This is a genomic window from Neorhizobium sp. R1-B (genome assembly GCF_004368875.1).
GTDB lineage: Bacteria > Pseudomonadota > Alphaproteobacteria > Rhizobiales > Rhizobiaceae > Neorhizobium > Neorhizobium huautlense.
The window spans coordinates 1-45,170 of record NZ_SOEM01000031.1 but is presented as its reverse complement, the minus strand read 5'-3'; the positions used below and the strand labels follow the sequence as shown (position 1 = coordinate 45,170).

The window sequence follows — 45,170 nt, the reverse complement described above, 5'->3', positions numbered from 1 at the left end:
GACAGACCACGTTTTATCATCAGCTCGAAGCGCAGCACCTCCTGCATCACCGTGGAAGATGAGGCGAAAGCCGAATACCCCATCTCCGGTATGGAAAAAAAGATAGGTGGCGACCCCTGCAGGACTCGAACCTGCGACCTACTGCTTAGAAGGCAGTTGCTCTATCCAGTTGAGCTAAGGGGCCAATCGATGTCCTGGCTGCCGGCACTGGATCGACCAGCGGCAGGATCAATGGGTCCAGGGCTGGAGACGGTTGAAGCGGAAATTGTCCGTGTAGGAGACGATCTGCCTGGCGGCTTCCTTCGGCTTGATGATGCGGTAAGGAATGCCTTCACGCTTTGCATAAGCCTCAGCCTGTTCCTGGCTCTCGAAGGTCAGGCGCACCTGCTGCTTCATATCTCCGGAAGAGGTATAGCCCAGAATGGGGTCGATTCGGCGCGGCTGTTCCTGGTCGAATTCCAACACCCAGAGATGGGTCTTGGCCTTGCCGGATTGCATGGCGGTTTTTGCCGGGCGATAAATCTTGGCAGACATTCCTGAAACGCTCCATGGACCGGACCGGATGTGGAGCCTCGCCTGAAAGCGTGGTCGGAGTGGAGAGATTCGAACTCCCGACCCTCTGGTCCCAAACCAGATGCGCTACCAGACTGCGCTACACTCCGTTCTACGTTGGTTGCGAGATACACGGTTCCCATTTGTGCCGCAACACCAAAAATAGATAAGTTCGCCTAGCCAAACAGAAAAGATGCGGAGAAATCGCTAACGGTTGCCGATGCGCCGGCTGATGACCTTATCGCCGGCCTTGATGCCGAGAGATCGCGCACGGCCGCCATTCAGTTCCAGCACGAATTTTACCGAACCGCGCGAATCGATGACGTCCCGAGAATAGGGAACAGCGTTCTCCCGGATGTGAGAAATGGTGCCGTCGCCCTGAATGAACAGCATGTCGAGCGGCAGGATGGTATTCTCCATCCACATCGCAACCGGGCGGGCCTCGCCGAAATCGAACAACATGCCGTGGTCCGGAGGCATGGTCTTGCGGAACATCAGGCCCTGCGCGCGCTGTGCATCCGTTACGGCAAGCTCCACCGAGAATTCATGGGTCTTACCGGCGGCCGTTCTGATCGACAGTTCATCGCGAGAAAACGAGACTTCCTGCGCCATAACCATGGTCGCCAGGAGCAGAAAAAGCGCCCCAAGGGCGCTTTTGAACAGGATCGGCAACGGCGAACGCATCAGTGCGACCGGCTCACGGGATTAGGATTGTCGGGGTGGATCTCGGCCGCCATCAACCCCTTGTCGCCAGGTCCGAAGCGCACCAGCACCACCTGGCCTGGGCGCAGCTCCGTCAGGCCGAAGCGGCGGAGCGTTTCCATGTGCACGAAAATATCCTCTGTCCCCTCGCCCCGCGTCAAAAAGCCGAAACCCTTGGTGCGGTTGAACCATTTGACCAGTGCGCGTTCAAGGCCGCTGGTGGGCGTCACCTGCACATGGGTTCGGACCGGCGGAAGCTGGGAAGGGTGGACGGCCGTCGACTGATCCATGGAAAGGATACGGAAGGCCTGGTAGCCGCGATCCCGCTTCTGGATCATCGCCACAATCCGTGTACCCTCCAGGATCGTCTGGTATCCGTCACGCCTCAGGCACGTGACATGCAAGAGAACGTCCTGCATGCCATTGTCCGGAACGATGAAGCCGAACCCCTTGGCCACGTCGAACCATTTGACGACACCGGTGATCTCGATCAGCTCAACCGGCTCACCCGAAAGCTCCTCGAAACCGGCAACGCCCTTCGATGACATCCTGTCTGCCATATCCTTCCGGCCCCTCAGATTACGCGTTACGACATGACGGTTTTAACTGATTCTTAGCGAGTAGATTAACATCCCGCTAACCCTACAGCGCAAGCCCCCGTCTCGGCTTTATCCACCCTGATGTCTATTGAAGGTGGCTTGCTCCAGGCTGGCGTCTGCGCCATATCCCTTCGGTGTTTACCCGAGGGAGACGTCTTAATGCGCTATCTTCATACCATGGTTCGGGTCAAAGACCTGGATGCTTCGCTTCATTTCTACAAAACCGTATTCGGACTGGATGAAATCCGCCGCATCGAAAACGAGAAGGGCCGCTTCACGCTGGTCTTCCTCGCAGCCCGCGACGACGTTGACGCCGCCAAACAGAACCAGGCCCCTTGTCTCGAGCTCACCTACAACTGGGACACGGAGGATTATACAGGCGGACGCAATTTCGGTCACCTTGCCTATGAGGTCGACAATATCTACGACCTCTGCAAACATCTGCAGGACAGCGGCATCACCATCAACCGTCCCCCGCGTGAAGGCCGCATGGCCTTTATCCGTTCGCCCGACGGCATATCGATCGAACTTCTTCAGAAGGGCGAGAGCCTGCCCGTCGCCGAACCCTGGGCATCGATGCCGAATACCGGCGCCTGGTAACAATCGTGGCGCGGCGCTCATGCCGCCGCGCCAGCCGAAATGCAAGCTTGTCCCAAGCTGACCTCGCGACGGCAACATGCCGTCGCGCCGCTTGCCCCCGTCCTGATTCGCAGAGATGCTCGAACATATGATTCGCGGCATGATGCGCGCGAAAGAGCCGATGGGGCAACCTTTGCCGACAACCAAATTTGCTTCAAACATCCGCTGGGCGATGCTGGCGGCAGCCACGTGCCTGGGTGCGCTGACGCTGGCCGGCTGCAACACGATGAAGAAAACCGCCGATGCCGATGGGCCGCAGGTTCAACCTGCCAGCCCGGCCAGCGCCAAGGGAATTCTTGCCAAGGGCGGCGCCACGGCCTCGAACCTTTATGTCGATCCGGCGATCTCCAAGGCCGCCGGTCAAGAGGCGCAAGCCGCCCAATCCGCGCCAGAGGCTGCCACGGTCCTCCCCGGGGCCGAGGGCGCCTTTCCGCCGGCGCCCAGTCAACCAACCTCCATAGCAGGCCTCGTCACGCAGCCGACCGGGGTACGCGCCGGCAGCGGCACGATCTTTTCCACCAATCCGCCGGCACCCTCGACCGAACCATCTGCAAGCGGTCCCGTCCCAGCAGAACTGCCAAGGCGCAACTTCAACGCCGTGGCTTCCAGCGTCTACAGCCTGCAGCAGACGGCACCGGCGGCAGCTTGCAGCGCCGACGAACAAGGAAATTCGGTAAGCTGCTGATTCTTACGGTTTTTCGGAGAAGGACCGAATCCACAAGCAGCTGTCATTTTTTTGCAAAAAAGATGATTTTGGCGCTTGCGGGAAAGAAATCCCCTCTCTATAAGGGCGCCACCACGAAGCGCAGGCGCCCTTCGTCTATCGGTTAGGACACCAGATTTTCATTCTGGGAAGAGGGGTTCGACTCCCCTAGGGCGCGCCATTTCTTTTTCCCTAAGTCATTGTTCTTTATGTATTCTGACCCATCTCGCGGGTGCATTTTGCACACCATGGTTTTTCGCGTTTGCGATGTGCAAAAACATGAAATTTGCGCTTGCGGGAAAGAAAACACCTCTCTATAAGGGCGCCACCACGAAGCGCAGGCGCCCTTCGTCTATCGGTTAGGACACCAGATTTTCATTCTGGGAAGAGGGGTTCGACTCCCCTAGGGCGTGCCACTTCCTTCTCTCCACAATCCGGAAGAGTGCCTCTCAAGCAGCCTTCACTGCATCGAGAAGACGGAGCTGGATTCGACGATTGCCCTGCCAGTGATCCGCGCTAAGGCAACCGGCGGCGTGTATCTGCGATCCGCGGGAATTGAGGAGCATATTGCCAAGCGGCGTTTCGGCCGCGCGGAAGGCGATACCCTCCAGACGCGTCCCATCCGCCGCTTCCAGCGTCACCTTGATATGCGCCGTACCAACGAGACGCGCGTCCTTCAGTCTATGCGCCGGGATTGCGAAGATCGGCTGGGGATGGCCTGATCCATAGGGGCCTGCCTGTTCGAGAAGATCGAAGAGCTCCAATGTCGCCCCTGAGGCCGACAAGGCCCCGTCGATCTTCAGCACATGATTGGCAACCAACGAAGGCACGGCTTCACCGGCCGTCTCCTCGAAGAACGCCCGCAGGCGGCCGAGATTGACCCGCTCGACCGTCAGGCCTGCGGCCATGGCGTGACCGCCGCCCTTCATCAAGAGCCCGGCTTCGACTGCGGCCCGCACCATCCGGCCCATGTCGAAACCGTTGATCGAGCGGCCGGAACCCGTACCCTTGCCGGAGGGATCAAAGGCAATCGCGAAGGCTGGCCGCTTGAACTTTTCCTTCAGCCGCGCGGCGATCAGGCCGACGATACCGGGATGCCAGTTCTCACGCGCGGTGACGATGACGCAGGCGCCCTCGCCTGTCCCGTATTCCGCTAGTACCTCCGCTTCCGCTTCGGCCAGCATGGCCGCTTCCATGGCTTGCCGCTCGCGGTTCAGGTCGTCCAGCCTACCGGCGATCTCTTCTGCCTCGATCGCATCGTCGAGCGTCAGAAGCCGGCTTCCAAGCGCTGCATCGCCGATGCGTCCGCCGGCATTGATGCGCGGGCCGATCAGGAAGCCAAAATGATAGGGCGTCACCGGCCCGCCGAGCCCCGCCTTGCGAAAAAGTGCGGCAAGCCCTGCATTGTCCATGTGGCGCGCTGCAATCAGGCCCTTGACCACATAGGCGCGATTGAGTCCCTTCAGCGGCACCACATCGCAGACAGTGGCAAGTGCCACGATGTCCAGCCAGCCGAGCAGATCAAGCGATTTGGCACGAGAATCACCCAGTTGCCGCAAATGCCGAGCCGCCGCGACAAGCACCATGAAGACGACGCCCGCGGCGCAGAGATGCCCTTGGCCCGACAGGTCATCCTCGCGATTGGGATTAACGAGCGCCAGACAGGGCGGCAACTCATGGCCGAGTTGATGGTGGTCGATGACGACCACGTCGCAGCCCTCTTCGCGCGCCGCGGCCAGTGCGTCGAAACTGGTGGATCCGCAATCGACCGTGACGATCAGTCCCGCGCCATTGGCGATCAGTTGGCGGATCGCTGCCGGATTCGGTCCGTAGCCCTCGAAAATACGATCAGGAATATAGATCTCGGCCTCGACGCCGAAATGCCGCAGAAAGCGGTAAAGCAGCGCGGAGGACGCCGCACCGTCGACGTCGTAGTCTCCGAAGATCGCGACCTTCTGGCGCTTCGCGATCGCCTCGGCAATACGGCCAACCGCCTTTTCGCAATCAGTCAGCGTGTAGGGCTCGGGCATCAGCGAGCGGATCGTCGGGTCCAGGAACGCCGGTGCATCGTCGAGGGAAACGCCGCGTCCCGCCAGTACGCGAGCGACGAGGTCGGGAATGCCGTGGATCTGTGCGATGGCGAGGGCGCGGTTTTGCGCTGCCTGGTCGAGACGCGACATCCAGCGCTGGTCGCTTGCGGAGCGTTCGACGCCAAGGAATGCGCGCGGCACGGGATCAACCGTTTCCGCCGCCGAGGAAAGCGCGGAGATAAATCTGGTCATTGACCGCTTCTACCGCATTCCAACCGAAATCGGAATCGATTTGCGAGGAGCGTGAACGGATTGCTGTTCGTGCGGGCGTCCCGGTCCTTCAGAACCGGGACAAGAGCGCCGCCGCTGTCGTGATCCCTGGCATGCGCCCGATCAGGCTACGCGACGCTTTGCTCCCGTCGTGCATCCATCTCAGAACGCTTTCGGCCGTTCGATCCGAATCACCTGCGGTTCCCCGGCCAGATAACTCTCGGCCTTGATCGCATCGACGGCCTTCCGGACAGAATCCTCCGTGGTCGCATGCGTGACGAGGATAATGGTCTTGGACGTGTCGTCGGACGCATCCGGCTTGGCGCGCTGCATGATCGATTCGAGCGAAATGTTGTTCTCCGCCATGCGTGCTGCGATGCTTGCAAAGACTCCAGTACGATCCGCAACGGTTAGGCGGATGAAATAGCCGCCTTCGTGGCTGCGCATCTGGGCGCGACGGTAGGGCGCCAATGCGGCCGCCGGCGTGCCAAGGACGGGAACCCGCTGGGCGCCCGGCTGGCTTTTGGCGATATCGGCAATATCGCCAAGGACTGAAGAGGCCGTTGCGTTGCCGCCAGCGCCGGGGCCGACCATCAGCAATTCGCCGAGAATGTCGGACTCGATCGCCACCGCGTTGGTTACGCCGTCCACCTGGGCAATCACGGTATCATACGGCACCATGGTGGGATGCACCCGCTGCTCAATGCCGCTATCGGTTTTCTGGGCGACGCCGAGAAGCTTGATCCGGTATCCAAGATCGGCCGCAGCGTGAATGTCCTCGGTCGAGATATTGGTGATACCCTCCAGATAGATCTCATCGGCTGCGATCTTCGTCCCGAAGGCGAGCGTCGTCAGGATCGCCAGCTTGTGAGCGGTATCGTTGCCTTCAATGTCGAAGGAAGGATCGGCCTCCGCATATCCCAGCCGCTGCGCCTCCTTCAGGCAATCGGCAAAAGAAAGCCCCTCCTTCTCCATCCGGGTGAGGATGTAGTTGCAGGTGCCGTTCATGATGCCGTAGACGCGCGAGACGGTGTTGCCCGTCAAGGACTCGCGAAGCGCCTTGATAACCGGGATGCCGCCGGCGACAGCCGCCTCGAAATTCAGGAGAACGCTCTTTTCCTCCGCAATCGCCGCGAGCTCGACACCGGAGGCCGCCAAAAGCGCCTTGTTGGCCGTCACCACATGGAGACCCCGCTCCAGCGCCGTGCGAACCGAATTTGCGGCTGCACCTTGCGCCCCACCTATCAGTTCTACAAAGACGTCGATATCCGCTTCGGCGGCCAGCATTTCCGGCGTATCGAACCAGGCGATGCCCGAGATGTCGATGCCGCGATCCCGCGACCTGTCGCGAGCCGTTACCGCTGTGATCTCAATTGCACGGCCGCACGTGACGGCGAGTTCGTTCGCACGGTTCTGGATGATCCGGACGAGCGAGGCACCCACGGTGCCGAGGCCCGCAATGCCGACTTTAAGGGCATCTGCCATGGCTTTTCTTCCTGACTGCTTGGGAATAAGTGGCCCGCCTGGGCCACTGGAAATTCAATTGGATCAGCGGCGCGTGTTGAGCGAAATCACGTTATGCATCGTGTCGTCGGCCGTCGAAAGGAATTTCTTGATGCTACGCGCCGCCTGTCGAATGCGGTGCTCGTTTTCGACGAGCGCCAGGCGGACGTAATCATCGCCCTGCTCGCCGAAACCAATTCCCGGCGCTACGGCCACGTCCGCCTTTTCGACGAGAAGCTTCGAAAACTCCAGCGAACCGAGATGGCGGAACTTCTCCGGGATCTTCGCCCAGGCAAACATGGTCGCCGCAGGCGGCGGCACTTCGAAACCGGCCTTGCCGAAGCTGTCGACCATGACGTCGCGGCGCCGCTTGTAGATATTGCGGACCTCTGCGATATCCGAGCCGTCGCCATTCAGCGCATGGGTCGCGGCCACCTGGATCGGCGTGAAGGCACCGTAGTCGAGATAGGACTTCACGCGGGTCAGCGCAGCGATCAGGCGCTCGTTGCCGACGGCGAAGCCCATGCGCCAGCCCGGCATCGAGAACGTCTTCGACATCGACGTGAATTCGACGGCGATATCGATTGCACCTGGCACCTGCAGCACGGACGGCGGCGGTTCACCTTCGAAATAGATTTCCGAATAGGCAAGATCGGAAAGCACGATGATATCGTGCTTCTTCGCAAAGCTGATCACATCCTTGTAGAAATCCAGGGAAGCGACATGAGCCGTCGGATTGGACGGATAATTGAGGATCAGCGCCAGCGGCTTCGGGATCGAATGCCGTACTGCACGTTCGAGCGGCGGAAAAAATGTCTCGTCCGGTTCCACCGACATCGAGCGGATCACGCCGCCGGCCATCAGGAAGCCGAAGGCGTGGATCGGATAAGTCGGGTTCGGGCAGAGAATCACGTCGCCGGGCGCGGTGATCGCCTGCGCCATGTTGGCAAAGCCTTCCTTCGAGCCGAGCGTCGCCACGACCTGCGTATCCGGGTTCAGCTTGACCCCGAAACGGCGCGCATAATAGGCGGCCTGTGCGCGGCGCAGACCGGGAATACCCTTGGACGACGAATACCGATGGGTGCGAGGGTCCTGGACCACTTCGCAGAGCTTGTCGACGATCGCCTTCGGCGTCGGGAGGTCGGGGTTGCCCATGCCGAGATCGATAATGTCCGCCCCGCCCGCTCGCGCGCTCGCCTTCAAACGGTTGACCTGTTCGAAAACGTATGGCGGCAGGCGCCGGACTTTATGAAACTCTTCCATGTGTCTCCCCAAGGTAGATGCGAAACAGGCGTCTTTATCCCGCTTCATGGCGCATCTTAGGCGATTTGTGCTTTGCGGCCAAACGGCCCGAAACGCAAGCGCTAATTGGCGATATTTGCCAGCGCGTCCTTGCCGTGCTCGGCAGCCAGCTTGCGGTATTCGGCAACACGCCGCTGATACTCGGCCTCGGAAATCGCGCCTGCCTTGCGGGCGCGGGCAAGGGCGGCCAGACGGGGCTCCGCCTTCTGATAGTCCTCATCTTCGATCTGCTCGGCCGCGGCCGTCAGCGTCGGGTCGAAGGTCGGATAGGTGCCGGTATTCCTCTTGGTCAAGGGACCGGGCGGCGGCGACGTCTTTGATTGCGCTATGACGGCTGGCGGCGGAGTATTCGGAATGCCGTCGTCAAGAGCAAAGGTGTTGCTGTTGCAGCCGGCAAGCACGAAAGGCAACGCGCCAAGACCCAGAAAAAGCGGTAAGCCTATAACCCGATGCCTCAGTTTTTCCATTTCCCTAACCCAGTTTCCGCGCCGGCAACATCTGCCCGATAGCAGCGATCGCTGGCACTTGTATTCGCTTTCAGGCACAATGTACAAACGAAAACAAACGACAACCAGTGGGAGGCCGCACGTGGGGGAGAAGATCGAGGACAAGGCCGAGCCCAGCCGCGATTTCCCGGGTTTCGATCCCAAATCGGTCGAGGCCTACATGGTCAAGGATCCGCAGGCGCTCGCAATGAATGTTGCCCGCGCGTTGGAAAATCTCGGCAAGGCGGCTTCCGAATGGCTCGCTCCCCGCGAACGGGGAGAAATCGTCGATTCGGTCGCCGATCCGATGACCGACCTCGTGAAGACGCTCTCCAAGGTGATCGAGTACTGGATCTCAGACCCGAAGCGGACGCTGGAGGCCCAGACGCTTCTTTTCTCCAGTTACATGGGCATATGGATGCGCACCCTGAGCCAGTTTTCAGGCCAGCCGATGGAACCGGAGACGCTGCCGAAAGACAAGCGCTTCTCCGACCCGGACTGGGTGAAAAACCCCTTTTTCGCTTTCCTTCGGCAGGTCTATCTCCTCACTGCGTCCTGGGCGGAAAAACTGGTCGATGAGGCGGATGGGCTGGACGACTTCACCAGACACAAGGCTGCCTTTTATGTGAAGCAGATCACGGCTGCGCTTTCGCCCGTCAATTTCGCTCTCACCAATCCGGAAGTCTACCGGGAGACCGTGGCAACCAGCGGCGCCAATCTGGTCGCCGGCATGAAGATGCTTGCCGAAGATATCGCCGCCGGGCGTGGCGAACTGCGGCTACGCCACACCGACGCCACCCAGTTTGCGATCGGTCGCAATCTTGCGCTCACACCCGGCAAGGTGATCGCCCAGAGCGAGGTCTGTGAGATCATTCAGTACGAGCCGACCACAGACACGGTGTTAAAGCGGCCGCTGCTCATCTGCCCGCCGTGGATCAACAAGTTCTACATCCTCGACCTCAATCCGCAGAAGAGCTTCATCAAGTGGTGCGTCGAGCAAGGGCACACCGTCTTCGTGATCTCCTGGGTCAACCCGGACGAGCGGCACGCCACGAAGGACTGGGAGTCCTATATGCGCGAAGGGATCGATTTCGCGCTTGAAACGGTCGAGAAAGCGACGGGCGAACGCCAGGTCAACGCGATCGGCTATTGCGTCGGCGGCACCCTGCTTGCGGCGACCCTCGCCTACCACGCCAAGGAAAAGAACCGCCGGATTGCCTCGGCGACCTTCCTCACCACCCAGGTCGACTTCACCCATGCGGGCGACCTCAAAGTATTCGTGGACGAAGAGCAGCTTGCGGCGATCGAAAAGCAGATGAAGGCCGACGGCTACCTCGAAGGGTCGAGGATGGCGAGCGCCTTCAACATGCTGCGCGCTTCGGAACTCATCTGGCCCTATGTCGTCAACAATTACCTCAAGGGCCAGGAACCGGCGCCTTTCGACCTGCTCTACTGGAACTCCGACTCCACCCGCATGGCGGCGGCCAATCACGCCTATTATCTGCGAAACTGCTACCTGAACAACACTCTCAGCAAAGGCGAAATGACGCTTGGCGGCAAGGTGATCTCGCTGAAGGATGTCAAGGTTCCGGTCTATAATCTGGCTACCCGCGAGGATCATATCGCACCGCCGAAATCCGTTTTCCTGGGCTCATCGCTGTTCGGCGGGCCTGTTGATTTCGTGTTGAGCGGTTCCGGTCATATCGCCGGTGTCGTGAACCCGCCGGACAAACAGAAGTATCAGTATTGGACGGGCGGCAAGGCGAAGGGAAATTACGAGGACTGGGCCGCCGAGGCCAAAGAGACCAAGGGCTCCTGGTGGCCGCACTGGCACGCATGGATCGAGGCCAAGGACGACAAACGGGTTCCGGCACGCAAGCCCGGCGGCTCTGCCCTGAATGCGATCGCCGATGCTCCCGGCACCTACGTGCTCGCCCGCGTCTGAACAATCCTGGCGATGCGTTTTGATCCCCCGCTTGTTCCCGCGACGCTGTCGCAGCGCTACAAACGCTTCCTCTTCGACGCCATTTCCGAGGACGGCATCCCCTTCACCGGCTCCTGCCCGAATACGGGCTCAATGAGGGGACTGACGGCGCCCGGCTCGACGATCTGGGTCTCTTTGCACGACAGCCCGACGCGCAAATACCGCCACATGTTCGAGATGATCGAGGTGGAAGGCGAAATGGTCGGCATCAATACCGGACTGCCGAACCGGCTCGCCGAGGAAGCGATCCGCGGCGGCCTGGTGCCAAGCCTTTTGCCTTACGAGACGATCCAGCGCGAACAGCGCTACGGGCGAAACTCGCGCATCGATTTCCTGCTTTCCGGCTCTGGCCTTCCGAATGCCTACGTCGAGGTAAAGAACGTTCATTTCAGTCGCGTGGCCGGACTGGCCGAGTTTCCGGATACCGTCACGCAACGCGGCGCCAAGCATCTCGAAGAGCTCGGCGACATGGCGGAAGCCGGTCACCGGGCGGTGATGATCTACCTTATCCAGCGAAACGACTGCCTGCGTTTTCGCATCTGCTCAGATCTCGACCCGCTTTATGCGCTTGCCTTCGAACGCGCCAAAGCCCGGGGTGTCGAGGCCTATGCCCTCCGATGCAGCGTTTCGCCCGAAGAAATCGTGCCTGTTGGGCTGGTTCCGATAGACGAACCGGGTGCGGCTGCTTTATGAACGGAGAAATTGCGAGAGAAGAACAATGGTCAACTACATCGAGGCGGTTTCCGCCCCTTTGAAGAATACGGGCGCGATCCGGCTCTACTCACCGGAAGACTTTGCCGGCATGCGCAAAGCCTGCCTGCTCACGGCGCGCTGCCTGGACGAGCTTGCGGCGATTGTCCAACCCGGCGTCACCACCCAGGCGATCGACCGCTTCGTCTTCGAGTTCGGCATGGATCACGGCGCGCTTCCGGCGACCCTGAATTATCGCGGCTATAAATATTCCGTCTGTACCTCGATCAACCATGTCGTCTGCCACGGCATGCCGGACGACAAGCCGCTGCGGGAAGGCGACATCGTCAATATCGACGTCACCTATATCCTTGACGGCTGGCACGGGGATTCGAGCCGCATGTATCCGGTGGGCCAGATCAAACGCGCTGCGGAACGGCTCTTGGAAGTCACCTACGAATGCCTGTTGCGCGGCATCGCGGCCGTCCGCCCCGGCGCCCGCACCGGCGCCATCGGCGAAGCGATCCAGACCTATGCGGAAGCGGAGCGCTGCTCGGTGGTGCGCGATTTCTGCGGCCATGGTGTCGGCCGGCTTTTCCATGACTCGCCGAATATCCTTCATTATGGACGGGCCGATGAAGGTCCGGAGATGAAGGAAGGGATGATCTTCACCATCGAACCGATGATCAACCTCGGGAAGCCGCATGTGAAGGTGCTTTCCGACGGCTGGACGGCGGTCACGCGGGACCGGTCGCTGTCAGCGCAATACGAACACGCCGTCGGCGTGACGGCGACGGGATGCGAGATATTCACCCTCTCGCCCGGCGGGCTGGACCGACCGGGCCTGCCACCACTATCGAGGTAGTCATGGCAAACCGCTCGGCTCCTCCGGACGATCAGCAGTCCCTTCTTGAAGACGAGCGTGGTTTTTTTGCCGAGCAGCTTTCCAAACCAAAGGCGCTTAAGAAATCCTCACCCGCCCTGAAGGACGAGCCGGCTGCCCATTACCATGGCCATCGCGAGCGGCTCCGAACAAAATACCGGGACCATGGCGACACGGCGCTGGCCGACTACGAAATCCTTGAACTGCTGCTCTTCCGGCTGATCCCCCGGCGCGACACCAAGCCGATCGCCAAGGCTCTGCTCGACCGCTTCGGCACCCTCGCAGGCGTCTTCGGCGCTCCGGCGGCGCTGCTGCAGGAGGTCAAAGGCGTCGGCGAAGCGGTGGCGCTCGACCTCAAGCTCGTCGCGACCGTCGGCCAGCGCATGCTGAAAAGCGAGTTGCGCGGAAAGCAGGTGCTTTCCTCCTGGTCATCGGTCATCGACTATTGCCACGCCGCGATGGCCTACGAGTCCCGCGAGCAGTTCCGCATCCTGTTCCTCGACAAGCGCAATGCGCTGATTGCAGACGAGGTGCAGGGCCAGGGGACGGTCGACCATACGCCGGTCTATCCACGTGAGGTGGTGCGGCGTGCGCTGGAGCTTTCCGCCACCGCAATCATCCTCGTCCACAACCATCCGAGCGGCGACCCGACGCCGTCGCGCGCCGATATCGACATGACGAAAACGATCATCGATACCGCAAAACCACTCGGCATCACGGTGCATGACCACATCATCGTCGGCAAGGACGGGCATGTCAGCCTCAAGGGCCTCAGGCTGATCTAGCTCTGCAGCCGTCACGCAACCTGCACGAGATGCCCATCGGAAACCTCGCGATACTGCCTTTTCGGTGGTTGATAACCGATCGACCTGACGGGGCTTTTCAGCTCGTCGTTTGAAATTCCGCGCCGGATGCCACGGCGTGAAGGATCGGGCACCGGCACCGCCGCCATCAGCTTTTTCGTATAGGGATGCTGCGGGTTGTCGAAGACAGCAGCACGCGGGCCGATCTCGACGATCTCGCCAAGATACATGACCGCCACCCGGTGGCTTACACGCTCGACCACCGCCATGTCGTGGCTGATGAAGAGGAAAGCCAGGTTCAGGCTCTGCTGCAGGTCGAGGAGCAGGTTGCAGACCTGCGCCTTGATCGACACGTCGAGCGCCGAAACGCTCTCGTCGGCGACGATCACCTTCGGGTCGAGCGACAGAGCACGAGCGATGGCAATACGTTGCCGCTGGCCACCGGAGAACTCATGCGGGTAGCGGCCTGCCATATCGGGCGACAGGCCGACCTTCCGCAACAGGTCGGCGGTCTTTTCCTTGGCCTCCTTTGCATTGCCGAGCTTGTGCTTGACGAAGGGCTCGGAAATTGCGGCGCCGACCGTCATGCGCGGGTTGAGCGACGAGAACGGATCCTGGAAGATCATCTGGATGGTCTTGCGCATATTGCGCAGGCCGGTCTGATCGAGGCGCAGGACGTCATAACCGTCGAGTGCCACGTCGCCGCCGGTCGGCTCGATCAACCGCATGATCGAACGGCCGGTCGTCGACTTACCGCAGCCGGATTCACCGACCAGTGACAAGGTCTCACCCTGAAACAGATCGAAAGAAATGTTCTCGACCGCATGCACCGCGCCAGTCTGGCGGGCGAACAGTCCTGAACGGACGGGGAAGCGTGTGACGAGATTCTTCACCGCAAGAACCGGCGTCCTGCCCTTGGCGACCGTGCCGGCAATTTCTGAAGGCTCTGCCACCTCGCCTGTCTTCACATCCACAACCGGAAACCGTGTCGGCCACCTGCGGTTCTGCATGGAACCGAGCCGGGGCACGGCGGAGAGAAGCGCTCGCGTATAGGGATGATTGCCGCGATGGAAGATCTCTTCCGTCGGGCCGCTCTCGACCGCCTCCCCGCGATACATGACGATGGTGCGATCGGCGATCTCGGCGACCACACCCATGTCATGGGTCACGAAGAGCACCGACATGCCCTCCTCCTCCTGCAACAGCTTGATCAGATCCAGGATCTGTCCCTGGATGGTGACATCGAGCGCGGTGGTCGGTTCGTCGGCGATCAGCAGCTTCGGCTTCGACGCCAGCGCCATGGCGATCATGACGCGCTGGCGCATGCCCCCGGAGAACTGGTGCGGATAGTCGTCGAACCGGGCGCCGGCATTCGGGATGCGGACTTTTTCAAGCAGCCGCACGGTTTCAGCACGCGCTTGCGCTTTCGACAATCCCTTGTGGCGGGTCAGCACCTCGGAGATTTGCCTTCCGATTGTGAAGATCGGGTTGAGCGAGGTCATTGGCTCCTGAAAGATCATCGATGCATCGTTACCGCGTATACCGCGCATCTCCTTTTCCGATATCGACAGGAGGTTTCTGCCGGAGAGCATGATCCTGCCTTCGATATGGCTGGTGTTGGCAGCCAACAGACGCATGATCGACAGCGATGTGACGCTCTTGCCGGAGCCGCTCTCGCCGACAATTGCGACCGTCTCGCCGGGATATACGTCGAAGGAGACGTCGCGCACGACGTTCTTCCATTCGCCATCGACCAGGAAGGACGTGTTGAGATTCTTGACTGAAAGGACTGGTGCTTCGCTCATGACCGCCTCCCTCATTGGGGTTTCCAGGGTGTTGCAAAGGAGGCGGATGGACGGCCTTCCGCCTCACGGGCGGCTTCCAGCGCGGCTATCTTCTGATCGATGACACGCCGGTCGATCATGCCATGCGGGTTTTCGCGGGTCGGCATCGTTTCGGCGACATGCAGGAACCGCTCCTGCGCGACGGCATAAAGCCGGCGCAATTCTTTGAGCGGATCGGAATGGTCATCGGCGTTGATGCGCAGCCAGGGATAATCCTGGTCGCGGTAGATCACCATGGCGGCGGACTGCCTGCCGCGCTTGTCGCCGCCGGCGGCCTCTCCGGCATCCATGGCCGCGAGCAGACGTTCGGTAAGCGGCGCGCTCTCGGCCGACTTTTCCTTGTAGACGCGCAACGTCTCGGCGATTACCTCTGGCCCGGTCAGCATGTTGCCGGCAACGGAGACGTTGTCCTCCACCAGGTGGCCGGCCCAGTCGATGCAGAACTCGCCGGTATAGGCCGCGTTACGACCGGCGGCGTCGATCAGGTGGAACTGGCGCTGACGGCGACCATCATCTCGGGCAGTCAGCGTCTCGATGATTTCCTGCGGGCTTCTGCCCTCTTCCAGAAGTTTCAAGCCATCCGTGCCGTAGAGCGGGCTGACGAAGGCCTGGGTTGCGACGGCACCCACTCTGCCCTTGATATGCGGCACCGCGCAGCCGACAGCAAAGAAGCGGCTGGCGACGGCTATTCCCAGATGACCGGTTTGCGTGTCACGCGCGACGATCGACCATGTCATAGACCTATCTCCCCACCGCATAAGCCTGCATGAGGCGCGGTGTTGCCGCCGCCCGCATGAGGCCGCCCGCATCGCGGCGCGCCGCCGTCAGGCGACCGACGCTCCACGGATCGGCAACGGCGACCTGATGGCCGCGGCGGCGCAACTCCTCGAGAACCTCGGCACCGATATTGCTTTCCACCATGATGTTGCCCGGCTCGCTGGTACGCGGATAGAACGATCCCGGAAAATGCGTGGTGTGGAAAAGCGGCATGTCGATCGCCGCCTGCAGGTTCGGCTTGTGGTGGACATAACGCAGGAAGAACGGCAGCTGCCACTGGTCCTGCTGATCACCGCCCGGCGTGCCGAAGACCAGCGTCGGTCGGCCCTGATGCAGCGCCAGAGACGGGGTGAGCGTGGTGCGAGGACGCTTGCCCGGTGCCAGCGACGTTGGCAGCCCTTCCTTGAGCCAGAACATCTGGGCGCGCGAGTTCAGGGCAAAACCGAGACCCGGCACGATCGGCGACGATTGCAGCCAGCCGCCGGACGGCGTGGTCGAGACCATGTTGCCCCAGCGGTCGATGACGTCGATATGCACCGTGTCGCCGCGCTTCTCGGTCAGGTGCGACATGGTGGGTTCATAGACCGCACCCTTGCCGCTCACGTCCGCCAGCATCGCCATGGTAAGGTCGAACTGGTTGTCGTAACCCGGCACACGGCCCGGCCGCAGTTCAAGCGAAGCCTGCCCGCCGATCAGCTTGCGACGCTCGGCATTATAGCTTTCCGAGAGCAGGTATTCCGTCGGAATCTGCGCGAATTCCGGGTCGCCGTAATAGACTTCACGATCGGCATAGGCGAGCTTCATCGCTTCGACGACCACATGCACAAAATCAGGACCGGCCGGATCCATCGCCGAAAGATCGAAGCCCTTCAACAGCGCCAAGGACTGCAGAAGCACCGGCCCCTGCCCCCAGGCGGGCGTTTTGGCGACGGTCCAGTCGTGGTAGTCGTAGGTCTGCGGTGCCTCGACAGTAGCGCGCCAATTCGCCATGTCGTCCGCGGTCAGCACGCCTTTGTGCCGCGCGCCGCTCGCATCCATCACCTCGGCTGTGCGGACGTAAGCGTCGATCGCCTCCGCCACAAAGCCGCGGTAGAAGGCATCTCGCGCCGCCTCGATCTGGTTCTCGCGCCCGGTTTTCGCTTCGGCCTCCGCGACGACGCGCTTCCAGGTATCGGCAAGCACCGGGTTCCTGAAATTGCTCTGCGGTTCCGGCGCTGCGCCGCCCGGCAGCCAGGTGGCATAGGATGTCGGCCATTCCTTCTCGAAGAAGCCCGCAAGTCCCTTGATGGTGGCGGATACGCGGGCAAGCACCGGATGGCCCTGCTCGGCATAATAGATCGCCGGTTCCAGGACCTCTCGGATGCTCATCGTGCCATAGTCGCGCAACATCAGCATCCAGCCGTCGAAGGCACCGGGGATGACGGTTGCCAGCAGACCATCGCCGGGAATGAGCTTCAGTCCCTCGGACGTATAATGCTCGATCGTCGCGCCGGCAGGCGCAGTTCCTTGCGCACAGATGACTTCGACCTTGTCCTTCTTCTTCGAGTAGAAGACGGCTGGCATATCGCCGCCCGGCCCGCAGAGATGCGGTTCGACGATCTGCAGCACGAAACCGGTTGCAACCGCCGCATCGAAGGCGTTGCCGCCCTTTTCGAGGATCGCCATGCCGACGGCCGACGCTATCCAATGGGTGGAGGTGACGACACCGAACGTGCCAAGGATTTCGGGCCTGGTGGTGAATTCGGTCATTCTCGGAATTCCTTCTAGATTAGGCTTCGCGCGGGTCGAGCGCGTCACGCAGGCCATCGCCCAGCAGGTTGAAGCCGATGACGACGAGGAAGATCGCGGCACCCGGCCACATGGCCATCCAGGGAGCCTGGTTCAGGAAATTCTTGGCAACGTTCAGCATCGAGCCCCACGAAGGAGCCGGTGGCTGCTGACCGAGGCCAAGGAAAGAAAGGCTCGCCTCGGCGATAATCGCCGTAGCGATCGTCAACGTCGCCTGCACGATGATGGGGGCCATGACGTTCGGCAGGATGTAACGAAGCATGATTTCCAGATGGTTCAAACCGACCGCACGGGCGCCTTCAACGTAGTCCTCGGTCTTCACCGCCAGTACCTGCCCGCGCGTCAACCGGACGAAAATCGGCATGGCGGAAAGCCCGATCGCGATCATGGCATTCATCAAGCTCGGGCCGAGGAAGGCGGCCAGCGCGATCGCCATGATCAGGAAGGGCATGGCGAGCAGCGCCTCGGTGACGCGTGAGATCACCATATCCACCCAGCCGCCGAAATATCCCGCGACCAGTCCGAACGGTACGCCGATACAGACCGAAATCGCGACCGAAAAGACGCCCGCCATCAGGGAAGCCTGGGCGCCCCAGATCATGCGGGAGAGGATATCGCGGCCAAGGTCGTCGGTGCCGAGCCAGTACATGGCAGACGGTGCCTTGCGGATCGCCGACCAACTCGTCGCCAGTGGATCGATGATCGGCAGGATCGGGGCGGTCACGGCAAGGGCGGTGAAGAAGAGAATGATCACCGCGCCGACGAGCGCGCTCTTGTTTTTCTTCATCTTCCGCCAGGCGCGGCTGTGTTCACGCTTGGCCACCAGGACGGGCGGGGCTTGATCGATCGTCGTCATAGCGTTGCCCTCAAGCGCGGATTGAGCAGGACATAAAGCACATCGGCAATGAGATTCATCAGGATGAAGCCGACTGCCGTACACAGCACCACGCCCTGCACCACCGCATAGTCCCTGTTGAAGACGGCATCGACGATCAGCTTGCCGAAGCCGGGAATGGTGAAAATCTGTTCGGTCAGAACGGCACCCGCCAGCAGTTCGCCAAAAAGCAGCGCCGACAGCGTGACGACGGGCAGAAGCGCGTTGCGGAAGCTGTGGCTCAGCACCACCTCCCGCGGCGACAGGCCCTTTGCCCGCGCGGTGCGGATATAATCGGCGCTCATCACACCCACCATCGCCGAACGCGTATGCCGCATCAGCGTCGCGGCCAGCGCGCTGCCGAGCACGAAGGCCGGCATGACCATCGTCTGCAGCGACCGCACCGGATCAGCGAAGATCGATTCGTATCCGGAGGCGGGAAGCCAGCCGAGCTGGACTGAAATCAGCAGGATCAGCATGATACCAAGCCAGAAATTCGGGATCGACAAACCCGAGAGCGCGACGATGTTGGCGATGTAGTCGATGGTCGTGTTTTTCTTGACGGCCGCGAGGATTCCGATCGGAATGCCGATCAGGAAGGCGAAAAACATTGCCATGGTCGCAAGCTGGATCGTCACCGGCAGCTTCTGCAGGATGAGTTCGAGAACCGGCTGATTGGTGCGCAGCGAGATGCCGAAATCGCCACTTAGAATGCCCCCGAGCCAATAGAAATATTGCACGATCACGGGATCGTTCAGCCGATATTTCTCGCGCAGGAATTCGATCACGGCCGGATCGCGTTCCTCGCCTGCCATGGTCAGGATCGGGTCGCCGGGAAGAAGCTTCTGCAGCGAAAAGACGAAGATGGAGATGATCAGCAGGGTTGGGATCGCGACGAGGAGACGCTTTCCGATATAGACAGGCATGGTGCCGCCCCTCATGTTTCCAAAGGTGCGTTGAAAAAGTGCCGCGCAGAGCTTCCGCGCGGCACAAGCGGATCAGCTCTTCTTCACGCCCACAAGACGGATCATGCCGTCCGGGCTCGCGACGAAACCGGTGACGCTGTTCTTGTAGGCCCAGATCCATGATTGATGGCCGAGGTAGATGACCGGCAGTTCGTCGTTCAGGATCTTGGCCGCGGCGTCGTATTTCTGCTTGCGGACCGCGTCGTCCGTCGACGCGCGGGCTTCGTTGAGCAGCTTGTCGACTTCGGCATTGCAGTATTTGGTATCGTTGATGCCGCCCTTGCAGGTGATGAACTGGTGGATATTCCCATCGGGATCGACGCGGCCGGACCAGTCGGAACGGCTGAGCTGATAGTTACCGCGGGTCTGTTCATCCAGCAGCGTCGCAAATTCCGTCGATTTCAAGCTGACGTCGAAACCGGCCTCCGCCACCATCGACTGGACGATCTGCATCATCTGCGCGGCCACCGGATTGTTCGGGATCTGCATCTCGATCGGTACCCGCTCGAAACCGGCTTCCTTGATCAAAGCCTTGGCCTTCTCCACATCGCGGGCAGGAACCGGCAATGCTTTGTTATACCACGGGCTGTTCGGCGGAAACGGCTGGTTGCCGCCGACGGCGGTGCCCTCATAAACGATCTGGTTCAGCGCATCGCGGTCGATCGCCAGCGAGAAGGCCTGGCGCAGGCGCTTGTCCTTGCCGAACGGGTTGTCGGCGCGCGGGCCGTTGGCGATGTTCGCGTAGAGCGTCATGTAGCCAATGTTGACCACGGAATCGACCTTGAAGCCAGAGGCGCCCTTGACGGCAGCGACATCGGTCGGCGCCAGCCGCTCGATCATGTCGAGGTCGCCCGACTGAAGGTTTGCAAGGCGCACGGTCGTATCCGGGATCGGCAGGTAGGTGACCTTGTCGACGAAAACCTTGTCCTTGTCCCAGTAATCGGCGAATTTTTCGAGGACAATACGGTCCTGCTGGACGCGCTCCACGAACTTGAATGGGCCGGCGCAGACGGGTTTCGAGCCGAAATTCGCGCCAAGCTCCTTGGCTGTCTTCGGGGAGACGATCATACCTGCGCGGTCGGAGAGCTGGGCGAGCAACGTAACGTCGGGCGCCTTCAGCGTAAACTTGACCTCCAGCGGACCAGCGGCTTCGACCTTGGCGACGGAGCTAAGCTCGCTCTTGCGGCGCGATTCCGGCAAGGTCATGTTGCGCTCGATCGTGGCAACAACGGCGGCGGCGTCCATCGCGGTACCGTCATGGAACTTCACCCCATCGCGGAGCTTCATCGTCAGCTCCTTGCCGTCGGCGGACCATTTCCACTCGGTCGCCAGCTGCGGAACGATCTTCAGATCCGGCGATACGTCGACCAGCTTGTCGCACATGGCCGTGTAGACGATGCGGCCGACGAAGGTGCGGGACTGGGCCGGATCGAGGACGTCGGCATCGTCCTGCAGGCCGATGCGCAGTTCGGCGACAGTGCGGGAAAGGCGAAAAGCGCCCCAGCCAGCAGCGCTGCCGTTAGGTTTGTCAGTCGTTTCATTGCGATTATTCCTCTCTTTTTCTCTGTTCCTGTTTGCAGTCGCCCGGCTTTTCTGCCGGTTTCTCGTTGCTGGCCGTCTCGCGCCGACCTGAAATTCAACTTGCCTCTCCAAGAGGGTGCCCCTCCATCGAGGTCGCCCGGACGAGCCGCTCCTGAAGCATCAGGAGGTGCTGGCGCATCGCTTCGCCTGCGCGGACCGGGTCACGCGCCGCTATCGCGTCGATGATGCCGTCGTGCTGGGCGAAGGAGATATTGACCGCGTTGCCGCTCGAACGGGCGCGTTCGCGGATTGCCTGCCACGCCTCGTCCTGGCGAACCTGGTTGATGACGTCGAAGATCGACAGGAAAAGTCTGTTGCCGGCGCTCTGGGCGATCTGCCGGTGCAAGGCGCCGTCCCACAGTTCGCTTGCGTCGGCATCGTGGCTCTCGGTAATTTTTCGGGCGAGACTGCGCATCCGGTCAATCTCGCCAGGCTTGGCGCGCATTGCGGCAAGCTGGGCAAGCTGCGGCTCGATCCTCAGCCGGACCTCCATGATCTCCATGAAGTCCGTACCGGCGACGATCTCGCCGACATGATCGCTCCACCGGTCGGGCCGCTCGCCGATAAAGGTACCAGAGCCCTGGCGGCGCCAAATCAGCCCCTCCCCCTCCAGCACTTCCAGTGCCCGACGGACCGCGCGGCGGCTGATGCCGAGCATTTCGGCCAGCGCCCGCTCAGTGGGCAGGCGCCCCTCCGAGCCGAATTCTCCGGTGGCAAAATGCTCCCGCAACCGATCGAGCGCGTAACTCGAGGTGTCGTGAGCCACTTCTGATTTTTTTTGGACCATTACCGTACCAATTCACGATTGGTTCAAGAGGACGGCATTTGGCCCGCAACGTCAAGACATTTTTTCGGCAATTTTTGCATTGCACAAACTATAGGCATTACCGCCGGAATCCAGGCTTGGACGCCTCGCAATCAAACCTTTAGAATAAGTGGCTACAAAAGGATTCGTGATCGCTGCTGCATCGCGGCAGCTCCAGAGATTCTAAGACGGAGCACCCATGAACCAATACGACCTCATCGTCGTCGGCAGCGGACCGGCGGGGCGCCGCGCCGCCATTCAGGCCGCCAAACTCGACAAGAAAGTCCTTGTCATCGAACAGGGTCGACGTGTCGGGGGTGTTTCGGTCCACACCGGCACAATTCCTTCAAAGACCCTGCGGGAAACCGCACTTAACCTCTCCGGCTGGCGCGAGCGCGGATTTTATGGGCGCGCCTATCGCGTGAAACAGGAGATCAGCGCGGAAGACCTGCGCCGCCGCCTCCTCATCACCCTCGACCACGAGGTGGAAGTGCTCGAACACCAGTTTGCCCGCAACCGGGTACAGCACATTCGCGGCAAGGCGAGCTTCGCCGCGCCGGATACGTTGGAGGTGCTCAAGGACGACAACGAGACGGTCCACGTGAAGGGCAAAAGCATCCTGCTTGCCGTCGGAACCAGGCCGTTTCGCCCGGACAGCATCCCCTTCGACGGCAAGACGGTCCTCGACAGCGACGAACTTCTGGAAATCGGGGATCTGCCTCGCTCCATGGTCGTCATCGGTGCGGGTGTCATCGGCATCGAATATGCAACAATCTTCAGCGCACTCGATACGGCCGTCACTGTCATCGACCCGAAATCCACCATCCTTGACTTCATCGACAAGGAGATCGTCGAGGATTTCACCTATCAGCTCCGCGACCGCAACATGAAGCTGCTCCTCGGCCAGAAGGTCGACAAGGTTGAACGTCTAGACGACGGCAAGGTGCTGGTGACGGTCGATTCGGGCCGCAAGATCACCACCGACATGGTCCTTTATGCCGCCGGGCGCACCGGGGCTACCGACACGCTGAAGCTGGCTGCCGCCGGCCTCGAAGCCGATAGCCGCGGTCGCCTGAAGGTGAACCCGGAGACCTTCGAGACAGAGGTTCCCGGTATCTACGCGGCCGGCGACGTCGTCGGTTTTCCGAGCCTCGCCTCGACCTCGATGGAACAGGGGCGCGTCGCCGCCCGCGTCGCCGTCGGCGCGATTGCCAAGGAACCGCAGAAATACTTCCCGTACGGCATCTATGCCGTGCCGGAGATTTCCACCTGCGGCCTGACCGAAGAGGAGATGAAGGAACGGGGCATTCCCTATGAATGCGGCATCGCTCGCTTCCGCGAGACCTCGCGCGGCCACATCATGGGACTCGATACCGGCTTATTGAAACTGATCTTCTCGCTGAAGACGCGCCGCCTCCTGGGCGTTCATATCGTTGGCGAAGGTGCGACAGAGCTCGTCCACATCGGCCAGGCCGTGCTCAATCTCAAGGGCACGGTCGAATATTTCGTGGAGAATACGTTCAACTATCCGACGCTGGCGGAAGCCTACAAGATCGCCGGTCTGGACGCCTGGAATCGCATGGGAGAGCTGCCGAAGGAAGCTCCCGTGGCAACCGCCCAGCCGCTCGATACCACCGCGACCACGACCGCGGACACCGCGACACCGGAAAGAAAAAAAGCCGCCTCGAAATGAGACGGCTTTCTGCAGCTGAATATGAAAATGGCCCCTTCCGGGGCCATTTTCGCAAGTGATCAACGCGAATAAAATTCGACGACCAGCTGGGGTTCCATGACCACGGCGTAAGGTACGTCGGAGAGCGTCGGAACGCGAACGAAGGTCGCAACCATCTTGTTATGGTCGGCTTCGATGTAGTCCGGAACGTCGCGCTCAGCGAGCTGAACCGATTCCAGAACCGAAACGAGCTGCTTCGACTTCTGGCGAACTTCGATGACGTCGCCGGCCTTGCAGCGGTAGGAACCGATGTTGACGCGCACGCCGTTCACGGTCACGTGGCCGTGGTTGACGAACTGACGGGCAGCAAAGACCGTCGGAACGAACTTGGCGCGGTAGACGATCGCGTCGAGGCGCGATTCCAGGAGACCGATCAGGTTCTCCGAGGTATCGCCCTTGCGACGGTTGGCTTCGTCGTAGGTGGCGCGGAACTGCTTTTCGCGCAGGTCGCCGTAGTAACCCTTCAGCTTCTGCTTGGCGCGCAGCTGCACGCCGAAGTCGGAAAGTTTGCCCTTGCGGCGCTGGCCGTGCTGGCCCGGGCCGTATTCACGACGGTTGACCGGGGACTTCGGACGACCCCAGATGTTTTCGCCCATGCGGCGGTCGATTTTGTATTTGGATGCAGCGCGCTTGCTCATCGCATTTCCTTCTCAAACGGTTAGTCCGGTCTGTTGCCAAACCGGATCAAGGAAACACGCCCTCCTCTGAGCCCTGATTTAAGAGCTCTGACAGGTTTCTCACGACAGCGATCGGAGAGACCACGGGACATGTCAACAAAAACACCGGGCGTTGAACCCGGCGTTGGCGGGGTCTTTAGGCGTATGTCTTGGAAATGTCAACAGCGTCAGTGTCGTAACCTTTCGGTAAGGCTGTTTCCAAACTCCAATTGAATCCCGGTATATTCGGTCCATCTCATATAGAGAGGAGGTATCGTGTCATGAGCCCGAAGGCCTGGAACAACCCGATCAGACTAGAAGACCCAGAAACCGGCGTTACTCGAACAGTGAAAACGGTGCGTCAGGCAAAGACGGTGCTCGACTGTTTTTGGCCGTCTTATCACGGCAGCCAGTACAGCCGCGCCGAACAGGTCTGCGGTGATGCCCTTGACGGAAGATCGGAACCGACGGAAGCGCGGCAAGCCTTCATTGCCGCCGCCGTGGAAGCGCATTTCCACATCCATTAGCGGATTATTCGGCCGCCACCCTCGCCTCGCCCTCGTCCGGCGCGTCGGCGCTACCGGGAGCGGTCTCCGATTGCAGGTCCGGAAAGGCAACGACGCGCTTTCCGGAAAAATCCGTGTGAGTCACGATCAGGCCCTGCTCCTCGAAATAGCCGAGCAGACGCCGGGCGCGGCGGGCGGAATGGGTGCCATAGGCGCGGGCGATACGGGCATCCGATGGACACGGTTCGCCCGCTATCGCTGCTTTCGCCATCATCAGGAAAACCCCCTGAAGATCATCCGAGACCCCGCCGGATAGCGACAAGGCCGTCCGCCAGGCCTCGCCTGCCGCCGTTTCGGCGTCGACGCCCGAACGCGCAACGGCCACGCGGCGGCGGAATTCGGAGAGCGACAGTGGCGGTCCGGGCAGGCGCCGCATGCGGGCGCGCACCAGAAATTCCTGATAGAGAACCGCGTCCGTCCGATAGCCCGATTGCGGATCGTCGAGAATCTCGGAAAGCACCGCCGCAAGACGCTCCTCGCGCTCTTCGGGCGACAAATCCGGCTGGGCGGCGCGTAGCTCCTGGGGCGCTGGCGAGGCAGCCGGCATCGAACGAGAGAGCTCCGCCAATATGTCCGTCGTCGGGCGCGGCGCCGGCGGCGCCCTTCGAACGACGGGGCGGACGAATTCCTCCGGATCCGGCGTGAAGATCAGATCCTCGACATCCTGCGGCGCATCCGGCAGCGGCATCAGTTTCGGGCTCGAAGACCGGGCAGACGTCTCTACGGTGCCGATGACGATCGGCAGCGGTCGGCGGGACAAGGCCGGACCAAGGGCGACAAAATTACCGCGTTGGAGGTCGCGGAACATTTCCGCCTGGCGCCGATCCATGCCGAGCAAATCGGCGGCGCGCGCCATGTCGATGTCTAGAAAGGTTCGTCCCATCAGGAAGTTCGAGGCTTCCGCGGCAACATTCTTGGCGAGTTTTGCGAGGCGCTGGGTAGCGATGACGCCCGCCAGACCGCGCTTGCGACCGCGGCACATCAGGTTGGTCATCGCACCGAGGGACAGCTTTCGGGCATCTTCGGAGACGTCGCCGCCGACCGAAGGCGCAAACATCTGGGCCTCGTCGACGACGACCAAGACCGGATACCAGTACTCGCGGTCAGCATCGAACATGCCGTTGAGGAAGGCTGCGGCGGCCCGCATCTGCTCTTCCAGATCAAGGCCCTCAAGCGTCAGTACACAAGACACCCGGTGCTGGCGAATGCGGTTGGCAATGCCGGCGAGTTCCGCTTCGGTGCGCTCGCCGTCGACCACCACATGGCCAAACTTATCCGAGAGCGTGACGAAATCACCTTCCGGATCGATCACCACCTGCTGCACCCAGGGGGCGGATTGCTCCAGCAACCGCCGCAGAAGATGCGATTTGCCGGAGCCGGAATTACCCTGCACAAGCAAGCGGGTGGCCAGAAGCTCCTCGATATCGAGCTTGGCCGGAGCGCCGCCGGCCACAATTCCCATATCGATGCCAACCTGCAATGCACTCACCCCGTATGCCGTCTCTGTGCGGTGACCCAGCGGCCCGCGACTCCCCAGCCTTAACAGAGATCGGGATTCGTTTCGCCGGACAAGTGCAAAAATGCACAGGGTTTAAGAGGCGGCCCTCCGATAGAGCGCGAGCGATCCCGCGAGCGCTAAAAGCGCGCCGCCGCAAGCCCGGTCGAGCCAGAGAGCGCCCTTCTTCTTGAGAAGATGCACCGCTTTCGAACCGAGCAGTGCGTAGACAAACATTACGGCGAAATCGATCAACGCGAAGACGACGGCGAGCAAGGCATATTGCGGCACCTGCGGCGCATCGGAGACGATGAATTGCGGCAGGAAGGCCGAAAAGAACAGGTAGCCCTTGGGGTTCGTCACTGCGACGAGAAAGCTCTTGAGGAAAATGGAGGCGGAGGAGCCGGAGCCTGACGCCGCAGCAGCTTCCGTAACGTCAAGAGATCCCTTGGAGCGGAGAAGCATGATGCCCAGAAAAGCCAGATAACACGCACCCAGCCACTTGACCACCGTAAACCAGAATTCGGAGGCTGCAAGCAGCGCGCCCAGGCCCAATGCTACGGCGCCGATCAGAACGAAGTCGGAAAGCATGGCGCCCGCCATGCCCGGCAAAGCCCGGCGCAATCCATAACGGGAGCCGTTGGTCAGCGCCAGAAGCACTGTCGGCCCCGGCGTCGCAATGCCTATGAAGGCGACGATCGCAAAGGCTAGAATGGTCATCTCGCTCATGTCGCTCTCCTACCAGAGATTCCTGCCGTCGATCACGGTGTGAGGCCATTCCTCGGCGTCGAAATCATCGAACAGCCTGGCATTCACGCCAATGCGGCGCGTCTTGCCGTCCCAGGTGCCGTCGAGTTGGAAATCGGGGCTGTCGCTATAGGTTCCGCAGCCGCAGGTGCCGCAAAAATGATGCGCCACCAGCTTCGAGTTCCAGCGATAGATTCTGTCGCTCTCGGAATCGGCCGTGACGCGCACCTGCTTCGGCTCGTAATAGGCATAGAGCGTGCCGCGACGGGAGCAGAAAGTGCAGGTGCAGCGCGTCAGCGCCTGAGGCAATTCTCCGTTGATCTCGAAGACGGTCTCGCCGCAATGGCAACGTCCGGTCAGCATGCGTTATCCTCCCTTAAAATATCCTCACGCCGCGCGCTTGAAGCTGGCCGAAAGCAGACCGGCGCCGATCATCAGTGAGCCGCCGGTGCGATTGACGATACGCTGGACCTTGGGCTTGCGGATCGTGTTCCGGGCCATGGCAGCGAGCAGGCCGTAGAGCGCGGCGTTGAGCGTTGCGAGAACCAGGAAGGTCACCTCGAAGACCGCCATCTGGAAGAAGAGCGGCCGGTTGAGGTCAAGGAACTGCGGCAGGAAAGCGACGAAGAAGACGATGCTCTTCGGGTTCAACGCCGTCACGACATAGGTATGAAGGAAAATCCTGATCGGCTTTGCGGATGCCGCATCCGTCTCATCGACCTCCGCCGCACGTTCGGAAACCGGCGCGCGCCAGAGCTTGATGCCGAGATAGATGAGATAGGCGGCGCCCACCCACTTCAGTACGGTGAAGAGCGTTGCAGAGGTCGCAAGCACGGCGCCGAGACCCAGCATGGAAGCGGTCATGGCGGTGAAATCACCAAGCGCGACACCTGCGACCGTCGCGCTCGCAACTTTGCGGCCGTGGCTCAGCGCATAGGAGATGACAAGCAGGATCGTCGGCCCGGGAATAGCAAGCAGAATGGACGAAGCGGCAACGAAAGCGAGCCAGTGTTCAAGCGACATGCGAAACTCCTCCATGGAACAGGGCGAGCAAGCCACCGATTTTTTCGCTTTGCAAGCGGTGTTTATCGAGTTTCGCGACGCCAATGATAGAGAATGTCCGGCTCCTTTTCCTCATTGGCCGTGCCATCGGTCTGTTCGACCGCCACAAAGCCGCGCGCTTCGTAAAAGCGGCGGGCCGTAGCATTGCGCTGGAAGGTCCAGAGGAAAAGTTGCGGATGGGCTTCTTTGGCGATGTCCAGCAGCCGGGAACCCATCCCCTGCCCCTGCGCACTCGGCAGGATGTAGAGCTGGTCGACCCAGTCCTTGCGGAAGGCGATAACGCCGAGCAAGGCGCTCCCCCTTTCGGCGCCCCAAATGTCGCAGGTCGCGAAAAGATGCCCGCGCCAGTATCCACGATCCTCCTCCAAAGTATGAAGGCCGGCCAGCCAGGGCAGCCGCTCGTCGAAGGAAACACGGTGGAGGCTCGCGGCAGCCGCCATATCGTCATGGTCAAGTTTGCGGAAGACGATTGTCATTTCAGCCCCCAGCCTGGCATCTCCGTAAGAGATGCTCGAGATCTCCGGCGGAAAGCCGCCGGAGATCTGTGTCAGCCCTTTCACAGCCGGATATCCCAAAGGATGAACCGGACATTCCCGCGTTCGTCCTCCAGTTCCGGGAAACCAATATCGCGGCGCATCCGATTGGAAAGATCGGAGATCTGGTTTTCCGTCTGGCGACGGCTCCAGGCTGCCAGAAGCAGTGCACGGGCAGTCTTCCAGACGCCGTGTTCCCGGCACAGATCATGAACCGCAGCCGAAAGGGTATCAGCAACTAAAAATTGTGATTCACGCATGATTTTTCGTCCCGGCGCATGACGCGACCAGGTCCTCTTCGATGAAAGAAGACGTGCGGATGCGGACACGGAAACGCGATAAATCGCTCCGTCAATCAGTCACGTCAGATCAATGGGAAAAATGCCAAAAACGGCGGAGATACAGGCCTATACGGCCTGATGGCACATGCCGGCCGGCGTCGATGTATAATACACCGAGGCCACGATAGCCGTTCCGCCAGAAAGGCGCATAAACATGGTAATGGATGTCATCTCACGCCTCCTGTGTTCGCTTTGCGGAATGAATAGATCATACACGAGATCGGCCGGCAATCAAGCACACAATCGCGAATTGCAATCATAAGGAAAAATTCGTGACAAAAAAGCCACATTGCTCGATGGCGCTCAGGCCTTCAGGCCAAATCCCTGCATCAGCCGCCTGGTGGCGAAATCGGGATTGCCTGACGTGAAGACCGCGAAATCATAGCTGTCGGGATGTTCGGCGCCATCGACCAGGGGCACTTTCCGGCGAGCCTGTCTTGCAATCGCTTCAGCGGGATCGAGCCAATCGACCGGCCAGGGCGCCAGCCGCCGGAAGACATTGGCCATGAAAGGGTAATGGGTACAGGCGAGAACGACGATATCGGTCTTGCTGTTGTCCTTCTCGACGAAGCATGGAGCGATCTCCGCCATAACCGCCTCGTCGGAAATGTTCTCGCCCCTGATATAGGCTTCCGCCATGCGCGCCAGATTCTGGGAACCTACCAGACGCACATGGCATTGCGTGGCAAACGACTGGATGAGATCGCGGGTATAGGCGCGCTTGACCGTGCCGGGGGTCGCGAGAACCGAGACCAGACCGGAGCGCGTGCGTTCCGCCGCAGGCTTGATCGCCGGCACGGTGCCGACAAAGGTCATCTTCGGAAAGGTCGAGCGGAGATCCGCACCAACCAGGGTAAAGGCGGTGTTGCAGGAGATCACGCAAACTTCAGGATCGTATTCCTTAAGAAGCTTGGCAAAGAGCGCGATAACCCGCTCCTTCAGCGCAGCCTCCCCCCAATCGCCGTAGGGAAACCCGGCATCATCGGCCACATAGATAAAGCCGCGCTCCGGCATCAGCACGCGCGCCTCGCGCAGCACCGTCAGTCCACCAATGCCCGAATCGAACATCAGCACAGGCTTCAACTCATTCGTCTGCGTCATTCCCTGCCGCCTCCCCCAGGGCCGCTCCCGGCTCGCCTGCCCGATTTTGTTTCGACCATCGGCGCGGAAAACGGTCGAGCGAGTTGATGACGCCCCGGAACACACTGATCTCCTGTTCCGTAAACCCCCGCCGCGAGATGACGGCGCGCAGATTGTCGATCATTTTGGGCTTTTTCGCGGGCGGATGAAAATATCCGCGGGCATCGAGGGCCTCCTCCAGATGCTCGAACAGACCGAAGACCTGTTCCTTGGTTGAAGGCCGCTGCTCGACCGGTTGAAAGATCGTCTCGCTCAGATCGTTCAGCCCGGATTTCATCCATTCATACGACATTAGCAGCACCGCCTGGGCGATATTAAGAGAGGCAAAAGCCGGATTGACGGGAAAGGTGACAATCTCATCGGCCAACGCGACTTCCTCATTGGTCAAGCCCCAGCGCTCGCGGCCGAAGAGGATGCCGGTCTTTTCCCCTGCCCTGAACCTGGTGCGCAATGTCTCAGCCGCCACGACAGGAGAACGTACGGGCTTGAAACCGTATCGCTCCCGGGCCGTCGTGGCATAGACGAAATTGAGATCCTTGATCGCCTCCTCCAGAGTCTCGTAAACCTTGGTTCCGTCGATCACGTGATCGGCCTTGGCGGCTGCGGAGCGTGCCTTGTCGCTCGGCCAGCCGTCGCGCGGATTAACGATGCGCAGTTCCGCGAGGCCAAAATTCGCCATGGCGCGGGCAACCATGCCGATGTTCTCGCCGAGTTGGGGTTCCACCAGCACGATTGCCGGTCCTTCGGCAATCAGTTTGCGCTCGCTATTGGTACCTGACATGATGCCCTTCCGATGATCGTTGGCGGGAAATAACCAGCTGAAATGCAATCGGCAAGGGCGTTATGGCTGCGCCTGCGGCATCGAGCAGCGACCACCGGTGCAGGACACGCAGCTTCACAGCAGGCTCTGAAACAAATCAGTTGCGTCCGGTTCTTCGGTTGCGAGACTATTCGCCCTTGGCGATCGACTGCATTTCCTCGACGACGGAATCCTTTTCGCCGTCCGCCACCCGGTGGATGTCATCGATGACCGACCTACCATCCTCGCCGATTACGTCGAAGTGGACTTCGCTGATGCTGTCCTTGATCTGGGCGTCATCGACACAGGTCCATTGCTTGAACGTCACCGTCACATCGGTAACGCCGTTGGCGCCCGGCGCCGCCGTCATGTTGATATCCTGTAGCGGACAGCCATCCTGCGAGGCGGTCACAACGTCATAACCAAAAGGGTCGCCCGGCTGGTTGTTTTCCGTCTCGTAGGCCGGATGCTTCGCCGCCTCCGCATAAGCTGTCTGGAACTTCTTGCTGAATAGGCGCTTCAGCGAATCTGCGTCGAAAATATACTTCCACTCGCTGTCGACCGTATTCCAATTGTCCTCCGTGACTTTCATGACCTCCTTGACCGGATCGGTGGCGTCAGCCGCCATGGCCAAAATGGAGGTCAGCGAAAAAGCGATAGCGAGCGGCAAGATCCGCATGGGAGGAATCCGGTTGTTCGAGTGGGATTTTTCCGGACATTAAACGCGGTTTGTGGTTTGGCAAGAACAATCCTGCACCAGCCGGAGTGCGGGACGATTTCTGGCGCGAAAAGCCACATGACACTGGCTGAATGCCTTTGCGTTCCAGTCGGGCGGTGCTATAGCGCACACCACTGGTGTCCACCTTTGGGGATGAAATATCCCTCCTACGTCCGAGAGGAATTCCATGCAAAAGATCAAGGTAGCAAACCCGGTCGTCGATCTCGACGGCGACGAGATGACCCGCATCATCTGGCAGCTCATCAAGGACAAGCTGATCCTTCCCTATCTCGATCTCGACATCGAATATTATGACCTCTCGGTCGAAAACCGCGACGCGACGAATGACCAGGTCACCGTTGACGCCGCAAACGCCATCAAGAAGCACGGCGTCGGCATCAAGTGCGCCACCATCACGCCGGACGAAGCGCGCGTGAAGGAATTCGGCCTCAAGCAGATGTGGAAGAGCCCGAACGGCACGATCCGCAACATTCTGGGCGGCGTCATCTTCCGTGAGCCGATCATCTGCAAGAACGTCCCGCGCCTCGTTCCCGGCTGGACCCAGCCGATCGTCGTCGGGCGCCACGCCTTCGGCGACCAGTACCGCGCCACCGACTTCAAGTTCCCCGGCAAGGGCAAACTGACGATCAAGTTCGTCGGCGAAGACGGGCAGGTCATCGAAAAGGAAGTTTTCGATGCACCGGGCGCCGGCGTGGCGATGGCCATGTACAATCTGGACGAGTCGATCCGGGAATTCGCCCGCGCGTCGATGATGTACGGCCTGATGCGCAAGTGGCCGGTCTACCTGTCGACCAAGAACACCATTCTCAAGGCGTATGACGGTCGCTTCAAGGATATATTCGAAGAAGTCTACCAGAACGAATTCAAGGCGCAGTTCGACGAAATCGGCATCACCTATGAGCACCGCCTGATCGACGACATGGTTGCGTCCGCTCTGAAATGGTCTGGCGGCTATGTCTGGGCCTGCAAGAACTATGACGGCGACGTCCAGTCCGACACGGTTGCCCAGGGCTTCGGCTCGCTTGGCCTGATGACCTCGGTGCTGCTCACTCCGGATGGCAAGACGGTGGAAGCCGAAGCCGCGCACGGCACGGTCACCCGCCATTACCGCCAGCATCAGAAGGGCCAGGAAACCTCGACGAACTCGATCGCATCGATCTTCGCCTGGACCCGCGGCCTCGCGCACCGCGCCAAGCTGGACGACAATGCCGAACTCGCCAAATTCGCCTCGACGCTCGAGAAGGTCTGCGTCGATACCGTCGAATCCGGCTTCATGACCAAGGACCTCGCGCTGCTGATCGGTCCGGATCAGCCGTGGCTCTCCACCACCGCCTTCCTCGACAAGATCGACGAGAATCTCAAGAAGGCCATGGCTGCGTAAGTCGGCGAGATCGGCTAGAAATCAGACGGCAGGACGCAAGTTCTGCCGTTTTTTTTGGGGAGCCAGCCATGACAACCACCGTCCGTCCGCTCGAACCTTCCGACCGGGTCCAATGGGAGCCGCTCTGGGAAGCCTACCTCCGTTTCTATGAAACCGTGCTGTCGAAGGACCAGTACGAGCTCACTTGGACTCGCCTTCTCGACCCGGGCGAGCCAATGCATGGCTTCGGCGCCTTCGACGAAACCGGCAAGATGGTCGGCATCGCACATGCGATCCTCCACCGGTCCTGCTGGCTTCCGGACTGGACCTGTTATCTTCAGGATCTCTACGTCGCGATGAGCGGGCGCGGCCGGGGCACCGGCGAAGCGCTGATCGAGGCCGTGGCCGAGCTGGCACGGCAGAAAAAGGCCGGACGTCTTTATTGGCTGACCCACGAGAGCAATGCGACCGCCCGGCGGCTCTATGATCGGATAGCCCAGGCTTCCGGCTTCATCCAGTACCGCAAACCGCTGTGACTTGATTCCGCAAAACAGTCGCCGTAGCACTGGCGGAAACCAAGAGGAGGACGTCATGACGGAAGAACTGGTACTCTATACCAACCCGATGTCTCGGGGGCGCATTGCCCGCTGGATGCTGGAAGAAGTGGGCGTACCCTATCGGGCCGAAATCCTTCACTTCGGCACGACGATGAAGGGGGAGGCCTACAAGGCGGTCAATCCCATGGGCAAGGTGCCGGCGGTCGTGCACGGAAAAACCGTCGTGACGGAATGCGCCGCGATTTGCGCTTATCTTGCCGATGCCTTCCCACAGGCAGGCTTGGCGCCCTCGCCGGCCGCCCGCGGCGATTATTACCGCTGGATGTTCTTCGCAGCCGGCCCGCTGGAAGCCGCCGTCAGCAATAGGGTGCTTGGCTTTGAAGTGCCGCCGGGCCGAGAGCGAATGGTCGGCTACGGCAGCTTCCGGGATGTGATGGACACGCTCGAAACGGCTGTCGGCGCCCATACCTATATCGCCGGCGAGACCTTTACGGCTGCCGATGTCTATGTCGGCGCGCAGATCGGTTGGGGGCTGCAGTTCGGTTCGATTGAAAAACGACCGGCGTTCGAGCAATATTTTGAAAGACTTGCGACGCGGCAGGCCTATCAGCGCGCATCGGAAAAGGACAATGCCGCGGCCGCTGAACTGCAGCAGGCCGGTTAGTGCTGGATCCGGCCGGATGGCGGGGTAGCCGCTCAGGCTCCGTCGTCGTCGGCATCCAACGCCAGAGATGTCGCGAGATAGCCGAGCCCGAAAACGGAGCCGAACCCGTAGATCACCAGCCACATCTCAAGCGCAGCAAGAGTCGTGGGGCCAGTTACAAACCACTGGAGAAGGATCGCCAATGCCGTGGCAGCGCCCAGGGCAAAACCGATCGACACGCGAATAATGATATAGCTGATCAGCAGCGGCATCTTCTGGCCTCCTGCATGCCCTGGCGCAATAACTGGATTGCAAGGCAAGAAGTTCCGTCGCTTGCCGTCAGACCGTCCTACACCTTTTGGGCGACGCGATTACGGAGGCGTGGCAAGGATCAAGCGGGGAGTGCCCTTCGGGAGCAAGGGAGTGGCGCCGATGTCGGTTCTGGTGTCGCGGCGGGCGCCGTCCAGAGTTATAGCGAGGAGATAATGCTGACCGGGATGCCGAGCCGAAGGGAATTGGCGACGGTACAGACCTGCCACGCCCTGTCGATGACAAGGCGAACGTCCGATCCATCCCTGGTTTCGCAACGGACGGCGACCTCGGCACCTGTTGCCAACAGTGGCGAGCCATCCAGGGCGACGGTTACCGTCACTTCGATCTCACCCAGTTCGACATCCATTTCGTGTGCCGCATACCGGAGGTCGTTGCAGTAACAGCCGCCGATCGCCAGGCCGAGAAGCTGGGCGCCATTAAAGCCCAGCCCCTTGCCACCAGCCTTTCCATCGGGCCGATCGACGACCACCGTATGCCCGCCTGCCCATCCCAATGCTGCTTCCGTCCCGGCTACATTGCGCAATTCAACGGTAGAGGTCGCCATCCTGTCCTCCCAAGGGGCGGTGACCAGCGGCCGGGCGCATCAACAGTTGCACCGCTCCTCCACACTGAGCCGCCTCCGCACAGCATGTAGGTACCGGGGCCGGTTATCAAGAAAGATCGTCAGGAAGGTTGGGGCATCTCGTATGGCTGCAACCCATGGAGCGGGATCGGGAACATTTTTCCATGGTGCGCGTAAGTAACTTCATTAGGAGTTGCGACCATGGCCAATCGGTTCGGAATGCCTCGTTATGAAATCATCGGCTCCCTCATCCTGGCGACGATCGTGGGATTCGGTGCCCTGCTGAAGATCAGCAGCCAGGATAGCGAGACGGCGCAAAATCAACCCCGGCAACAGCTGGAAGTCAGCCCGGCGCTAAGGCCGAACGGCAGTCGCGGTTAACTGGCCCGCAAGCCCCCGCGCCGCACGTCTTGCATATTGCTCACCTCAGCTTCTCAGGCCCGGCGCCTCGTAACCGGTCCGTTCGACATACTCCGTATATCCGCCGTCATAACGGTGGATGCCCTCGGGCGTGAGTTCGAGAACACGGTTTGAAAGCTCGGCGAGGAAATGCCGGTCGTGGGAAACGAAAAGCATCGTGCCTTCGTAATCCGAAAGCGCCTTGATCAGCATTTCCTTGGTATCGAGGTCGAGATGGTTGGTCGGCTCGTCGAGGACCAGGAAGTTCGGCGGATCGAAAAGCATGGCCGCCATCACCAGCCGCGCCTTTTCACCGCCCGAAAGCACCCGGCACTTCTTTTCCACGTCGTCGCCGGAAAACCCGAAGCAACCGGCGAGCGTCCGCAGCGCCCCCTGCCCGGCCCGCGGAAATTCCGCCTCCAGCCATTCGAAGACCGTCAGGTCTCCGTCGAGCACATCCATCGCATGCTGGGCGAAATAACCCATCTTGACGCTGGCGCCGACGGTGACGTTGCCCTCGTCAGGCTCCGCCGAACCGGCCACAAGCTTCAGAAGGGTCGACTTGCCTGCGCCGTTGATGCCCATGATGCACCAGCGTTCCTTGCGGCGCACCATGAAATCCAGCCCCTCGTAGATCGACCGGCTGCCGTATCTCTTATGCACGTTCTTGAGATTGACCACATCCTCGCCGGAACGTGGCGCCGGTTGGAATTCGAACGCCACCGCCTGGCGGCGCTTTGGCGGCTCGACCCGCTCGATCTTGTCGAGCTTCTTGACCCGGCTCTGCACCTGTGCCGCGTGCGAGGCGCGCGCTTTGAAGCGCTCGATGAATTTGATTTCCTTGGCCAGCATGGCCTGCTGGCGTTCGAACTGGGCCTGCTGCTGCTTTTCGTTTTGCGCCCGCTGCTGCTCATAAAAGGCATAGTCGCCGGAATAGGTGGTCAGCGATCCGGCATCGATCTCGATGATCTTGGTAACGATGCGGTTCATAAACTCCCTGTCGTGCGAGGTCATCAGCAACGCGCCATCATAGCCCTTGAGGAAGGATTCGAGCCAGATCAGGCTCTCGAGATCAAGATGGTTGCTCGGTTCGTCGAGCAGCATGACATCCGGGCGCATCAGCAGGATGCGGGCAAGCGCCACGCGCATCTTCCAACCCCCCGAAAGCTTGCCGACATCGCCGTCCATCATCTCCTGCGTAAAGCTCAAGCCGGCCAGCACCTCGCGGGCGCGCCCCTCGAGCCCGTAACCATCGAGTTCCTCGTAGCGCGCCTGAACCTCGCCATAACGCTCGATAATCTGATCCATCTCGTCCATCCGGTCCGGATCGACCATCGCCGTTTCGAGTTCGCGCAGCTCGGCAGCGACCTCGCTCACAGGCCCTGCCCCGTCCATCACCTCGGTCACAGCGCTGCGTCCGGACATTTCGCCGACATCCTGGCTGAAATAGCCGATGGTGACGTGTTTTTCGACCGTGACCTGCCCCTCGTCCGGGATCTCCTGGCCGGTGATCATCCGGAAGAGCGTGGTCTTGCCGGCGCCGTTCGGGCCGACGAGTCCGATCTTTTCGCCGCGGTTCAACGCCGCCGACGCTTCGATAAAGAGAATGCGGTGACTATTCGACTTGCTGATGTTTTCGATGCGGATCATGGCGAAGAACTTTGGAGGTTGTCACAACAAAAAAGCCGGATCGTTGCCGACCCGGCTTTTCTACAGATTCAATGCGAAGCTTATTCGGCGCTGTCCTCAGCGGCCTTCTTCTTCGGAGCAGCCTTCTTCTTCGGAGCGGCAGCTTCTTCGCCTTCGGCAGCATCAGCAGCCTCGGCCTTGGCGGCAGCCTTCTTCGGAGCGGCCTTCTTCTTGGCCGGCTTTTCAGCAGATTCGGCCTCGTCTTCGGCCATCAGCTCTTCCTTCGTCACGGTCTTGTCGGTGACCTTGATTTCAGAAAGCAGCTTGTCCACGACCTTCTCTTCGAAGATAGGAGCGCGGAGCGAAGCGGAAGCGCCGGGGGTGTTGCGGAAGAAATCGAGGATTTCCTTCTGCTGGCCCGGGAACTGCTGAAGCTGAGCGTAAAGGGCACGCTGCATCTCTTCTTCGGTTACTTCGACGCCGGCCTTTTCGCCGATTTCGGAAAGAACGAGACCGAGGCGAACGCGACGCTCTGCGAGCTTGCGGTATTCGACGCGCGCATCTTCCTCGGTGGTGTCTTCATCCTCGAAGGTCTTGCCCGACTGCTGAAGATCGGTGTTGATCTGACGCCAGATGTTTTCGAATTCGGCGTCGACGAGGCCCTGCGGGGTGTCGAACTTATAGAGTTCATCGAGCTGGTCGAGAATCTGGCGCTTCACCTTTTGGCGGGTAACGCTGCCGTACTGGCTTTCGATCTGGCCGCGGACGATCTCCTTGAGACGGTCGACGGATTCGATGCCGAGCTTGGAGGCAAGCTCATCGTTGATTTCGATCGCGGCCGGAGCGGCGACTTCCTTCACGGTGATATCGAAGGTGGCTTCCTTGCCGGCCAGATTGGCGGCCGGATAGTCAGCCGGGAAGGTCACGGAGATCTGCTTTTCGTCGCCGGCCTTGACACCGATCAGCTGGTCTTCGAAGCCGGGAATGAAACGGCCCGAACCGAGAACCAGTTCAGCGTCCTCGGCAGCGCCGCCATCAAAGGCTTCGCCGTCGACCTTGCCGAGATAGTTCATGGTGACGCGGTCGCCATTGGCGGCCTTGCCCTTCTTCGTCTCAAACGTGCGCGCGCTCTCGGCGATCTTTTCGATCTGCTCGGTGACTTCCTCTTCGGTGACTTCCACCACTTCGCGAACGACGGACAGGCCGCTGGTCGGCTTCAGCTCGATCGGCGGAATGACTTCATAGGAGAGCGTGAATTCGAAATCGGCCTGAGCATTCAGGATCTTTTCGGCTTCAGCTTCGTCCTCGGTCATGGCGACCGACGGCTGCGTCGCCGACTTTTCGCCGCGCTCGGACAGGATCTTGGTCGGGCGTTCACGGACAATCTCGTTGACGAGGTCGGCCATGATCGACTTGCCGTACATCTTCTTGAGATGTGCAACGGGCACCTTGCCCGGACGGAAACCGTTGATGCGGACCTTGTCCTTGGCGTCGGCGAGGCGAACGTTCAGTTCGGCCTCCATATCCTTCTTCGGGATAACGACCTTGATTTCGCGCTTCAGCCCTTCAGCGAGCGTTTCGGTAACCTGCATTTTTAAACCTTCATATCGTGGCGGCGGTGCCCAGACAGCCATTGTTTCAGTGAGCACATCGCCGGAACTTCAAAGAGACCAGCCGCAGCTTCGTGGAGCGCTTGTCTTCGGCCATTCCTGACCCGACCGCACTCCTGGCGGTGCTGGTGCGGGTAGAGAGACTTGAACTCCCACGCCTTGCGGCACCAGAACCTAAATCTGGCGTGTCTACCAATTTCACCATACCCGCGCCCCAACCGCGTCGAAAATCCTCGTGGCCTGAGGCCTTCCGGAGCGCGCGTCTCTATATCACCCGTTTCAGCACACGCAAAGGGAAAATGACGGTTTTTTGGCACTTCCGCAAAAGCCCGAAAAACCCGCCTGCCGGGCCCTGCAATCCTGCCGCCAAGGATGCTTAACTTTTTATTAAATTCTAATGTGTATATTGGAACCAACTAGGAAGAAGGCATGCATGAATTGCATGTCATCCATTCCCATATTGCACTGCACAATAAGCGTGTGGCTTCGTAATATGGAGATACGGCGATTGATTGGAACATTTTCCTGATCTCTCCGGTTCGAACGGTCTGGCACCCGTTCAGAAATGAAGTGCCCTCGGGATTTGATCCCGCGATGAAAATTCGGGCGACGCACTCCTCCTCCCAGCGTAAGCCCGATGGGACTGGCGATCCTCCTCCTCCCAAATCGCCGGTCGTTACAAATGACGCCCACCGGACCTCCTCCCCCGGTGGGCGTTATTTTTTTGCGCCGCAAAAGGAGGATTTCCCCGATGGGCATGCAAAAATGCCCATTGTATACCCAGTCATCATCATGGTTAATCGTTTCGTAATGCGTCAATTGCATAGGTGGCATACCGAATAGGCGCTGTTACTTTTTGCGACGCAACATATATTAGCGGTCATGAGATTGAAGTCAGCGCCGAAGGGGCTGCTGGCAAGGGCCTTGAAAGGGACACGACCATGAACATCGCACAGAAACTCAGCAGCTGGCGCAAGTATCGCGAAACCGTCAACGAACTCGGCCGCATGAGCGACCGCGAACTCAACGACCTCGGCATCGGCCGCGCAGACATCCGCCGCGTTGCACGGACCGCAGTCGGCTTCTAAGCCGATCACGACGGTATTGATGACTTTCAAAAGCGCTTCCCTCTGGGAGGCGCTTTTCTTTTTGTGCCTTCCCTTTGCATCCGTGCCGGTTTTTCAGGCTCAGCCCTAAAATTCACCAACCTCCTGCACATTTGCATGGCAGTCGCATATTTTTTGCACTGCACTTTTTTATTATGCGGTTGTATAAGACTGACATCGCTGATGACGACAGAGCATCAGGACAAATCTTGAGGAAACGACCATGAACCCGATCCGCATCGCTAAGAACTGGATCAGCTACCGCCGCACGATGAACGAGCTTGGCAATCTTTCCAACCAGGCGCTCAACGACATCGGTCTGACCCGTTACGATATCCGTAACATCGCATCGCGCTCCTTCCGCTAATCCGCCCGCTGGTGGATTGCGCCGCGCGACGCCGCAGCGGCGACAAGCCAATAGCAGGCCAGGCAGGCACATCCAAGGACGTATCAAAGGCACCTGATCGGGTGCCTTTTTGATTCCGGCCCATTTTTGATTTGGGTTGGGCAAACGGCGTGATAATGAGCCGGTCATGACGAATAGCTCCCTCTCCCCCATCCATGTCATCGGCGGCGGTCTGGCCGGATCGGAAGCCTCCTGGCAGATCGCCCAGGCCGGGGTGCCGGTGATTCTCCATGAAATGCGCGGCGTGCGCGGCACCGACGCCCATAAGACCGATGGTCTGGCCGAACTGGTATGCTCGAATTCCTTCCGCTCCGACGATGCGACGGCCAACGCGGTCGGCGTCATCCACGCGGAAATGCGGCTTGCCAATTCCCTGATCATCGCCTCGGCTGACAGGAACCAGGTACCTGCCGGCGGCGCGCTCGCCGTCGACCGCGACGGCTTTTCCGAAGCGGTTACCGAGGCGATCGAAAAGCATCCGCTGATTACCGTGGTGCGCGAGGAAATCCAGGGTCTGCCGCCCAAGGAATGGGATCTGGCGATCATCGCCACCGGCCCTCTCACCTCGCCGGCGCTCGCCGCGGCCATTCAGGCGGAGACGGGTGAAGATTCGCTCGCCTTTTTCGACGCCATCGCCCCGATCGTGCATCGCGATTCGATCGACATGGACATCTGCTGGTATCAGTCGCGTTACGACAAGGTCGGCCCTGGCGGTACCGGCAAGGACTATATCAATTGCCCGTTGGATGAAGCGCAGTACAACGCCTTCGTCGACGCCCTCATCGCCGGCGATACGGTCGGTTTCAAGGAATGGGAAGGTACGCCCTATTTCGACGGCTGCCTGCCGATCGAGGTGATGGCGGAGCGCGGCCGTGAAACGTTGCGCCACGGACCGATGAAGCCGATGGGGCTAACCAATGCCCACAATCCGACTGTCAAGGCCTATGCGGTCGTGCAGCTTCGGCAGGACAATGCACTCGGCACGCTCTACAACATGGTGGGCTTCCAGACGAAGCTCAAATACGGCGCGCAGGCGGAGATCTTCCGGATGATCCCGGGGCTGCAGAATGCGGAATTTGCCCGCCTCGGAGGTCTGCACCGCAATACCTATATCCACTCGCCGGTCCTCCTGGACAGGACGCTGACGCTGAAAAGCCGGCCCGGCCTGCGTTTCGCAGGTCAGATCACCGGCTGCGAAGGATATGTGGAAAGCGCCGCGATCGGCCTTCTGGCCGGCCGTTTCGCCGCCGCCGAACGAAAGGGCGAACCGCTGGTCGCCCCGCCGGCAACGACCGCCTTCGGTTCGCTGCTCGGTCATATCACCGGCGGCCATCTCGTTTCGGAAGACGAGCCGGGAAAACGCTCCTTCCAGCCGATGAACGTCAATTTCGGGCTGTTTCCGGAGTTGGAGCCTGGCTCGATCGTCAAGCCGGAAGGCGTCAAGCGTTTTCGCGGCAAGGACAAGACGGTCATGAAACGGCAGTTGCTGGCGGCGCGGGCGCTGCAGGACTGCTCTATTTGGCTCGGTCGGGACTGATGCCGTCTCCGGACGCGTCCGGATCGGCTGGCGCTTCCACCGTTTCCCCGGCCCCAAGGCCAGGGATGTTGACATAGTTGTCGAGCAGCCAGAGCGAGACTTCAGCGGCTTCCTTTTCCGTCGAGAAGACGAAGGTGCCGTTCTGGGTCGGCGCATCGAGGAATTCGGCGCTGAATCCTTTCGCGTTCGGCAGAGGGAAGATCCGCACGCGGCCCGGAGCGATCAGGTGGCAGGCGTAGTGGTTGCCGCGACTGCGCATGAAACCAGCTTTGCTACCGTAGAGCCGGACAAAGATTGCGCCCGCGTCCGCGGTGACATGCAGGCTGCGGATTGCTTCATTGGGGAAGGCGCGACCGAATTCCAGGATGGCGAGACCGGTATCGTGACGGCTTCCCTCCTGGTCCTTGCCGATCAATCGGGTCACGTAATAGGCGAGCGCCATCAGAAGCGCAAAGATGATCAACCAGACAATGACGGGACTCACGCCGCTTCTCCTTTGATGCGCCGGCCTATGCCCTGGTCGCTTTAAACGACGAGCCTTGTGCGAATTTAGCGTCCGATCAAAACCGGCGGGTGATGCCCGCCTTCAGCAGCCTGAGTTGACGCCGCCATTGCGGCGATTGCAGGGAAATATCGAGCGCAGCGACGCCCGCCCGAGCCGCGCGGCGCAGGACCGATTCAGCTAGCGCTACCGGCAGGAAGGCCGGGAAGACGGAGGCGGGAATCGGCCCGGCTTTTCGTGCCTTGGCGAGATGCTCGAGGCCAAGGCCGGCGAAGGCATCGATGGCGGCGGATATGCGTGTCTTGTCCTCACCGCTCAGGAATGTATCTCGGTCGAGCCCGGTGGCAGCCAAAATGTCGACCGGCAGATAGAGCTGATGGCGATGTCGGTGCACCGGCAAGAGCAACAGGAAGCCTGCGATCGCCTGCGCTACGCCGGCATGACCGGCCGCATCGGCAGATTGGCTGGCATCGTCGGCCGAGAGGATCAGACTCGCAAGCTGGATCAGCGCAGAGGCTGTCTCTCCCGCATAGCCTTCCAGCGCGTTCCGGTCGGCGATCGGATCGTCATATAGGTCGAATATCCGCGCCTCGACCATGTCTATGAGCGTCTGCCGGGGCAGGCGATACGTCTCTATGGCCGTGATCAGGCCGGCGGCGATGGGATTACCGCCGCTGTCGCCATGCGCATTGCCTTCCAAGAGATCACGCCACCATTGCAGGCGGATTTCGCCGGGCAGCGGTTCGCGCACTACGTCGCGCACGCGGGCAATCTCGGCATTGAAGGCATAGAGCGCGGCAAGCGCACCGCGCTTGTCCCCTGGCGAGAGAAGGCAGGCAAGGTAACGGTCACGGTCCGTTTCCCTCAGCATCGATAGACACAGATCGCGGGTTTCTTTTGGGGAATCGCTCATATCAGACAGCAATCAGGGCGGCCGCAACGGCCCGCGATTCGGCCAGCATGATATTGAAGGTCCGAACCGCCGCGCCCGTGCTCATCGGATCGGAGGCGATGCCCTTCGCTTTGAGTGCTGCCTTCAAGCTGGCGGGAAGCGGCTTCAAGTTCGCACCCGTACCGACCAGCACCACTTCGATGCCTTCCGCCTCGGCGAGCACCCTGGCGAAGGCCTCGACCGTCAGCGGATCGCCTTCCTGCATATCCCAGCCGTGGATTCCGGACGGAAGGCAGAGCAAGGAGCCGCGATGCGACATGTCGGCAAAACGGAAGCCGCCGTTGCCATAGGCATCGATCGGAGCGCGGCCCGGAAAATGGGCTTCGCGGATTTCGATGCCTTTCGCCATAGTGCGCACATACCTTAAAAAGTTTCGGGCCGGACGATCCGGCCCGCGCAATTTCTACAAGCTCGTTTGATGCGTGCCCGCCTCAATCAGGCTTCTGTCTTCACCGGCTCGCCCTTGACCCGGACTTCAGCGATATAGGCCCGCATGGCGCGTATCTTCACGCCTTCGGCAATTTCAACTTCCACTTCGGAATCGTCGATGACCTTGCTCACCTTGCCAGTGATGCCGCCGCCGAGAACGACCTGATCACCGCGGCGGATCGCCGACAGCGTCTCCTGGCGCTTCTTCTGAGCTGTCCGCTGCGGGCGGATCAGAAAGAAATACCAGACCACCATCAAAGGGGCGAAAAGGAACAGCATTTCGAGGCCGGAGCCAAATGCGGAGGCTCCGGGTGCGGCGCCTTCGGCCTGGGCGAATGCTTCGGTAATGAACATCGAGAACTCCTAAGATTACCGGAGACCCAAGCCCCCGTTACAAGCCGCCGGAATATAGTTGTGATGGGCGGGAATGCAACAGAAACAGGTTGTGAACAGTACTGAATCCACTACTCGCAGCCTTTTGACGCATCAATGGCCATGGTACCGCAGCAACCGGAGCATCGAAGCCGTCTGAACGACCGGAGGAACACGATGAGCGATGACATCAACACCCTTATCCTGGCTGAAGTTCGCAGGCTCGCGGATGCCCTGGAGCGTCTCGCCGGACCGGCTCCGGCCATCAACGACTGGAATGCCGCCGACTGCTTCGTCTGGGTGCCGACCAACCGGCGCCTTTCGCCGGTGGCGCGTCCCAACCGCGTTGCCTTGAAGCTGATCCGCGGCGTCGATCATGTCCGCGACATCCTGCATGAAAACACCCAACGTTTTGCCGAGGGTTTTCCGGCCAACAACGTGCTTCTCTGGGGCGCACGCGGGATGGGAAAATCCTCCCTGGTTAAGGCTGTTCATGAGGACGTTCGCTCGGCGGCGGGCATCCCCCTGAAGCTCGTCGAGGTGCATCGGGAGGATGTTTCATCATTGCCCGACCTTCTCGACATTCTCAAAATCTCCGGCCATCGGGTCATCATCTTCTGCGACGATCTTTCCTTCGACCACGACGACACGGCCTACAAGTCTCTGAAGGCCGCGTTGGATGGCGGAATCGAGGGGCGTCCCGACAACGTGCTCTTCTACGCGACCTCAAACCGCCGCCACCTGCTGCCGCGCAACATGATAGAGAACGAACAGTCGACAGCCATCAATCCTTCCGAGGCGGTCGAGGAAAAGGTATCGCTCTCCGATCGTTTCGGCCTGTGGCTCGGCTTCCATAAATGCAGCCAGGACGACTATCTGACGATGATCGACGGCTATGCGGATCATTTCGACCTCGGCCTCGAGCGGGAGATATTACACGCGCAAGCGCTCGAATGGGCAACGACGCGCGGGGGACGCTCCGGACGAGTCGCATGGCAATATATCCAGGACCTCGCCGGCCGGCTGCGCAAACCGATCAACCGCGACTGAAAACCCGGCTGTTGCGGCACCATTGCCGACGGAAATCGCCAATCGGGATAGGGGGGAGCCTATTGGCTCCGCCCCTCCCACACCACCCGGCATGGGGGTCCGCACCGGGCGGTTGGAGCAGTTGAGGTCGTCAG

Annotated in this window: 47 protein-coding genes, 5 tRNA genes and 1 pseudogene; 18 read left to right on the top strand and 35 right to left on the bottom strand. The window is 60.5% G+C overall.

Features of this window, described 5'->3' with window-relative positions:
* Positions 1-107: 107 nt before the first annotated feature.
* The 5 genes from EDE05_RS24850 to EDE05_RS24830 form a co-directional block, all read right to left on the bottom strand.
* Positions 108-184, bottom strand: a tRNA-Arg gene (locus tag EDE05_RS24850).
* A gap of 44 nt (positions 185-228) precedes the next feature.
* Entirely contained in the window at positions 229-534 is a 306-nt protein-coding gene (locus EDE05_RS24845; protein WP_105372486.1) for an ETC complex I subunit, read from the bottom strand.
* A gap of 51 nt (positions 535-585) precedes the next feature.
* Positions 586-662: transfer RNA gene (locus tag EDE05_RS24840), tRNA-Pro, on the bottom strand.
* Positions 663-759: 97 nt separating this feature from the next.
* Entirely contained in the window at positions 760-1,236 is a 477-nt protein-coding gene (locus tag EDE05_RS24835) for a DUF192 domain-containing protein (RefSeq protein WP_112800304.1), read from the bottom strand.
* A complete protein-coding gene (locus EDE05_RS24830) occupies positions 1,236-1,814 on the bottom strand; it encodes a cold-shock protein (protein ID WP_105372484.1) in 579 nt (192 codons plus the stop codon). Before EDE05_RS24830 ends, EDE05_RS24835 begins: the two co-directional genes overlap by 1 nt.
* Positions 1,815-2,012: 198 nt before the next feature.
* Here EDE05_RS24830 and gloA point away from each other — a divergent pair, with 198 nt between their 5' ends.
* The 4 genes from gloA to EDE05_RS24810 all read left to right on the top strand — a co-directional run bounded on the left by gloA (position 2,013) and on the right by EDE05_RS24810 (position 3,611).
* Positions 2,013-2,453: a lactoylglutathione lyase gene (gene gloA / locus EDE05_RS24825; RefSeq protein ID WP_112800301.1), complete on the top strand. Its 441-nt coding sequence runs from the start codon at positions 2,013-2,015 to the stop codon at positions 2,451-2,453.
* A 139-nt stretch (positions 2,454-2,592) separates the two neighbouring features.
* On the top strand, positions 2,593-3,177 hold the full coding sequence (locus EDE05_RS24820; protein WP_132413057.1) for a hypothetical protein: 585 nt from the start codon (positions 2,593-2,595) through the stop codon (positions 3,175-3,177).
* A 124-nt stretch (positions 3,178-3,301) separates the two neighbouring features.
* Positions 3,302-3,376: transfer RNA gene (locus EDE05_RS24815), tRNA-Glu, on the top strand.
* A 160-nt stretch (positions 3,377-3,536) separates the two neighbouring features.
* A tRNA-Glu gene (locus EDE05_RS24810) sits at positions 3,537-3,611 on the top strand.
* 33 nt (positions 3,612-3,644) lie between these two features.
* Here the strand turns inward: EDE05_RS24810 and recJ are convergent.
* The 4 genes from recJ to EDE05_RS24790 all read right to left on the bottom strand — a co-directional run bounded on the left by recJ (position 3,645) and on the right by EDE05_RS24790 (position 8,767).
* Positions 3,645-5,477 (bottom strand): single-stranded-DNA-specific exonuclease RecJ, encoded by a 1,833-nt coding sequence (gene recJ / locus EDE05_RS24805; RefSeq protein WP_112800296.1) that lies wholly within the window; start codon positions 5,475-5,477, stop codon positions 3,645-3,647.
* Between the two features lie 180 nt (positions 5,478-5,657).
* On the bottom strand, positions 5,658-6,980 hold the full coding sequence (locus tag EDE05_RS24800; protein WP_105372480.1) for a homoserine dehydrogenase: 1,323 nt from the start codon (positions 6,978-6,980) through the stop codon (positions 5,658-5,660).
* A gap of 63 nt (positions 6,981-7,043) precedes the next feature.
* Positions 7,044-8,261, bottom strand: a complete 1,218-nt coding sequence (locus EDE05_RS24795; protein ID WP_105372479.1) for an LL-diaminopimelate aminotransferase — start codon at positions 8,259-8,261, stop codon at positions 7,044-7,046.
* A 101-nt stretch (positions 8,262-8,362) separates the two neighbouring features.
* A complete protein-coding gene (locus EDE05_RS24790) occupies positions 8,363-8,767 on the bottom strand; it encodes a hypothetical protein (protein ID WP_112800294.1) in 405 nt (134 codons plus the stop codon).
* A 133-nt stretch (positions 8,768-8,900) separates the two neighbouring features.
* Here EDE05_RS24790 and phaC point away from each other — a divergent pair, with 133 nt between their 5' ends.
* Genes phaC through radC form a run of 4 tightly spaced genes read left to right on the top strand, consistent with a single transcriptional unit; the run spans position 8,901 to position 13,127 of the window.
* The gene (phaC, locus tag EDE05_RS24785) at positions 8,901-10,730 is read left to right on the top strand and encodes a class I poly(R)-hydroxyalkanoic acid synthase (protein WP_245519960.1); all 1,830 of its coding nucleotides are present in this window, start codon (positions 8,901-8,903) and stop codon (positions 10,728-10,730) included.
* A 12-nt stretch (positions 10,731-10,742) separates the two neighbouring features.
* Positions 10,743-11,462 (top strand): DNA/RNA nuclease SfsA, encoded by a 720-nt coding sequence (sfsA, locus tag EDE05_RS24780; protein ID WP_112800292.1) that lies wholly within the window; start codon positions 10,743-10,745, stop codon positions 11,460-11,462.
* 25 nt (positions 11,463-11,487) lie between these two features.
* Positions 11,488-12,324 (top strand): type I methionyl aminopeptidase, encoded by an 837-nt coding sequence (map, locus tag EDE05_RS24775; RefSeq protein ID WP_105372475.1) that lies wholly within the window; start codon positions 11,488-11,490, stop codon positions 12,322-12,324.
* 2 nt (positions 12,325-12,326) lie between these two features.
* Positions 12,327-13,127 carry a DNA repair protein RadC gene (gene radC, locus EDE05_RS24770; RefSeq protein ID WP_112800290.1) on the top strand — a complete coding sequence of 267 codons (801 nt, stop codon included), beginning with the start codon at positions 12,327-12,329 and terminating at the stop codon, positions 13,125-13,127.
* An 11-nt stretch (positions 13,128-13,138) separates the two neighbouring features.
* Here radC and EDE05_RS24765 read toward each other — a convergent pair whose 3' ends face one another.
* The 7 genes and pseudogenes from EDE05_RS24765 to EDE05_RS24735 all read right to left on the bottom strand — a co-directional run bounded on the left by EDE05_RS24765 (position 13,139) and on the right by EDE05_RS24735 (position 21,761).
* Entirely contained in the window at positions 13,139-14,950 is a 1,812-nt protein-coding gene (locus EDE05_RS24765) for an ABC transporter ATP-binding protein (protein WP_112800361.1), read from the bottom strand.
* Positions 14,951-14,961: 11 nt separating this feature from the next.
* The gene (locus EDE05_RS24760) at positions 14,962-15,726 is read right to left on the bottom strand and encodes a DUF1028 domain-containing protein (protein WP_132413060.1); all 765 of its coding nucleotides are present in this window, start codon (positions 15,724-15,726) and stop codon (positions 14,962-14,964) included.
* Positions 15,727-15,730: 4 nt separating this feature from the next.
* Complete coding sequence (locus EDE05_RS24755; RefSeq protein ID WP_112800286.1) at positions 15,731-17,515, bottom strand: gamma-glutamyltransferase family protein; 1,785 nt, start codon at positions 17,513-17,515, stop codon at positions 15,731-15,733.
* 19 nt (positions 17,516-17,534) lie between these two features.
* Complete coding sequence (locus tag EDE05_RS24750; RefSeq protein WP_112800283.1) at positions 17,535-18,410, bottom strand: ABC transporter permease; 876 nt, start codon at positions 18,408-18,410, stop codon at positions 17,535-17,537.
* A complete protein-coding gene (locus EDE05_RS24745; RefSeq protein ID WP_112800281.1) occupies positions 18,407-19,354 on the bottom strand; it encodes an ABC transporter permease in 948 nt (315 codons plus the stop codon). Before EDE05_RS24745 ends, EDE05_RS24750 begins: the two co-directional genes overlap by 4 nt.
* A gap of 72 nt (positions 19,355-19,426) precedes the next feature.
* Positions 19,427-20,934, bottom strand: a pseudogene (locus tag EDE05_RS24740) (ABC transporter substrate-binding protein).
* A gap of 95 nt (positions 20,935-21,029) precedes the next feature.
* Complete coding sequence (locus EDE05_RS24735) at positions 21,030-21,761, bottom strand: FadR/GntR family transcriptional regulator (RefSeq protein ID WP_112800277.1); 732 nt, start codon at positions 21,759-21,761, stop codon at positions 21,030-21,032.
* Positions 21,762-21,978: 217 nt separating this feature from the next.
* Here EDE05_RS24735 and sthA point away from each other — a divergent pair, with 217 nt between their 5' ends.
* Positions 21,979-23,472 carry a Si-specific NAD(P)(+) transhydrogenase gene (gene sthA, locus EDE05_RS24730; protein ID WP_105372467.1) on the top strand — a complete coding sequence of 498 codons (1,494 nt, stop codon included), beginning with the start codon at positions 21,979-21,981 and terminating at the stop codon, positions 23,470-23,472.
* A 59-nt stretch (positions 23,473-23,531) separates the two neighbouring features.
* Here the strand turns inward: sthA and rpsD are convergent, their stop codons facing one another.
* Positions 23,532-24,149 (bottom strand): 30S ribosomal protein S4, encoded by a 618-nt coding sequence (rpsD, locus tag EDE05_RS24725; RefSeq protein WP_105372466.1) that lies wholly within the window; start codon positions 24,147-24,149, stop codon positions 23,532-23,534.
* 299 nt (positions 24,150-24,448) lie between these two features.
* Between rpsD and EDE05_RS24720 the strand changes: the two genes are divergently transcribed.
* Entirely contained in the window at positions 24,449-24,694 is a 246-nt protein-coding gene (locus EDE05_RS24720; RefSeq protein WP_105372465.1) for a DUF982 domain-containing protein, read from the top strand.
* A 4-nt stretch (positions 24,695-24,698) separates the two neighbouring features.
* Here EDE05_RS24720 and EDE05_RS24715 read toward each other — a convergent pair whose 3' ends face one another.
* From EDE05_RS24715 to EDE05_RS24675, 9 genes are all read right to left on the bottom strand, one after another.
* Positions 24,699-26,213, bottom strand: coding sequence for an ATP-binding protein (locus EDE05_RS24715; RefSeq protein ID WP_112800275.1), 1,515 nt, complete (start codon positions 26,211-26,213; stop codon positions 24,699-24,701).
* 111 nt (positions 26,214-26,324) lie between these two features.
* Positions 26,325-26,957: a LysE family translocator gene (locus tag EDE05_RS24710; protein WP_112800273.1), complete on the bottom strand. Its 633-nt coding sequence runs from the start codon at positions 26,955-26,957 to the stop codon at positions 26,325-26,327.
* Positions 26,958-26,966: 9 nt separating this feature from the next.
* A complete protein-coding gene (locus tag EDE05_RS24705; RefSeq protein WP_105372462.1) occupies positions 26,967-27,338 on the bottom strand; it encodes a GFA family protein in 372 nt (123 codons plus the stop codon).
* 24 nt (positions 27,339-27,362) lie between these two features.
* The gene (locus tag EDE05_RS24700; protein ID WP_112800271.1) at positions 27,363-27,998 is read right to left on the bottom strand and encodes a LysE family translocator; all 636 of its coding nucleotides are present in this window, start codon (positions 27,996-27,998) and stop codon (positions 27,363-27,365) included.
* Between the two features lie 62 nt (positions 27,999-28,060).
* Positions 28,061-28,513: a GNAT family N-acetyltransferase gene (locus EDE05_RS24695; RefSeq protein ID WP_112800359.1), complete on the bottom strand. Its 453-nt coding sequence runs from the start codon at positions 28,511-28,513 to the stop codon at positions 28,061-28,063.
* Between the two features lie 80 nt (positions 28,514-28,593).
* Positions 28,594-28,830, bottom strand: coding sequence for a DUF1127 domain-containing protein (locus EDE05_RS24690; RefSeq protein ID WP_112800269.1), 237 nt, complete (start codon positions 28,828-28,830; stop codon positions 28,594-28,596).
* A gap of 384 nt (positions 28,831-29,214) precedes the next feature.
* Entirely contained in the window at positions 29,215-30,012 is a 798-nt protein-coding gene (murI, locus tag EDE05_RS24685; RefSeq protein WP_112800267.1) for a glutamate racemase, read from the bottom strand.
* Positions 29,996-30,832, bottom strand: a complete 837-nt coding sequence (locus EDE05_RS24680) for an RNA methyltransferase (RefSeq protein WP_112800265.1) — start codon at positions 30,830-30,832, stop codon at positions 29,996-29,998. The genes murI and EDE05_RS24680 overlap by 17 nt, the downstream gene beginning before the upstream one ends.
* 166 nt (positions 30,833-30,998) lie before the next feature.
* Positions 30,999-31,529 (bottom strand): hypothetical protein, encoded by a 531-nt coding sequence (locus EDE05_RS24675; RefSeq protein ID WP_112800263.1) that lies wholly within the window; start codon positions 31,527-31,529, stop codon positions 30,999-31,001.
* 226 nt (positions 31,530-31,755) lie between these two features.
* Here EDE05_RS24675 and EDE05_RS24670 point away from each other — a divergent pair, with 226 nt between their 5' ends.
* From EDE05_RS24670 to EDE05_RS24660, 3 genes are all read left to right on the top strand, one after another.
* The gene (locus EDE05_RS24670) at positions 31,756-32,970 is read left to right on the top strand and encodes an NADP-dependent isocitrate dehydrogenase (protein ID WP_112800260.1); all 1,215 of its coding nucleotides are present in this window, start codon (positions 31,756-31,758) and stop codon (positions 32,968-32,970) included.
* A 68-nt stretch (positions 32,971-33,038) separates the two neighbouring features.
* Entirely contained in the window at positions 33,039-33,485 is a 447-nt protein-coding gene (locus tag EDE05_RS24665; RefSeq protein WP_105372455.1) for a GNAT family N-acetyltransferase, read from the top strand.
* A gap of 55 nt (positions 33,486-33,540) precedes the next feature.
* Positions 33,541-34,170, top strand: a complete 630-nt coding sequence (locus EDE05_RS24660) for a glutathione S-transferase family protein (protein ID WP_112800258.1) — start codon at positions 33,541-33,543, stop codon at positions 34,168-34,170.
* 32 nt (positions 34,171-34,202) lie between these two features.
* Here the strand turns inward: EDE05_RS24660 and EDE05_RS24655 are convergent, their stop codons facing one another.
* Both EDE05_RS24655 and EDE05_RS24650 read right to left on the bottom strand, forming a co-directional pair.
* Entirely contained in the window at positions 34,203-34,421 is a 219-nt protein-coding gene (locus EDE05_RS24655) for a hypothetical protein (protein WP_105372453.1), read from the bottom strand.
* Between the two features lie 197 nt (positions 34,422-34,618).
* On the bottom strand, positions 34,619-35,026 hold the full coding sequence (locus EDE05_RS24650; RefSeq protein ID WP_112800256.1) for an OsmC family protein: 408 nt from the start codon (positions 35,024-35,026) through the stop codon (positions 34,619-34,621).
* A 219-nt stretch (positions 35,027-35,245) separates the two neighbouring features.
* On the opposite strand from EDE05_RS24650, the gene EDE05_RS24645 reads away from it, so the two are divergent.
* Positions 35,246-35,425 (top strand): hypothetical protein, encoded by a 180-nt coding sequence (locus tag EDE05_RS24645; RefSeq protein WP_105372451.1) that lies wholly within the window; start codon positions 35,246-35,248, stop codon positions 35,423-35,425.
* A gap of 45 nt (positions 35,426-35,470) precedes the next feature.
* On the opposite strand, the gene EDE05_RS24640 is transcribed toward EDE05_RS24645, so the two are convergent.
* From EDE05_RS24640 to EDE05_RS24630, 3 genes are all read right to left on the bottom strand, one after another.
* Complete coding sequence (locus EDE05_RS24640) at positions 35,471-37,093, bottom strand: ABC-F family ATP-binding cassette domain-containing protein (protein WP_112800254.1); 1,623 nt, start codon at positions 37,091-37,093, stop codon at positions 35,471-35,473.
* 80 nt (positions 37,094-37,173) lie between these two features.
* On the bottom strand, positions 37,174-38,664 hold the full coding sequence (tig, locus tag EDE05_RS24635; protein ID WP_112800252.1) for a trigger factor: 1,491 nt from the start codon (positions 38,662-38,664) through the stop codon (positions 37,174-37,176).
* A gap of 144 nt (positions 38,665-38,808) precedes the next feature.
* Positions 38,809-38,893, bottom strand: a tRNA-Leu gene (locus EDE05_RS24630).
* Positions 38,894-39,623: 730 nt separating this feature from the next.
* On the opposite strand from EDE05_RS24630, the gene EDE05_RS24625 reads away from it, so the two are divergent.
* The 3 genes from EDE05_RS24625 to trmFO all read left to right on the top strand — a co-directional run bounded on the left by EDE05_RS24625 (position 39,624) and on the right by trmFO (position 41,731).
* A complete protein-coding gene (locus EDE05_RS24625) occupies positions 39,624-39,770 on the top strand; it encodes a DUF1127 domain-containing protein (RefSeq protein WP_105372448.1) in 147 nt (48 codons plus the stop codon).
* Positions 39,771-40,011: 241 nt separating this feature from the next.
* Entirely contained in the window at positions 40,012-40,155 is a 144-nt protein-coding gene (locus EDE05_RS24620; RefSeq protein WP_105372447.1) for a DUF1127 domain-containing protein, read from the top strand.
* A 166-nt stretch (positions 40,156-40,321) separates the two neighbouring features.
* Positions 40,322-41,731, top strand: a complete 1,410-nt coding sequence (trmFO, locus tag EDE05_RS24615; protein WP_112800250.1) for a methylenetetrahydrofolate--tRNA-(uracil(54)-C(5))-methyltransferase (FADH(2)-oxidizing) TrmFO — start codon at positions 40,322-40,324, stop codon at positions 41,729-41,731.
* Here trmFO and EDE05_RS24610 read toward each other — a convergent pair.
* From EDE05_RS24610 to yajC, 4 genes are all read right to left on the bottom strand, one after another.
* Positions 41,709-42,173: a hypothetical protein gene (locus EDE05_RS24610; protein ID WP_245422894.1), complete on the bottom strand. Its 465-nt coding sequence runs from the start codon at positions 42,171-42,173 to the stop codon at positions 41,709-41,711. The two genes, trmFO and EDE05_RS24610, sit on opposite strands and share 23 nt — an antisense overlap.
* A gap of 118 nt (positions 42,174-42,291) precedes the next feature.
* Complete coding sequence (locus EDE05_RS24605; RefSeq protein WP_112800248.1) at positions 42,292-43,146, bottom strand: phytoene/squalene synthase family protein; 855 nt, start codon at positions 43,144-43,146, stop codon at positions 42,292-42,294.
* A 1-nt stretch (position 43,147) separates the two neighbouring features.
* Positions 43,148-43,534, bottom strand: a complete 387-nt coding sequence (locus EDE05_RS24600) for an Mth938-like domain-containing protein (protein WP_112800246.1) — start codon at positions 43,532-43,534, stop codon at positions 43,148-43,150.
* Positions 43,535-43,620: 86 nt separating this feature from the next.
* Positions 43,621-43,968: a preprotein translocase subunit YajC gene (yajC, locus tag EDE05_RS24595; protein WP_105372443.1), complete on the bottom strand. Its 348-nt coding sequence runs from the start codon at positions 43,966-43,968 to the stop codon at positions 43,621-43,623.
* Positions 43,969-44,163: 195 nt separating this feature from the next.
* Here yajC and EDE05_RS24590 point away from each other — a divergent pair, with 195 nt between their 5' ends.
* A complete protein-coding gene (locus tag EDE05_RS24590; RefSeq protein ID WP_105372442.1) occupies positions 44,164-45,036 on the top strand; it encodes an ATP-binding protein in 873 nt (290 codons plus the stop codon).
* The last annotated feature ends 134 nt before the right edge of the window (positions 45,037-45,170 follow it).

Bases quoted from the DNA above. Each gene is read 5' to 3' on its own strand.
- sfsA (WP_112800292.1), top strand. From the start codon at position 10,743: ATGCGTTTTGATCCCCCGCTTGTTCCCGCGACGCTGTCGCAGCGCTAC.
- radC (WP_112800290.1), top strand. From the start codon at position 12,327: ATGGCAAACCGCTCGGCTCCTCCGGACGATCAGCAGTCCCTTCTTGAA.
- EDE05_RS24660 (WP_112800258.1), top strand. From the start codon at position 33,541: ATGACGGAAGAACTGGTACTCTATACCAACCCGATGTCTCGGGGGCGC.
- EDE05_RS24790 (WP_112800294.1), bottom strand. From the start codon at position 8,767: ATGGAAAAACTGAGGCATCGGGTTATAGGCTTACCGCTTTTTCTGGGT.
- EDE05_RS24720 (WP_105372465.1), top strand. From the start codon at position 24,449: ATGAGCCCGAAGGCCTGGAACAACCCGATCAGACTAGAAGACCCAGAA.
- EDE05_RS24800 (WP_105372480.1), bottom strand. From the start codon at position 6,980: ATGGCAGATGCCCTTAAAGTCGGCATTGCGGGCCTCGGCACCGTGGGT.
- EDE05_RS24680 (WP_112800265.1), bottom strand. From the start codon at position 30,832: ATGTCAGGTACCAATAGCGAGCGCAAACTGATTGCCGAAGGACCGGCA.
- EDE05_RS24795 (WP_105372479.1), bottom strand. From the start codon at position 8,261: ATGGAAGAGTTTCATAAAGTCCGGCGCCTGCCGCCATACGTTTTCGAA.
- map (WP_105372475.1), top strand. From the start codon at position 11,488: ATGGTCAACTACATCGAGGCGGTTTCCGCCCCTTTGAAGAATACGGGC.
- recJ (WP_112800296.1), bottom strand. From the start codon at position 5,477: ATGACCAGATTTATCTCCGCGCTTTCCTCGGCGGCGGAAACGGTTGAT.
- EDE05_RS24835 (WP_112800304.1), bottom strand. From the start codon at position 1,236: ATGCGTTCGCCGTTGCCGATCCTGTTCAAAAGCGCCCTTGGGGCGCTT.
- EDE05_RS24665 (WP_105372455.1), top strand. From the start codon at position 33,039: ATGACAACCACCGTCCGTCCGCTCGAACCTTCCGACCGGGTCCAATGG.
- trmFO (WP_112800250.1), top strand. From the start codon at position 40,322: ATGACGAATAGCTCCCTCTCCCCCATCCATGTCATCGGCGGCGGTCTG.
- sthA (WP_105372467.1), top strand. From the start codon at position 21,979: ATGAACCAATACGACCTCATCGTCGTCGGCAGCGGACCGGCGGGGCGC.
- EDE05_RS24610 (WP_245422894.1), bottom strand. From the start codon at position 42,173: ATGGCGCTCGCCTATTACGTGACCCGATTGATCGGCAAGGACCAGGAG.
- EDE05_RS24700 (WP_112800271.1), bottom strand. From the start codon at position 27,998: ATGTCGCTTGAACACTGGCTCGCTTTCGTTGCCGCTTCGTCCATTCTG.
- yajC (WP_105372443.1), bottom strand. From the start codon at position 43,968: ATGTTCATTACCGAAGCATTCGCCCAGGCCGAAGGCGCCGCACCCGGA.
- EDE05_RS24735 (WP_112800277.1), bottom strand. From the start codon at position 21,761: ATGGTCCAAAAAAAATCAGAAGTGGCTCACGACACCTCGAGTTACGCG.
- EDE05_RS24640 (WP_112800254.1), bottom strand. From the start codon at position 37,093: ATGATCCGCATCGAAAACATCAGCAAGTCGAATAGTCACCGCATTCTC.
- EDE05_RS24760 (WP_132413060.1), bottom strand. From the start codon at position 15,726: ATGACATGGTCGATCGTCGCGCGTGACACGCAAACCGGTCATCTGGGA.
- EDE05_RS24710 (WP_112800273.1), bottom strand. From the start codon at position 26,957: ATGAGCGAGATGACCATTCTAGCCTTTGCGATCGTCGCCTTCATAGGC.
- EDE05_RS24765 (WP_112800361.1), bottom strand. From the start codon at position 14,950: ATGAGCGAAGCACCAGTCCTTTCAGTCAAGAATCTCAACACGTCCTTC.
- EDE05_RS24690 (WP_112800269.1), bottom strand. From the start codon at position 28,830: ATGCGTGAATCACAATTTTTAGTTGCTGATACCCTTTCGGCTGCGGTT.
- EDE05_RS24705 (WP_105372462.1), bottom strand. From the start codon at position 27,338: ATGCTGACCGGACGTTGCCATTGCGGCGAGACCGTCTTCGAGATCAAC.
- EDE05_RS24670 (WP_112800260.1), top strand. From the start codon at position 31,756: ATGCAAAAGATCAAGGTAGCAAACCCGGTCGTCGATCTCGACGGCGAC.
- EDE05_RS24655 (WP_105372453.1), bottom strand. From the start codon at position 34,421: ATGCCGCTGCTGATCAGCTATATCATTATTCGCGTGTCGATCGGTTTT.
- gloA (WP_112800301.1), top strand. From the start codon at position 2,013: ATGCGCTATCTTCATACCATGGTTCGGGTCAAAGACCTGGATGCTTCG.
- EDE05_RS24750 (WP_112800283.1), bottom strand. From the start codon at position 18,410: ATGACGACGATCGATCAAGCCCCGCCCGTCCTGGTGGCCAAGCGTGAA.
- EDE05_RS24695 (WP_112800359.1), bottom strand. From the start codon at position 28,513: ATGACAATCGTCTTCCGCAAACTTGACCATGACGATATGGCGGCTGCC.
- EDE05_RS24830 (WP_105372484.1), bottom strand. From the start codon at position 1,814: ATGGCAGACAGGATGTCATCGAAGGGCGTTGCCGGTTTCGAGGAGCTT.
- EDE05_RS24645 (WP_105372451.1), top strand. From the start codon at position 35,246: ATGGCCAATCGGTTCGGAATGCCTCGTTATGAAATCATCGGCTCCCTC.
- tig (WP_112800252.1), bottom strand. From the start codon at position 38,664: ATGCAGGTTACCGAAACGCTCGCTGAAGGGCTGAAGCGCGAAATCAAG.
- murI (WP_112800267.1), bottom strand. From the start codon at position 30,012: ATGACGCAGACGAATGAGTTGAAGCCTGTGCTGATGTTCGATTCGGGC.
- EDE05_RS24650 (WP_112800256.1), bottom strand. From the start codon at position 35,026: ATGGCGACCTCTACCGTTGAATTGCGCAATGTAGCCGGGACGGAAGCA.
- EDE05_RS24845 (WP_105372486.1), bottom strand. From the start codon at position 534: ATGTCTGCCAAGATTTATCGCCCGGCAAAAACCGCCATGCAATCCGGC.
- EDE05_RS24605 (WP_112800248.1), bottom strand. From the start codon at position 43,146: ATGAGCGATTCCCCAAAAGAAACCCGCGATCTGTGTCTATCGATGCTG.
- EDE05_RS24620 (WP_105372447.1), top strand. From the start codon at position 40,012: ATGAACCCGATCCGCATCGCTAAGAACTGGATCAGCTACCGCCGCACG.
- EDE05_RS24745 (WP_112800281.1), bottom strand. From the start codon at position 19,354: ATGCCTGTCTATATCGGAAAGCGTCTCCTCGTCGCGATCCCAACCCTG.
- EDE05_RS24625 (WP_105372448.1), top strand. From the start codon at position 39,624: ATGAACATCGCACAGAAACTCAGCAGCTGGCGCAAGTATCGCGAAACC.
- EDE05_RS24675 (WP_112800263.1), bottom strand. From the start codon at position 31,529: ATGCGGATCTTGCCGCTCGCTATCGCTTTTTCGCTGACCTCCATTTTG.
- EDE05_RS24600 (WP_112800246.1), bottom strand. From the start codon at position 43,534: ATGGCGAAAGGCATCGAAATCCGCGAAGCCCATTTTCCGGGCCGCGCT.
- EDE05_RS24820 (WP_132413057.1), top strand. From the start codon at position 2,593: ATGATGCGCGCGAAAGAGCCGATGGGGCAACCTTTGCCGACAACCAAA.
- EDE05_RS24590 (WP_105372442.1), top strand. From the start codon at position 44,164: ATGAGCGATGACATCAACACCCTTATCCTGGCTGAAGTTCGCAGGCTC.
- rpsD (WP_105372466.1), bottom strand. From the start codon at position 24,149: ATGAGCAAGCGCGCTGCATCCAAATACAAAATCGACCGCCGCATGGGC.
- EDE05_RS24755 (WP_112800286.1), bottom strand. From the start codon at position 17,515: ATGACCGAATTCACCACCAGGCCCGAAATCCTTGGCACGTTCGGTGTC.